The sequence below is a fragment of the Acinetobacter sp. YH01011 genome (assembly GCF_013420785.1).
Taxonomy (GTDB): domain Bacteria; phylum Pseudomonadota; class Gammaproteobacteria; order Pseudomonadales; family Moraxellaceae; genus Acinetobacter; species Acinetobacter towneri.
The window spans coordinates 1-57671 of sequence record NZ_VOYG01000008.1; the positions used below are offsets into that span (position 1 = coordinate 1).

Here is a 57671-nt window from a genome sequence, read left to right on the forward strand (position 1 = left end):
TCTCTTAATGATCTTCTCGATGCTTCGTCAGCATCAAGCTAGGTCGGCTATATTACGCTTTATTTCTAAAGTGTCAACTGGTAATTTAAATTATTTTAAACTTTCTTTCTAAAACCCAACTTAATCAAGTTCAACCAAGTCATTGTTTTATCAGAAGTTTTAATCTTCATCACCGCCGATGGATGTGCATTATAGGGCAAATATTTTACCTTGCAAGACTTTTTGCAAAAGAAATATATCAGGTGTTTATTTTTTGTTCATTTTTGCTTTTTCTACACACATTTTGAGCACATTTGCTTTAATACATCGTTTCAATTAACTGTTACTATACACCCATCGGCGATATAACAGCTTTTGCTTACTCAGATTTAAGCGCTAGGATTCTTTATGTATCAACAAAAATATCTTTGGGTGTGCCTTGTTTCTTTAGGATTCATCACCTCAACACATGCGACAACGCCTTCTACTGAAGAAGTTGCTCAAGAAGAAACTACTGAAGTTATTGCGGCAGATTCATCTTCTAAAACTAAAAGTAGTCGTTTGGATGCGCTTAAAGAATTAAAAAGTGTCAAAGCCAAAGATTTAAAAGTGAATGCAAATGCTGCACAACCCGATGAAGTCAAAGATCCACTACAACCTTTGAACCGTCAAATTTATGCATTCAACGACATTCTAGATCGTAATGTCGCCCGTCCACTTGCATTGCAATATACAAAGAAAGTTCCTGGTGAAGTGCGCGGCTCATATCGTCAGTTCCGAAAAAACTTGGGTGAACCTTGGAATGCGGTTAACCAATTGATTCAAGGTCGCCCTTTACGTGCCGCAAAAACTTTAGGTCGTTTTAGCTTAAATACCATTACAACTTTAGGAATGGCTGATCCTGCACGTCGTTTAGGTTTAGACACAGAAGAAGAAAATTTTGGTACAACCTTAGGCTACTTCGGTGTCCCTTCAGGGCCTTATGTTATGTTACCAATTTACGGTCCAAGTACTTTCCGTGATGGTTTTGGCACACTTGTAGATGGTCAGGCGCGTCCGCAAAAATACATTTTAGATGACAATGACCGTTTATATTGGTCGGAGCAAGTTATGCGCGGCGTAGATACTCGCTCGCAACTCTTAGATGTAGAGCAAGTGTTACAGGGTGACAAATATGCCGCGATTCGGGATATTTACTTGCAACGTAAAAACTTTGAAATTGCGGAAAAGAAAGGACTCGATGCCGACAATATTTCGTTTGTAGATGATGAAACCGAAGAACTTTTTGATGATCAAGAAGAAATAAACCTGCCTGAAGAAAGCACAGAATAATTTGTAAAACATTTTACTCAAGGTGAGTTTTTACTTTCCTTGAGTATTCAGGCATTGCTATAGTAACGCTTTGTTTAGGTTCAGGGTCAACACAAAACTCTATGTATTTCATTCAACCCACACGTGATATTCCATATCTAGAACAGGTGCTCGACACACTTCCTAGTGTGCAAATGATTCACATAGATGACATCAGCTTGTATGACCCAACCATTATTGCAATTGCTGATGTGCAAGATTTTTTAACTCATCAATGGAATTTACCCACGATTGTATTGGCCTTTGAAGATGAAGGCACGGCATTGGTTCAAGCATGGGAACAAGGCGCTTTAGCAGGTTGGTTGTGGAGTCGTTTACCAGAAAATCCACCGCAAGCTTTACGCAAAATTGACGCACAGTATAAACGTAATCAAGACAGCCGCGACTTACCTTCTGCGGCGGAACTACAAAAAAAATTACTACCGAATCCTATCGAACTGTGCAACTACCGTGTAGATACGTTATTTAAACCTTCGGCTTATTTGTCGGGCGATTGGTTTGATTACTGGAAAATCAGTGACAAAGAAATCATGTTCTATTTGGCCGATGTGTCTGGGCATGGCGTAACCAGTAGTTTGCTGACGTCTTGGATGGCTGCATTTCATGGTCGCTCCAAAACACCGCGCGAACTGATTAAAAAGCTGAACGGTATGCTGGTTCAAGAAAATATTGAAAAGCATATCACCATGATTAGTGGGATTTTAAATATTGAAACTCATGAGCTGCGCTGGTCGAGTGCGGGGCATTATCCACCTGCCATTATTATTGAACCCAATCAAGCACCTAGGATTTTAAATACCAGTAGTTTTCCTTTGGGACTGACTGAAGATTTAAAAGTTGAGGAATTTGAGTGCGTATTAAATAAACAGGCACGGTTTATTATCTGCTCTGATGGTGCGTTAGAACCTTATAGCGGTGGTTTGAATGAACAGTTTGAACAATTGGTCTTTCACTTGCAAAATCAATCATTCCAAGCACCCGATCATGTAGCAGATGATATTGCGATCTTGAGTTTGTGTCGAACAAAATAACCAATAAATCAGCCAGTTAACTTCTCAACCCAAGATATACGACTGTAAGCCACTTGAGTCTATATAGTCGCTATGGGATAATTATCTAATCCTTCTCTGCAAATGGCATTTATATGTCAACAGGTCATGTTGAATATGCAAGTTTGAATGGAACGCATATCTTTAAGCTTTTTGGCGAAGTGCGTGCCCAATCTTGTATTAGTCTAGACAAACTACTCAGTAAAATTGAACAGCAATCTAATGTGGTGGGTGCAATTGTAGATTTAACCCAAACTACATTTATTGACAGTACAGTTTTAGGTGTATTGGCCAAGCTAGGCTTAAAACTGAAACAAATCCATAACATTCAAGCAGTTATGCTATCTACTAATCCAGACATTACTACGCTCGCCAATAGCATGGGCTTAGGACAGGTGTTTGTGATTTTAAATTACTGTGGTGACCCAACTGTCTGCACGCGTGAGCTGGTAGAAGAACACGTCACGCATAGCAATATGCTCACTACGGTATTAGATGCCCATAAAACCCTCATGAAGCTGAATGAAAACAACCAAAATATGTTCGAACCTTTGGTGAAACAGCTACAAAAAGAACAAGATAATCTCGATCAATGTGCTGAGCAAAATCAGCAGAACGCTTGATCTTCACTCAGGAATGCTTTGATGACTTTACTTTCTGTTGCTCAAATGAACTCACAAAATGATATTGAGGAAAACTTCAAAATCATTGAAACATTGATTCAACAAAGTAAAGCCGATGGTGCAGAACTGATCGTTTTTCCAGAAAACTTTGTTTGCTTTGCAGCAGGCAAACAATGCGAAACCGCGGCACAGTTTGAAAGTATTCAACAGCGTTTGGAACAGCTTGCACATCAATATCAAATCTGGATTGTGGCGGGTACATTGCCCTGCCCATATCGCCCTGATGGTTCAACAATTGCAGATGGTCGTGTGCGTACGGTCAGTTTATGTATTAGCCCAGAAAAAACTGAAGCACGTTATGACAAAATTCATTTGTTTGATGTGCAAGTTGGTGACTCTGTTGGTGGTTATCAGGAATCTAAGTTTTTTGAACCCGGCTCTGAAGTCGTTGTGGCGAAAACACCGTTTGGCAACATTGGCTTAATGGTGTGTTATGACTTGCGCTTTCCTGAATTGGCCTTAACTTTACGTGCGCAAGGCGCCAATATTTTAACTGCGCCATCGGCTTTTACTTACACCACAGGTCAAATGCATTGGCAATTGCTCTTGCAGGCGCGTGGCATGGACAGTCAATGTCAGGTTTTATGTGCAGCCCAACAAGGTTGGCATGGTGAAAAACGTCAGACTTGGGGACATTCAGGCGCTGCCAATTCACGCGGACAGTTATTGTCAATGGTGCAAGACGAAGGTACGCAACTGATTACAGTGCCCTTTGATTTAGATGAACAAAGCAAAATTCGAGAGTCGATGCCGTTAATGCAGCATCGTCGTTTATTGCAATTTTAAAATTGAATTTCAATAAAAAGGGTTGATCAACAATATAGTGATCAACTCTTTGTATTTCTTATCTTAACCTTACTTTTTAGCTATTCAGCCGCTTCATTGGTCACGCGCAGCACTTCTTCCAAAGTGGTTTTACCTGCCAATACCTTACGCAATCCATCTTCACGAATCGAACCTGATTGCTGTCGTGCATAATCTTCCAGTTCATATTCCGCGGCATTGCCATGAATCAAACGGCGCATTGCTTCATCCACAGGGACAATTTCATAAATTGCAGTCCGCCCAGTAAAACCTGTATGTGAGCAATGTTCACAGCCTTTCGGTTGCGGAAGTTTTAAATCGCTTGCATCGGTCACACTTTTAAAGAGTTCTTGTTCAAAGTCATCTGCAGCATGCCATGTGGCGCAGTGCGAACATAAGGTGCGCACTAAACGCTGTGCGATCACCCCAATTAATGAACTTGACAGCAAGAACGGCTCGATGCCCATATCTTTTAAACGGGTGACTGCACCAATGGCCGTATTGGTATGTAGGGTAGACAGTACCAAGTGACCAGTTAAGGAAGCCTGCACTGCAATTTCGGCGGTTTCTAAGTCACGAATCTCCCCCACCATCACCACATCTGGGTCTTGGCGCAGCATGGCTTTTAAAGCACGAGCGAAGGTCATATCCACTTTGGTATTGACCTGTGTTTGCCCAATCCCTTCAAGTTGATATTCAATCGGGTCTTCTGCAGTCAAAATATTTTTAGAACCGTCATTCAGGTCTGACAAAGCTGCATATAAGGTCGTAGTTTTACCCGAACCTGTCGGCCCTGTAACCAAAATAATCCCGTGTGGTCGATGTACCAGTTGCTTTAAGCGCTCATAATCATTTTGCATCAGCCCCAAGTGCGTCATGTTTAAACGACCTGCTTGCTTATCCAGCAAACGCATTACCACCCGCTCACCATGCGAAGATGGCAGCGTTGACACACGTACATCGACCTCACGACCTGCTAGTCTGAGCGAAATACGACCATCTTGAGGGATACGTTTTTCGGCAATATCCAGTTTTGCCATGACTTTAATACGTGACACCAATAAAGGCGCAAGTTCACGGCGCGGTTGCACGATTTCACGCAACTGACCATCGACCCGCAAACGGACTGACAGTTTTTTCTCAAAAGATTCGATATGAATATCCGATGCGCCAACCCGAATCGCTTCAGACAGTAAAGCATTGATTAAACGTACAATCGGTGCATCATCTTCCTGATCCATCAGGTCTTCTGCTTCAGGAACTGAATCTGCCAAACTAAGCAAGTCAGGGTGATCTTCCAATCCCGCAGCGACTTGCTGCGACTCGCCTGTATCACCTGCAAAACTGCTGCTTAATAATTGGTGAAATTCCTGATCGCTACAAAGTTGATGCTGTGCAGGATGCCCCAAAAAACGACGCGCCTCCTGAATGGCAAGCATCGGCGTATTTTCACGACGTACAATAAAGGCATGATCGCCCTCATAACGAATTAACACCCCATGGCGTTTGGCAAAGCTATACGGTATTTGTAATTGTTTCAGTACTTGCATCAGCGATTATAATAATGATGAAAAAATTTAATTTGAGTGTACTCTAAGCGTATGACAGCGTGAAGTCTGTTTTCGCTGATTTATCAAGAAAGGGATAGGCCATTGTCACAAAATCATGAGATTTCAGAAACTGATTCGGCTAAATTAAAATGGTGGGGTGACTATGAGTTTGAGCTCAATCGTCCTAAAACGTGGCAATTTGGCTCACTCTTAGTACGTTTGACCCGTGGTATGCAAGAATGGCGTTTGGAATATTATCGCCCGCAGGTTCAATACGATTATGAACAGCAATGGCATAACATTGATGATCCTGAATTTGCCTTTCCACAACCTGTGAAAATTGAACGCTATATGTTCAAATCTACACAAAGTAAATTACAGCTCATGCCTCGTTTGGCAGACCGTTCAGTGGTGATTAAACCTGTCGATCCAATTTATATTCCTGCGGGGCAACGCGGCACCTTGTATATCAGCACACCGTTGTGGATGTCTGCCTTTGTCGATGGTCAACGTGAACCCATTTTTGATTTGCCGATTATTCGCCCGAAAGATACTTGGTTTGGCCCCAATCATCGTACAGGTGAAATTTGCTATGCCACAGCAGTCGATGGCCGTACCGAATTACATCAATTAAAACCACGTGCATTTCGTGCCGTCACGCCGATTGAATTTCACAACACCAGCAATCAACAATTGCGTTTTGACCGAATGAATGTGCCTGTGCCTGCGCTGCCTTTATTTTTCAGCGAAAGTACAGGTCGTTTATGGACTTCACAAATTAAAGTGATGCATGAAGGTTTAGACCGCCCGCCACGAATTCGGATTGAAAATCGCACCCCGCCACATGCAGGTGAAGTGACCTATTTGCAACCACCGCGTGAAACGGCAGGTGCTTTATTTAATATGTTTGATTCATTTTTCTAAGAGGATGTTATGGCAGATTCCAATATTTCCAAAGAAATCACCAACAGCCTCAAAGGAATTTTTACCAGTATCAATACAGATCGTCTGACCGAAATTTTGGTCGCAATTGTATTGTCTTTGATTGGTTTCTTAATTGCACGTTTTGTTTCCAATACTTTTGTACGCACTATTGGCGCACGTTTTAATGCGCATCAACGCTTAGTTTGGCGACGCGGGATTTTTTACTTTATTTTCCTGCTGTTTGTGATGGCGAGCCTGAAAGAAGCAGGCTTTAAACTCAGCGTGTTTTTAGGTGCAGCGGGTATTTTAACCGTGGCTTTGGGTTTTGCCTCACAAACCTCGGCATCCAATTTAATTAGTGGTATGTTCCTGATTGGCGAAGGTTCTTTTGAAGTGGGCGATACCATTCAAATCACCCTGATTCGCGGACACACCATTGAAGGTGAAGTGATCTCAATTGACTTACTTTCAGTTAAATTGCTGACCCAAGACAATATTTATGTGCGTTTACCCAATGAACAATTGATTCGTGCACCCGTGCATAACTTGTCCAAGTTTCCAATCCGACGTGTGCCCATTACCCTCGCGATTAATTTTCACGAAGATATTATTAAAGTGCGTGAAGTGTTGCTCAGTGTCGCCAATCAATATCCGCTCGTGCTGTCTGACCCTAAACCCGCGGTGACAGTTACAGCTTTCCGTGAATCTTCAATTGAATTGTTGTTTGCGGTGTGGTGTCAGCAAGAAAACTTTTTAAAGGTACGTGATGAAATGCAGGAACGTATCCGTAATGGTTTCCTAGACAACCAAATCGAAATTCCTGTACCCAAAATGGGTTTTGTTGATCATCCTTTATCGCGCCCTTTAAATAATGAAGAACTTGATCAATATGCCAATGCCCAAGCACTGAAACGAGAACCTGACTTAAAGTAATCGTTTCAGTCTTCGACACTTTGCCTCTAACTAAACTTGAGGATCTGCTCAAGCTTTGGAAGACGGCGAAGTGTTGTTTTTTGCGAGATCTGGCTCAGGAATTGGGGCGATATATGCAATCAGTAGCATACCTAAACCTGCAGCAAAGAATGACAGCACGCGCATTAAAGTTCCAATATTAGATAAATCTAAAAGCACCAATTTTAAGGTCACAATCACCAAAATACTGCTGCCTAAAATCCACAAGGCACGTAATTGTTTCAGACTGGCAATCCACATGGCGATACAAGCCAAACTCACCCAAAGCAAGGTCAAACTGAGCTGCACAGTGGCATCTTGCCAAACAGCAATTTGGTTGATTGGCGTTCCCAAATACAGATGTAAGGCACGTAATAGCACATAACTACTTAGCCACAGTAAACTCAAGACCATAATTACCGCTGCCAGGCCTTGGTCTAAATGGGTTTTGCGTTGCAGATTCAACATCCACAAAATAGCCACCAACATGGCTATACTGACCAAATCAAATGGATTCAAAATAGGCAGTACATAGCCGTAAAATGCGTGTTCAGTCAACAGTTGTGAACATAGCATCCACATCAACATGAAGATTAAATTGCTACGCGCATACCAAAATTTGCGCCAATCTGAATCCGGTTGTTGCCACCAACACCACGCCGCAAAGAGCAATGGTAAAATCACCACGCTGCTATACGGATGCTGTGGTAACAGCGTTAAACTCGCCATCGCCAAAATGGGTAACAGTCCTAAACTCAGCCATTCTTTGTCGCTGCGGACAGTCCATAAAGGACGCAACCACAACACACTGAGCACGCCTGCAAACAAGGCAAATAGCAGACGTTCAGTACCCGAAACCCAATGCACCGCTCCATCATAGCTACGGCTGAATAATAAACCTGCTGCAGTGAGCGAAACTGGCGTTAGACCTAACCATTTGGGCAATAGCCATGACCATGTCGCTTGACGAGAAAGTAGTACTTCGTTGATAAGTAAATAAATGACCACCACCGCCAAAAGCGTCTGTACGGTTGCAAGTTCTCCATCAAAGTAATCTAAACCTAACCATAGCCATAAACTGGTTGCAGACAACATCATTAAACACAGTACGCTCGTGGTTGCTGTGCTCAGTTGTTGTCTGAAAGCTGCACGGCTGTTGGAAAACACCACAACCGTGGCATAACTTAGGCTCAGTACCCAATAAATACTGCGCTCGAAATAAGGCAACTCTACTAAATAATACAGCCCAGATAAGCCCGCTACGGCAAACAAACCTAGTGCCAAATAACGGCTAATTTTAGAATATTGAATAAAGGCAAAAATAAACACAGCCACGCCTTGTAATGCCCAACCAATGACACTCCATTGTTCAGGCAGTAAAATAGGTGGAATCAACACACTAAAAATCAGCATCAAACTGAAATAACTTTGTGCAATAAATTGTGTCTGCCGATGCTGTTTGGTCAGCCAATACAAACCTGCAAAAACCACCGCAAATAACAAACTAAAGGCTGCCTGCTCTGCTGTTTCTTCAAAATACATCAGATATAAACAGGCATAACCGACAATGGGTGCGCCAAAAATCAAGGCAAGGTCTAAAATAGGTTTCAGCTGAAACGTGGCGACATCTTCCTGTGCCAAAAGCTGACTAAAGCGAAAACCCAACCAAATAAAAATAGCCGCATGCGCCAAAACTAAAAGCGTTAGCACCTGCCGTTCAAAGATATAACCATGATAAAAGGCATAGCTGCCACCCACCACAACCGTCATTAAAAACGCAATTTGATTTAAATATTTCCACGGACGTAAACTACTTAAAATGGCAACCGAAATATTAATCAGCAAATAATAGGCAATAAATTCAATGGCTGTTGCATTACGAACAGGTAAAGTAAACGGTGCGAAATACGCAATCAGCATTGCCATGAGGGCAAGTTCGACTGATTGTTGTTTTAAACTCAGCCAGAGCGTGAGCAACATCACCACAATAAAACACAGACTGGCGATAGCTAAATTTGGAATGACCAAATTGTAATAGGCAAAAAATAAGGTCAGACACAGCCCAGCCAACCCCAAACCTTGCACACCCAAAGCAAAGCTGCGATTTTTGTTGCGTAACAGATAACCGAATACTGTCACTGCTGCACTCACGCCAGCAACGAACAAAAGTTTCACTGCCAAACTAAATTGCCAATGTTCAGTAGCAAAACGTAGCAGTAACACCACGCCTATGAGTAACACTACAATTGCTGCTTTTAATACAGGATTACCATGTATCAGCCATGATTGAGCTTGTTGCAATAAACTGTTACTTGATGAGCGCGACTGAGTTGCAAAAGGTGCAACAGACCTTGAGGATTTGGCTAAATCTGGAGCTGAATATTCTTGATGTAGATACTCTTGGTCTTGATATGGATAAGAAACTTGAGCTGCTTGTTCCCGAACAGAATTCGGCTCGCTCGATAATGTGGAATCAGATTGAATAGCGATGGTTTCAGGTTGAGAAGCGGTTGATATAACACCATCATCCACATTTGCCTTAACTGATGAAAGACTTGCATCAACTTCAGATGTATTGGCTAAAATATGCTCTGCGAATTGCGTTTGAACCTTTTTCTCTTGAGCATTGGTCTTTTGAGGATAGCTCTTTTGAGCATGCGCCTGAAGCTTAGCGGCACTTTGTAATTGCTGTAATTGATACAGTCCTTGCTCCAAACGCTGCAACCATCGCAACAACATAAAAATCCATGCACTTAAAGCAATAGATGTCAGTAAATACCAATCCAGCAATATTCCTAAAAAAGCAATAAAAGCGGCGATATATAAAGGAGTTTTAGAGCTTTGGCGTTGTACTTGTGACTGTGCATCCACAACCTGTTCCAGTGAGTTCTGCACTCGTCCCACAAAAAACATCACGCTGACCACCGCAGCAACTGCACAGATATAACTCAGCATCGGCACACCGAGCCACCATGCGCCAATTGAAATTATGATTAATAGCATGAACCAAATGATTCGAATTTCATTCTGCCCTGTCTGCATTGCTCTTCATTTTATTGATATTGTCATGGCTCCGATCATACAACAGACAGCACGATTCTGAATCAGGATTCATCAGCAATTCGGTAACTGTGCGTCTGCAACACTTGCCTTAAAAATCAGTTTCTGCGACAACTGCAAAAATCACGTACAATAAACTGCTTATTTGCAGAAGGAATCAATCCATGCCACCATTTGTCTTGGTCGATGGCTCATATTTTCTATTTCGTGCCTTTCACGCACTACCACCATTAACCACGTCAACTGGTTTACATACCAATGCTATTCGTGGCGCGATCTCTGCGATTCAAAAGTTGATGCGTCGTACTCAGCCTACTCACATGGCGGTAATTTTTGATACGCCTGAGCCGACTTTCCGTCACGAACTATCGCCAATTTATAAAGGTGACCGCCCAAGTATGCCTGAGGAACTTTCTCAGCAAATTCCATACTTACATGCTTTAATTCGTGCTTTGGGTATTCCACTTTACATGCTACCAGGCGCAGAAGCCGATGATATTATTGGAACTTTAGCCAAACGTGCCGAAGCCGAAGGACAGCAAGTACTGATTTCTACGGGCGATAAAGACATGGCGCAGTTGGTGACTGAAAAAGTTACCCTTGAAGACAGCTTCAAAGAAAAGCCAATGGATATTCAGGCTGTATTTGACAAGTTTGGCGTATGGCCGCATCAAATTATTGATTATCTGACCCTCATGGGTGATGCTTCCGATGGTATTATGGGCGTGCCCGGCATTGGCGCCAAAACTGCTGCAAAACTACTGACCGAATATGGCTCGATTGGTGCGATTTTAGAAAATGTCGATCATATTAAAGGCAAAGTCGGACAAAATATTAAAGACAATGCCGATGGCATCGCGCTAGATCATCAACTCGCCAGCATTGTTTGTGACCTTGATCTGAACTTTGGTTATGCCGATCTAAAACTACAAGACCCTAATGTTGAAGCCTTACGCAATTTATATACCGAGCTAGAATTCCGTAATCAATTACAATCGCTCGATCATCCAAATAATCCAAATAACAGCAATTATAAACAAGCTGCAAAAACAGTCGCCGCACCGACAGCCAATGAAATTGAAACTGAAGATCAAGCCACGCAAAGCAGTGTTGATGATCAACTCGGTGCAGCAACATACCACACCATTTTAGATCAGGCGCATTGGGATGCTTTGCTGCAACGCTTGCAAACTGCACAGCGTTTTGCCTTTGATACAGAAACCACCAGTCTGGATTATCGCGTTGCAGAAATTGTTGGTTTTTCTATCGCGTTCGATGCCAAAGATGCCTATTACGTACCTTTGGCGCATGATTATGAGGGCGCACCACAGCAGCTCAACCGTGATCAGGTTTTGGCACAAATCAAACCTATTTTAGAAAATAATGCGGTGGATAAAATTGGGCATCATTTAAAATATGATGCGCATGTGCTTGAAAATCACGGTATTCATTTACAAGGTTGGTATTTCGATACCATGTTGGCATCTTATGTGCTTAACTCTGTCGCAACCCGTCACGGCATGGATGATGTGGCACGCTTATATTTAAGCCACCTGACCACATCTTATGAGCAAATTGCAGGCAAAGGCGTCAAGCAAAAAACTTTCAATCAAATTGAAATTGAAACGGCTGCGCACTACGCTGCAGAAGATGCGCATATTACGTATCGTTTATATGAAGTGCTGTCTGCGAAGCTACAAAAGCATCCTGAATTGGTCAATATTTTGCACAACATCGAAATGCCTGTGGCGCGTGTGCTGACCAGTATGGAAGAAAATGGCATTCAGCTTGATCTGAAATTTTTAGATCAATTGGGTGTCGATTTTTCCCAAACCATGCAAGATTTGGAAAACCAAATTGTAGAATTGGCAGGTGAAAACTTTAATGTCAGCTCACCGAAACAAGTGGGCGAAATCCTGTTTGATAAACTCGGACTCAAAGGCGGCAAGAAAACCGCAACAGGTCAATACAGTACCAGTGAAAGTGTTTTGGAAAAAATTGAGCATCCGATCAGTAGTTTAATTTTAGACTACCGTGGTTTATCTAAACTCAAAAGCACCTATACCGATGGCTTACTGAAGCAAGCCAACAACGATACGCATCGAGTGCATACCAGTTATCACCAAGCTTTGACTGCAACAGGGCGTTTATCTTCTACTGATCCAAACTTACAAAACATTCCAATTCGTACTGAAATTGGTCGTCAAATTCGTAAAGCCTTTGTCGCACCTGAAGGTCGCGTGTTGTTGGCAGCCGACTACTCGCAAATCGAATTGCGTTTAATGGCACATTTTTCACAAGATGATGCCCTACTCGATGCCTTTAACCATGGACAAGACGTGCACCGCCGTACTGCGGCAGAAGTCTTGGGTATTGCCTTAGAAGACGTAACCTCAGATCAGCGTCGTCAGGCCAAAGCTGTAAACTTCGGTCTGCTCTACGGCATGTCGGAATTTGGCTTAATTCGTCAGCTTGGGTTTACCCGTGAAGAATCACAAAACTACATCAAGCAATACTTCCAGCGTTATCCGGGCATTTATGAATATATGCAACGTACCCGCCAAGTCGCGCTAGAACAAGGTTTTGTAGAAACTATTTTAGGTCGTCGCCTCTATACGCCAGATATTGCTGCACGTAATATGATGGTACGTAAAGCGGCAGAACGTGCGGCAATTAACGCGCCATTACAAGGCTCTGCAGCTGATATTATTAAAATGGCGATGATTGAAGTCGACAAAATGTTACCGCAAGCGCAAGCCAAAATGTTGCTGCAAGTACACGATGAATTGGTATTTGAAGTCGATGCAGATGCGGCAGATGAGCTCGCGCCGAAGTTGGCAGAAGTCATGCAATCTGTGGTGGAAATTTCTGTACCATTGGTGGTGGAAGTCGGAAAAGGCAATAACTGGGATGAAGCGCACTAAAGTCGTTGCGCTCTCTTTTTTCAGCACCTTCCTTCGCCTAGAAGGAGGTCAGGATGCAGGTTATTTGTATTTCTGAAGACTCATTAAGGTCGTCAGCCCAAACTTAAACTACAAAAAAAGGACTCGATTTGAGTCCTTTTTAATGTTTTAGGATAATGCGACTTATAAGCCAGTCAGCAATACAATCGCTACCTGATTCATAATAATTTCAGCGATATATAAAGCCAAAAATGCAATAATTGGCGACAAATCAATCATGCCCATGTTCGGCAATAAACGACGAAATGGTGCTAATAACGGCTCAGCCAACTCTTGAATCACCTCAATATACGGGCCACGAGATTGAGTAAACATCACCACCCAACTCAAAATAATGGTGGCAAAAATCAAATAACGACAGAAACGGATTAAATCCTGAATCATGGTCACAAAAGTCAGAATCAGTAAGTGAATTGGACTATTCGGCATCGCACCATTGAGATACATAACACCAAAAATTTTGAGTAGATACAACACCACCAACAAAGCCAAGGCTGCAGAGTTAACTCGACCTTTGCCAACCGTTGGAAAAATACGTCCAAATACATCTACAATTTTGGTGGCTTTAATGGTTGAAAGCACCACAGGGTTATAAGGACTCACCGCTGCCAATTGCATTAAGAAACGGAAGAATACGAGCAAAATCGCTACGTTAATGATAATGCCAAAAATTAGCGCAGAATTTGCACCCATACTTAAACTTTCCTAAAATTTAAATTCATTGTTTTTCAATAATTAAATACTATCACTCAACTCTTGCGCTAATTCTTGACTACGCGTTTTAGCAGCAGCCAATGCCGCCTGAATATTTTGTGAAATTTGCGCATGATCAAACACTTCAATTGCCGCTTGGGTCGTGCCATTTGGTGAAGTTACATTTTTGCGTAATTCTGCAGGTGTATTCGAGCTGGTAATTGCCATTTGTGCTGCACCCAAAGCAGTTTGTAACGTCAGTGCTGTCGCCACTTTTTCATCTAAACCTAAGTTCTTGCCTGCACGAATCATACTTTCCATCAAATAGAAGAAATATGCTGGCCCTGAACCAGATACTGCAGTCACAGCATCAATTTGCGCCTCAGAGTTTACCCAAATAGTTAAACCTGTCGCTGCCAAAACCTGACTTGCCAATTCACGGTCAGTGCTATTGACCTGTTCGGTTGCATACAAACCATGTGCACCTGTTTGCACCAAAGCAGGCGTATTTGGCATTACCCGCACTACACGTTCTGTACGTAATAACTCAGAAATCGTGGCAATTTCTGCGCCCGCAACAATCGAAATCACCAGCTTATCTTCAAACTGACCGTGCAATGGACGCAATACTTGTGCCAAAACCTGTGGTTTGACTGCAAATACCACAATATCTGCATCTGCAATCGCGGCCAAATTATCCTCAGTGACATGCACATCTTTTTCTTTTAATAATTCACGCACTTGTTCTACAGGGTCTGAAACTGTAATACGGGTTGGCGGCAAACCTCTGGCAATCAAACCACCAATCAAGGCTTGCGCCATGTTGCCACCGCCAATGAAACTAATATTACAATTCAATACTGCACTCATGATTCACGCTCTTCGTTGAGTTCTTTGTCGTTAAGAGACTAAATTCGGTTGCCATCCATCTGCGACACAATAGTCCGACTGTGCAAGCCAAAAGCCTTTGGGGCTAAAAACGCCTAGCATAACATTATCTAGGCTTAATATTTGAATTGTATGACGCGTCCACGGAAAAATTTGTGCTTCCTGAATGGCTTTTTTCAGTGGCCATGTGCCCACCCGACCATACAAATGAATTTTTTCACCACCCAAACGTGGCCGTAAAGTTAACGGACGATTCAGCAAAGTTGCAGATAAACCGACTTTGGCTTGTTGCAGTTGATAACAGCCAGACCACACTTGAAAAGTCTGATCTGCCTGCAAACATAACACTTGTTCTTCTGCCTCAAAATGTTCTGCAGCTAAATACTCCGCTTTCGGCAAACGAAATAATTGTTGCTGATAACGCAGATAATAATAATCCTGACAATGTAACGCCGCTTGCGCATCAGCTTTGGCCTGAATCACTTCTCGCTGCAAACGCTCGACCATATCAAAACTTGGACGATATTGCGCTTGTCCTTTCATCCATGCCGATAATAGCTGACGTTGCCGTGACAAAGACAATTGTTGTAACTGAATTAAATTCAACTGCGAGTCTGTGCCACATGCAGCTAAATCCTGCGCCAAAACTTCTGCCAAAATGTTTTCAGTATCTTGCATCAAGTTTGCAGTACGCGTCACAGCTTGCTGCATTTTAGGAAAACGCTGTTGCACGACAGGCCACAATATTTCTCTTGCCCAAGCTCGGTCATAATGCACATCCTGATTGCTTGGGTCTTGCACATAATCGAGCTTTAATTCAGCACTCCATTGGCAAATCTGCTCACGCGAAATATCCAATAACGGACGCCAAATACTGATGTCATCACGCACATCGACAGCTTGCATGGCAGCAAGTCCTTGCACACCTGCGCCTGAAAACAAACGCAGCAATACGGTTTCTGCCTGATCTTGCTGATGATGCGCCAATACTAGAACTTCGTTGCTATCTAAGTGCTGCATATAGGCCTGATAACGCGCCTGACGTGCCTGATTTTCTAAATTACCCTCAGACACACTGACTTTTTGCAGCACACACGGCACATTTAAATTTTGGCAGGTGGCTTGCACCAATGTGCCCCACGCTGCGCTTGGACTTTGCAATTGGTGATCAATATAAATCGCGCGTACTTTTTCAGGGCACAAAAACGACAAAAGATGCAGTAGCAGCATGGAATCCATGCCGCCACTACATCCGATTAAAAATTTTGTCTGTGCAGAAAAAGCCTGTAATTGGCTTAAGACGCTAGACCTAAATTGTCGCTGCCAAACTTCATTAAACGCTGGTAACGTTCTTCGCATCGTTGTGTTGCATCCATCGCTTGCAATTCATCCAAAGCTTCTTTTAACACATTTTTCAGACTGTGCATGACTTGTTCAGGGTTTAAATGCGCACCCTCACCTTCATCAACCACGTATTCTACAATACCAATCTTTTGCAGTTTTTCTGCAGTCAATGCCAATGCTTCACTGGCTTGTTCGGCTTTTTCTGCAGTTTTCCACAGAATAGACGCACAACCTTCTGGTGAAATAACAGAGTAAATACTGTGTGACAACATTACCACACGGTCAGCCACGCCAATACCCAACGCACCGCCTGAACCACCTTCGCCCAATACTGTAGCAATTACAGGTACTTTTAAGTTCGACAATTGCGCTAAGCTGGTCGCAATCGCTTCTGCCTGACCACGTTCCTCTGCACCTACACCTGGGTATGCACCCATCGTATCAACAAAAGTGAAAACTGGCAGATTAAAACGCTCTGCCATATCCATAAGACGCTGTGCCTTACGGTAGCCTTCTGGATTACACATCCCGAAGTTGTGTTGTAATTTTTCGCGGGTACTGCGACCACGATGTTGACCTATCACCATGACAGGCTGACCATCAAAGCGTGCCAATCCACCGATCATTGCACCATCATCACCAAATAAACGATCGCCATGTAAGGCATCAAATTCAGTGAAAATTTCACCCACATAGTCTAGAAATTGCGGACGTTCAGGATGACGTGCAATTTGCACGGTTTTCCATGCTTTAGATTGAGCAGCTTTTTTCATAAGTCGACTGTTATCCCTAAATTAACCAAATCTTAATCGACAAATTGTTCCGACTGAATATTCAATTCAATGTCCCAATTCTTGAATTGCACTTGTTCATCGTGCAATTCAGCGACAAGCAATGGCCATTGTTTGGCATCACCCGACACGCTGAGCTGCCATTGTTGCGCATTGCGGATGCTTAATTCAATGGCAGGAAGCATCGCATCGCTACGACTTGCGTTGACCAAAACTGCAAGGCGAAGCAACAAACTTAAGTAAACAATTTTATTGCCACCCGCTTTCAGTGCTTCTGTTTTCGCGTCTTGGCGCAACTTTCGACGATGGTTGCCGACCAAATGCGAGAGATAGTTTTGGTCAATTTGTGAGAAACCGGGAATGTCCGAATGTTGCAATAAATATGCACCGTGACGATGATAACTGCTGTGACTGATGGCTAAACCAATTTCATGTAGGTACGCAGCACGACGCAATAAGTCACTATCTTCGTTATTTAATTTTAATGATTCTGCCACGCTGTCAAATAAATGTTGCGCAGTTTTCACCACACGTCCAGCCTGTTTCGGGTCTGAGTTATAACGCCCCATCAAGGCCTGTACACTGCGATCACGAATGTCTTCATGCTGGAAACGTCCCAACAAGTCATACATTACGCCTTCACGCAAAGCCCCATCGGAATACACCAGTTTATCGATATCTAATACATCAAATACCGCATATAAAATTGCCAAACCTGCTGGCAAAACTGCTCGACGGTCTTCTTTTAGACCATCAAATTCCATTTCTGATACGTGTTTAAACTTGAGCAAACGGTCTTTGAGTTTTTCTAAACCTTCACGAGTCAGATTTTCCTGCTCATTGCTCCAGCCCATATTTACCGTAATTTGACGACAGGCTTTAATGGTACCGCTCGAACCTGCAACGGTATCCCAACCTGCTTCTTTATAAGTATTGGCAATCGAATACAGTTCTTTACGCGCTGCAACCACTGCTTTTTCAAAACTGCTCTTGCTAATTTCACCATCGGCAAAATAGGCTTTGGTATAGGCCACACAGCCCATTTGTAAAGATTCGGTATGAATTGGCTCAAATTCTTCGCCAATAATCAACTCTGTCGAACCACCGCCAATGTCAATTACCAAACGACGACCACTATTTGCCATCGTGTGCGATACGCCTAAATAAATTAAACGGGCTTCTTCACGCCCTGCAATAATTTCAATAGGTTTAGGCAAAATTTCTGCGGCTTTTTGAATAAACTCATGTCCATTTTTGGCCTGACGCAATGCGTTGGTTGCCACAATACGCAAACGGTTTGACTGCACCGCAGTTAAACGTCCCACAAAACGCGCCAAACATGCCAAACCACGTTGTTGAGCAGCTTCGGTCAAATTCTTATTTTCATCTAAACCTGCGGCCAACTGTACTTTTTCTGACATTGATGCCACTTTTTTTACTTCACCATGATCCACCCGTGCAATTGCCAAGTGGAAACTATTCGACCCCATATCGATGGCTGCGAGTAACTCTTCATCAATTAAAAAATCAGACATTCTTCAAACAAACCTAGACAGAATTGTGCCTAGAGTAATTCACATACACCTAATTTAAAAGCCATTTATCAGCACAATTTGACGACTATTTAAATTTTCTGCATATATGACAATTGTGTTACAGAATTAGCATTTTCGTTTAGCGTTATCGTCACGATCAATTAGACAAATTTGTATTTTGAGTGGAAAATCCACAGATTCCCCTACTTTGTTCAAGATGGCTATGTAATACTAACTAAAGCTATCTTAAAAATTATTTGGAGCGTAATCCATGTCTGGCAACATCGTAAACACCACTGATGCAAACTTCGAAGCAGATGTTCTTCAATCGGATACTCCTGTATTGGTTGACTTCTGGGCTGGCTGGTGTGCGCCATGTAAAGCAATTGCACCTGTACTTGAAGTACTTGCAGACGAATACCAAGGCAAAGTTAAAATTGTAAAAGTTGATGTAACTTCTTGCGAACAAACTGCAGTGAACTACAACATCCGTAATATTCCAGCATTATTGATGTTCAAAAATGGTGAAGTGGTTGCACAGCAAGTCGGTGCAGCACCTAAATCTAAATTGACTGCGTTTATTGACGAAAATATCTAAGTCGATTGATCCATCGTCTATTTATAGAGATGATGAAAAAAAATACGCCACGCATTGGCGTATTTTTTTTGCCTACAAATTGACAAGTAGACGTTTCTCTCTTATATTGCATGCTCAGGAAACGCAGGATCTTTCATCCTCTTTCTGAAAAGACACAACACAAAAATGCCGCTCGGCAACAGAAATTGTTTTTCACATTTTTCAATCAAACAATGAATCAGTGCTCTGAATCGTTATTGTGCAAATACAATTGCTTTCATTTTATTGTATGAATGCGGCTAAATGTTGCTCCCTCTCTAACCTGTACCCCAGAATTTTAATTCTATCAGAACCTCTATGAATTTAACCGAACTCAAGAAAAAACCGATTGGCGAACTCATCAAGATTGCCGAGTTTATGGGCCTTGAAGGAATGGCGCGTAACCGCAAGCAAGACATTATTTTTGCCATCTTAAAGCGCCATGCCATGAATGGTGAAGAGATTTTTGGTGATGGCGTTCTAGAAATTCTCTCTGATGGTTTTGGTTTCTTACGCTCAGCTGCAGGTTCATACCTTGCTGGCCCAGATGATATTTATGTCAGCCCTTCGCAAATTCGTCGCTTTAACCTGCGCACGGGTGACACCATTACAGGTACGATTCGTCCACCAAAAGAAGGCGAACGTTATTTTGCTTTGCTCAAAGTCAATCAAATTAACTATGACACCCCTGAAAATTCACGTAATAAAATCTTATTTGAAAACTTAACCCCGCTTTTCCCAACAGAACAGTTGGTGATGGAGTTAGGTAATGGAACAACTGAAGACTTAACTGCACGTGTGGTAGATTTGGTTGCGCCAATTGGTAAAGGTCAGCGTTCAATTATTGTGGCTCCGCCTAAAGCGGGTAAAACCATGTTGCTACAAAACATCGCTCAGTCGATTGTTCGTAACAACCCAGAAGTGTTCTTGATTGTACTTCTCATTGATGAACGCCCTGAAGAAGTGACTGAAATGGAACGCACCGTGCGCGGTGAAGTGATTGCATCAACATTTGATGAGTCACCTGCTCGTCACGTTCAAGTTGCAGAAATGGTCATTGAAAAAGCCAAGCGTTTAGTTGAACATAAAAAAGACGTGGTGATTTTACTGGATTCGATTACCCGTTTGGCACGCGCCTACAACACTGTCGTACCTTCTTCAGGCAAGGTTTTAACAGGTGGTGTTGATGCGCACGCTTTAGAACGTCCAAAACGCTTCTTTGGTGCTGCACGTAATATTGAAGAAGGTGGTTCTCTAACCATTATTTCAACTGCACTGATTGAAACTGGCAGTAAAATGGATGAAGTGATTTACGAAGAGTTTAAAGGTACAGGCAACCAAGAGATTACCTTAGACCGTCGTATTGCAGAAAAACGTGTTTTCCCTGCCATGAACATCAAAAAATCAGGTACACGTCGTGAAGAGCGCTTAATGAGTGAAGATAATTTGCGTAAAGTTTGGATTTTGCGTAAATTGTTACACACTCAAGATGAATTGGCAGCAATGGAATTCTTGCTTGATCGCATGAAAGAAACCAAAACTAATGACGACTTCTTTGATCAAATGAAACGTAAAGCAGCCAATTAAACGGCTATAAATATTAGAACACCTAAAAAAGTCATCTTAAAACGATGGCTTTTTTATTTGGTTGACAAAATTTACATAAAGACACAATTGCACGCGGTATATGTAAACTTATTTTTAAGTAAATGATTATAAAAAAATATTTAGTAAAAACCTTTTAGTTTTTAGCCAGTTACCGTGCAACTCTCCAATCTAAAATGCCAAATTAATTGTTATTTTCTGTTAAAAAAGCACGTATTTTTCGCGTTTTTTTGCCTTTTTTTCAATCAACCTAGTAGCAATTCAAAAAGCGCAGTGATAGCATATTCGCAGACCAGTTAGACTGCGCCTGCGTTGTTAGTGCCTAACAAAATTTAGGAATAATAAAAGCATACAACAGACTAACGTCGGTTTTTTTTAATCTCATATTTTAGAGAGTGATGCCATGTTATTCAAAAAAATCGCTATTGCTGCTGCAGTTGCTACTACTTTAGCTTTCGTTGGTTGTGCTAAAAAAACTGAAGAAGCTGCTGCTGACGCTAACGCTGCTGCATCTGAAGCTGTTGTAGCTGCATCTGAAGCTGAAGCTGCTGCTGACGCTGCTGCTGTAGAAGTTGCTTCTGGCGCTGAAGCTGCTGTAGATGCTGCTGACACTGCTGCTGCTGCTGCAACTGACGCTGCTGATGCTGCTGTAGACGCTGCTGCTGCTGCTTCTGAAGCTGCTGCTCAATAATCGATACGATTATGCAGTACAAAAAGAGAGCCGATGGCTCTCTTTTTTATTTCTGAATATTTTGTCTAAAATTTATTTTACTCAGCACAATATCTCCAAATCGCTCAATCCATCTTTTTCAAGTAGATGATTCAGCATATAAAAGCATTTAACCAAAACACTTAACCCCATTCGGCATTTATTTCGATATAACCTTTTGGTTTCTCATCTCCACGCTCAATTCTTAGGTAGCGTCTTGTTCAGCTCTACAGTGTTTTCATTCATATCCATAGTTTGATTCAAGTCTCTCAATTGCAAGATCAATCACTATGTCTTGCTAAATCACAGCGTCTTTCTAAAATCTCTTATAAAAAGCATAAAAAAAAGCAGATCAATCGATCTGCTCATTTCCCACACGCTGGCGGAATTTCTGCCCTGCGCGGAATGTGACTACACGGCGGGCTGAAATTGGAATTTCTTCGCCTGTTTTCGGGTTGCGACCAGGTCGTTGACGTTTATCACGTAACTCGAAGTTCCCAAACCCTGAAAGTTTAACTTGCTCGCCAGAGATCAGTGCTTGGCTGATCTCATCAAAAAATAACTCGACCATTTGTTTCGCTTCACGGCGGTTTAAACTCGTGAGCTCACTTAAATGATCAGCCATTTCTGCTTTTGTTAATGCTGTCATGAAGCCCTCAATGTCGCTTGGTAAGTGTTTTCCAACACTTGCAGAATGTTATCCATACCAGATTTAATTTCAGCATCTTCAAGTGTACGTGTTGGATGTTGCCATAACAGAGCAAAAGCCAAAGAACGCTTGCCTTGTTCAACACCTTGTCCAGTATACACATCGAATAACCAAGTTGAGTCTAACAGCGCTCCACCCGTTTTTTCAATAAGTTGCTGAATTTCGCTTACATTTATCTTATCACTAATTAAAAGCGCAATATCACGTCTAACCGATGGAAAACGTGATAATTCTGTAAAATTAGATACATAAGTTTGCAAAACTGCTGTTTGATCGAGTTCTGCTACCCAAGCCGTGCCTAAATCCAGCTCATCTTCTAAAGATGGATGTAAACGACCAAAGTAACCAATAGACTGACCATCTACCAAAATTTCAGCAGATTGTCCAGGATGCAACCAAGTACGCTCTGAACGAACATACTCTACCTGCACACGACCTGCAGCTAAAATTTCTTCAATATCGCCTTTAAAATCGAAGAAATCCATAGGCTGAGCTTTAGCATGCCAAGATTCTGCATGTTTAGCACCCACCGCAATCAATGCCAAAGTTGGAATTTGCTTCAAGTCATGAATGCTTGCTGCATGTTGATAATCAAAACGTAAACCCAACTCAAAGAAACGCACACGGTTTTGTTGACGATTCACGTTGTACTGAACGCATGGAATTAAGCTGGATAACAACGTTGAGCGCATTACTGCCAAATCGCTTGAAATGGGATTTGCTAATGCCAACGGGTTCACCGCAGGGTTTAACTGTTTTTCCAATTTTGCATCGGCAAAGCTAAAACTAATTGCTTCTTGATAACCTAAAGTCACTGCGGTTTGACGTAATTGCGCAACTTCAAACTGATCTTGGTATTTTGCTAATTGCACATCAATCACAGGCAAACTGATTTGAATGTTGTCATAACCGTGAATACGAGCAACTTCTTCAATTAAGTCTTGGTAAATTGCCATATCAAAACGATGTGATGGTGGTACAACGCTCCACTGACCTTCAGCTTGAACAGTAACTTCGCAGCCTAAACGAGTTAAAGCATCGGCAATAAATGTAGCATCAACGTGATAACCCAAGAGCTGATCGACTTGCGCTTGATTTAACGCAATTGCTTCACGTGTTGGCAATTGTGCTGCTTGTTCTGCCACTGTAATTGGACCAAATTCGCCGCCAGCAAATTCTGCAATCAGTTGTGATGCACGGTTCATCGCCAATAATGGCAATTCAAAATCGACACCACGTTCATAACGCTGTGAGGCATCGGTATGCAAACCATAACGACGTGCACGACCTGCGATATGCAATGGTGCAAAGAAAGCGGATTCAAGGAAAATTTCTGTGGTTTCATCACTTACCGCAGAAGATAAACCACCCATGATGCCCGCCATCGCCAATACTTTTGCGTCATCGGCAATCACCATCACATCATCTTGCAGCTCAACTTCTTGCTCGTTTAACAGCACCAATTTTTCTGCTGCAGTCGCTTGACGAACTTGAATGCCACCTTGAATTTTAGCACCATCAAAAGCGTGCATTGGCTGACCCAATTCAATCAAGACATAGTTGGTAATATCAACCAAAATACTGTGCTGACGGATACCTGAACGTGCCAACGCGCGCTCCATCCACTCAGGTGTAGCGGCTTTGGTATTTACATTTTTAATCACACGACCTAAATAACGTGGGCAGCCTTCCGTCAAACTTTGTACAGTTTTTTCATCCTGAATAGTTGCCGCTACTGCCTGAATGTCAGGTGTATTCACTGGCAATTGGTTAATCACCCCAATTTCACGGGCAATACCACGAATACTGAAACAATCACCACGGTTTGGAGTAATACTGATATCAATGACATGGTCATCTAGATCAAGATATTCACGTACATTCACACCTACAGGTGCATCTGCAGGCAGTTCCAATAAACCATCAAGTTTATCTTCAAGGTCAATTTCTGATGCGCCACAGAGCATCCCTTGTGATTCCACACCACGCAGTTTGCCTTTTTTGATTTTAAAGTCGCCTGGCAATACCGCACCAATGGTTGCCACAGGTGCTTTCATACCTACACGCACGTTTGGCGCACCACACACAATCTGCAACGGCTCACCTGAACCAATATTTACCGTAGTCACACGTAAACGATCTGCATCTGGATGCTGTTCAACCGTTAAGACTTCACCCACCACAACGCCTGTAAATGGCTTTGCTGCTGGTGACATATCATCAACTTCTAGACCCAGCATCGTGAGTTGATTCGATAAAGTATCGCTGTCAATGGCTGGGTTAACCCACGTGCGTAGCCAATTTTCGCTAATTTTCATACATTCATTTCCTGAATCTCCCCTACCCCCTCTTTAATAAAGAGGGGAATTCCCACACTTCTATTTATTTCGCGTAAGTCCCCCTTTTACAAAGGGGGATTTAGGGGGATTTTTAAAATTTAAAAATAATCTCTTTTCCCTCTCCTAATTTTAGGAAAGGTTGTTTAAAAAGTTTTAAGCAAACTGGCGCAAGAAACGCACATCATTTTGGTAGAACATACGCAAGTCATTGATGCCATAACGCAACATCGCAAAACGCTCTACCCCTAAACCGAAGGCAAAACCTTTATATTTTTCTGGATCAATGCCTGAAGCGCGTAACACATTTGGATGCACCATACCGCAGCCCAAAACTTCCAACCAGCGACCACGTTCATCCATAATATCCACTTCGGCACTTGGCTCTGTGAATGGGAAATAAGATGGACGGAAACGTACTTTTAAGTCTTTTTCAAAGAATTCGTTTAACAGGTTAATTAACAAACCTTTGAGTTCTGCAAAACTGGTATTTTCTGCGACGTATAAGCCTTCAATTTGATGGAACATTGGTGAGTGTGTTTGGTCTGAGTCGCAGCGATACACACGACCTGGACAAACAATACGAATAGGCGGCTGTTGATTTTCCATGGTGCGAATTTGTACGCCCGACGTGTGGGTACGCAATAAATGATTCACATCAAAATAGAAAGTATCGTGCATGGCACGCGCAGGGTGATGTCCTGGAATATTCAACGCTTCAAAGTTGTGATAGTCATCTTCAACTTCTGGGCCCGTTGCCACGGTAAAACCTGCTTTGGTAAAGAATTGGCAAATACGTTCCTGTACCTGCGTAACTGGGTGAATACTGCCGATGCTTTGACCACGACCTAGCAAAGTAATATCAACGGTTTCATTCGCCAGTTTTTGTGCCAAAGCCGCTTGTTGTAATTCAGTTTGACGCGCAGTTAATGCCGCATTGATTGCTTCACGCACAGCATGAATTTGTGCACCAAATTCTTTACGCTGTTCAGGGTCCATTTTACCTAGTGCTTTGGATTGTTCCGCAAGCTGGCTTTTTTTCCCCGTAAATTGCACTCGCACCTGGTCGAGTGTAGCAAGGTCCTCTGCTGCTGCAATTGCAGCGAGCGCTTCATTGGTCAGGGCTTCCAGTGACATAGTAACTCTCAAAAGCAACAATTTAGAAATAATTTAAAAACCCCGTATTCTAACAGTTTTTAGTCGCTTTGATGAAGCTTCGATGTAATGAAAATTAGATTAGCATCTTGAAATACAAAAAGTATAAGATAAAGCCAATCACCACGAGATCTCAACATTATGGCGCTCGATCAGATTTGGAAACAGCAACTTGCCCTTGTGACTTATGGCAATGAATATTTGGCTCAAGATTTAAGTTTTAATCATTGGCTCAAGCATCAAGTGTTTAACCAGCATCAAATTCAGTTTCGTGATTTATTGTCACAACATTTACTGGCACAACACTTTCAAATCTGGTTAGAGCATCTTAAACAACAAGGTGTGCGACGTTTAAGCCTACATCAGGCAAGTATTTTAAATGATGAAAAAAACCCCAATCCAAATGTAGAGTTATTGCCTTTTGCACACTTTATTGTGAGTCACGAGGCACAGCACAAATCTGCTTGGATTTTCGGAAAAGAGCTTGCAGAATGGTATACCGCAGAACAAGATTATATGGCGCCTGTTTCCCAACAGAGCGAGCTACGTCAGGAAGTCATGTGGCGCTATCAATTAAATCACAAACTCGCCAAACAGCTCGATGCAGATTTTGCCTCTCCAAACTGGGATGAAATTGATCGCTTTATTCGCTCCGAATTATTTTTAAATCCTTGTGCTACAGAGTTTGTTGAACCAGAGCAAAGCGCTAAACCTTATTTCGGTGTAGATCTTACTCAAAACGCAACTGAAAGCATGTACCCAACTTTGGCGTTAATTCCCGCAGACTACCCTGCTGCCTATGCACATCAGATGCTGTATCGTTTAGATGCACTGGATCAACACATTCAGAATAAAATCCAGCATCCTTATCATGCCGATGGCACAGAACTTGAACCAAGCGAACAACTCAATTTACGTCATTTTTCTCAGAAACTTGAAGATTTACACGCCAAATTTATCACCAAGGTTGCGAACCATTATCAGACCGCACAGCTCACGCCAGTGCAAACACCTGATCCTTTTGAATCAACGCCTAGCCAAGTACAAAACATCGCTTCACCACAAATACCAACACCTGCAGCTACGCATAAAGTGGGTACATCTGCCGTGATTAAACTGATTTTAATGACTGTGGTTATTTGTGCAGCTGCCTATTATTTTGGTTTATAAGCTTAGGGGCTGTTGACAATTCGTCTATGTTTGCGACAACGCATATTTTTTAGCTGATATAAGGCATGGGACAGGAAATTTAGTCATTCTAAATGACCGGCACATAACGCAATAGCAGCAAAAAATATGCTTGTCCTTCGCTGCGCCTTCCGCTGCAAACAAAGCAGTGCTTGTTTTTGCTCAGGCTGTGGCTAAAAATTTCTCAGATTGAGTTATGAAACTTGGCAGAGACCCTAAATTTCAGGCATAAAAAAAGACCGCAAATGCGGTCTTTCTTTTAAGTCATAAAGACTTATGCAGCTAATGCATCTTTAGCTTTTGTAGCTAAAGCAGCAAATGCAACTGCGTCATGCATAGCGATGTCAGCAAGTACGCGACGGTCGATAATCACTTGTGCTTTTTTCAAGCCAGCGATCATACGGCTGTACGATAAACCATTTTGACGAGCGCCCGCATTGATACGCGCAATCCATAAAGCACGGAATTGACGTTTCTTTTGACGACGGTCACGGTAAGCGTATTGACCTGCTTTGATTACCGCTTGGAACGCTACGCGATATACGCGTGAACGAGCACCATAGTAACCTTTAGCACGAGCAAGAATTTTTTTATGACGGCGATGAGCCTGTACACCACGTTTTACACGAGCCATTTATAATCTCCTTAGATGTATGGGCACATAGCACGAACAGCAGCAACGTCACTCACGTGAACCATTACACAGCCGCGCAATTGACGGATACGTTTAGCAGATTTTTTGGTCAAAATGTGGCGTTTGAACGCTTGTTTACGCTTGAAACCGTTAGCAGTCGCTTTGAAACGTTTAGCTGCACCACGGCGAGTTTTTAACTTAGCCATAACAACCTCTTTAAACACCTGTTCGGCACGTCTGCACCATTGCAAAAACGACCTGCAGGTAAGGGAGCGAGTATTCTAAAGCATCTTTGCTTAAAACAAAAGCATATTGGCTAAATAAAAAATGATCATTACCTCACTCATTTGCCGTAATTCAACTCAGGAAAAAATACTGGAATTGTGAACACCCACTACAATTCAAAATAAAGCTAAAGCTCTGTCAAAAATTGTGCAGATCAACACCCTAAAAACTTGCAATAAGTTGCGGATTACCCTTGCGATTATCCACAATTCCATCAATACTTCGCCTCGTCTTGTGTGAGATAAAAAAGACCGTAATATGATGAAAACATCTTTATATATAACTCTATTGCTTGGACTCAGTGCGACGCATCTTTTTGCAAAACCACCGCAGCAGAAATCGACACCAAAAGCCACACTCGAAGTACAAAAAAGTGCTGCCTTGCCTGCTCATCTCACCACACGCTTAGCATGGCGCAAGTTTCCACAACCCAAATATAAAAATGAAGATTTAAATCAACAAAACCGAGCTGCAATTGTGCGTATTTATGCAGATGAAACCGGCAAAATCAGTCAAGCCACTATTCAAGAAAGTACAGGGCTGAAAAAATTAGATGATGCCTTATTACAAGCGGTTCGCACTGCTGAAATTCAACCGACCTATGTAGAAGATACTGCCGTACCGACCATTGGTTTTCAAAGCTTTAATTTAAGATTTCAGGATAACCAGCACGAAGATTGCCAGTTTGATTTTCAATCTAAACAATGGTTAGCACAGCAACAACAGCAAAAAGTTCAATTTAAGTATCGTAGTCAACCACAATTAAACTTAAGTGCGGAAGATTTAAAAAATCACTCACGTAAGTTAAAGTTTCAATTCAAAGTAAATAAGCATGGCGAAGTGAAACGTGTGAAATTGACACAAGGTTCGGGACAATACGCACTTGATCAACAAGTTTTAGCTGCAGTGAAAGCTGCTCAAGTAGATGTACCGCGTCAATTTTGGCTGTATAAAAAGTCAAAATTAAAAGATGAAATTTATTTTGATTTAAACACGTGTGATGCTCAAGAACAGTCATAAGTGTCTATAAATAATAGGGGTTGCTTGCTTAAACCCATGTATAAACAAAATAAATAAACAGATAACGCCCGATTTTGGCTAGACTCACCATCAACACAAAACGGGCAAAATGTTCTTTCATTAAACCTGCAATCAGCGTAATTGGATCACCAATAATCGGCACCCAACTGAGCAGTAAAGACCAAAACCCATATTTGGCGTAGGTGTGCTGTGCTTTTTCTAATTGTGTAGCCGAAACAGGAAACCACTTTTTATCTTTATAATGTTCGATCTTGAGTCCCAAATACCAGTTCACACAAGAACCTAAAATATTGCCTAGACTGGCAATGCTAATCAGCCAAATGGGTGCATAGCTGCCTTCATATAACAGCCCCAACAACACAGCTTCGGACTGTAAAGGCAATAAAGTTGCCGCACCAAATGCAGATAAAAATAAACCAAACAGCGTCCAAAGCATAGACGATTTAAAGCCCTAAAGCCTGCTTGGTTTTACGATATTCCCAGCTCGCCCAAAAAATACTAAGCAAAATAAGTGCCGCACGTGCCCATGCATAACGCTGAGTAACAGGCTCAATCGCAGCACGTAAAACCTGTTGATCTGTGCTATTTAAAGCCACAATCATATTCTGCACATGAAATGCTTCGATCACAAATAAGATCAAGCAAGACACAATGCCCAAAATAATGCTCCAATACACTTTGGCATTTTGCTCAACAATCTTGGTAAAGTTTAAAAAAAATTCTTGCATAGCTCATCCAATAAAAAAGCCACCTGAAAAAGTGAGGTATCAGGTGGCTGGCATCTTAGCATAAAAGTAGATTTAAACTTGAATCGCGAGTGCTTTCTGCACTGCAGGGCGCGCAGTCAGCCGTGTAATATAGTCTTGTACATACGGATAATCTTCCAGCGAAATATTTTGCCAGTCATGACGTAACGCCCACGGCAAAATAGCCATATCAGCAATTGAATATTCGCCCGCCACGTACTTTTGCCCCATCAACTGCTTATTTAACACGCCATACAAACGCTTGGATTCATTGATATAGCGTTCAATCGCATAAGGAATTTTCTCTGGTGCATAACGGCTAAAATGATGATTCTGTCCTAACATTGGACCAAAACCACCCATTTGCCACATGAGCCACTGCTCTACTTCAACACGCTCCTGTTCATCGGTAGAATAAAACATGCCAGTTTTGCGCCCTAGATATTGCAAAATTGCACCCGACTCAAACACAGAGATTGGCTCACCACGCGGACCGTTCTGATCGACAATTGCAGGAATTTTATTATTGGGCGAAATTTTTAAAAAATCTGGCTGAAATTGATCATCTTCTGAAATATTGATGGGGAAAATTTGATATTCCAAACCCATTTCTTCAAGTGCAATACTAATTTTATGACCGTTGGGGGTGCCCCAATAATAAAGATCAATCATGTTTTATCCTTCATTACTTTTTTTGCTTTTTGACCAGCATTCTTCTACTGCGGTTTTAGTTATAGCATGTTTTTAAGCGTTTGTTGCGTGTCGCTGCGTAGAGTTTTTTTATCGAATGGCATATCTCATAAACATGAAACATAGATGCTCACTTTCATCACGCAAAAAAAAGCACCGCCAAGGTGCAGTGCTTCTTTTGTTCAGGATGGGATTACTTTTTCTTTTTAGGACCAAGCAACATACCCATTTGACGACCTTCCATTTTTGGTGCTTGTTCAACTACACCATATTCAATTACATCTGCTTCAACTTTTTTCAATTGAGCCAAACCTAACTGTTGGTGAGCCATTTCACGACCACGGAAGCGTAAAGTGATTTTTACCTTGTTCCCTTCTTCAAGGAATTTGATAATTGCACGTAATTTTACGTTGTAATCACCAACATCAGTCGCAGGGCGGAGCTTGATTTCTTTCACCTGTACTTGATGTTGTTTTTTCTTCGCTTCTTTCTGCTTTTGCTTTAGATCAAACAAATGCTTGTTAAAGTCCATGATTTTGCACACCGGTGGTTCGGCATTTGCCACAATTTCCACCAAGTCAAGGTCAACGCTTTCTGCTGCGCGTAATGCATCAGCCAAGCTTACAATACCTTTTTGCTCACCATTTTCGTCTACAAGACGGACTTCTTTTGCACGAATTTCATCATTCAAAGCAGGACGGTTAGATTTTCCGCCCTGTTGATTACGGTCAGGCTGTTTAATCGCTGTTACTCCACAATATACCGGCCGCGTTCTGCGACGGCTGTTTTCACTAGGTCAATGAAAGCATCAATTGACATAGTACCCAAATTTGTTCCTGAGCGAGTACGCACGTTTACAGTACCCTCTTCCACTTCACGGTCCCCAAGTACCAGTAAGTATGGAATACGCTCTAATGTACGCTCACGAATCTTAAAGCCGATTTTCTCATTTCTCAAGTCAGAAATAGCACGAATACCGTTTTCTTTAAGTTTTGCGACGACCTGTTCACTTGCAGCAGCTTGTGAATCGGTAATATTCATGACACAAGCTTGCACTGGCGCTAACCATGGTGGCATAAAGCCTGCATAGTGCTCAATAAGTATACCAATAAATCGTTCAAAGCTGCCAAGAATTGCGCGGTGCAACATTACAGGCTGATCACGATCATTGTCTTCAGTGACATAAGATGCCTCTAAACGCTCAGGCAAGTTAAAGTCACACTGAATTGTACCACATTGCCACACACGACCTAAGCAGTCTTTCAGTGAGAATTCAATTTTCGGGCCGTAGAACGCACCTTCACCCGGTTGTAACTCCCATTCCAGACCTGCAGCATCCAAGGCATCAGCCAAAGATTTTTCTGCCATATCCCAAAGTGCATCATCTCCCACACGTTTTTCAGGACGTGTAGACAGTTTCATTTGCACCTCTTCAAAACCGAAATCTTTATAAACATCTAAAGTCAGTTTGATGAAGTCTGCAACTTCTGGCCCAATTTGTTCTTTGGTACAGAAAATGTGGGCATCGTCTTGAGTAAAGCCACGTACGCGCATAATGCCGTGCAGTGAACCTGATGGCTCGTTACGGTGACATGAACCAAATTCTGCCAGACGAATTGGCAAATCACGATATGACTTTAACCCTTGGTTAAAGACTTGTACGTGACATGGGCAGTTCATTGGTTTTACTGCATAGTTACGGTTTTCAGAATGGGTAGTGAACATATTGTCTGCGTAGTTGGCAGCATGTCCTGATTTTTCCCATAGCGTGAAATCGACCACTTGCGGGGTACGAATTTCTAGGTAACCGTTGTCTTGTTGTACTTTACGCATGTACTGCTCAAGTACTTGGTAAATCGTCCAGCCATTTGGATGCCAGAACACCATGCCTGGTGCTTCTTCTTGCATATGGAACAAGTCCAAAGCTTTACCAATTTTACGGTGGTCACGCTTTTCTGCTTCTTCAATACGTTTGATATACGCTGCGAGCTGTTTTTTGTCCGCCCAAGCCGTACCATAAATACGTTGTAACTGTTCGTTTTTCGCATCACCGCGCCAATAAGCGCCTGAAATTTTGGTGAGTTTGAACGACTTTAAGAATTTAGTGTTTGGAACGTGTGGACCACGACACATATCCAAATAGTCTTGATGATAGTACAAGCCCATTTGGGTTTCGTTTGGCATGTCTGCAATCAAACGTAATTTATATTCTTCGCCACGCGCTGTGAATTCTGCAATTACTTCATCACGCGGGGTCATTTTTTTCACAACATCATAATCTTGGTCGATGAGCTTTTTCATACGCTCTTCGATTGCTGCCAAATCATCTAACGTAAATGGACGAGGCATCCAGATGTCATAGTAGAAACCTTCTTCAATGACAGGGCCAATCACCATTTTCGCTTCAGGAAAAAGCTGTTTTACCGCATGCCCCACCAAGTGCGCACATGAGTGACGGATAATCTCTACGCCTTCTTCATCTTTAGGCGTAATAATTTGTAGGGTTGCGTCTTCGGTAATTAAATCGCAGGCATCGACCAAACGATCATTCACACGTCCAGCAACTGTATTTTTGGCAAGACCCGGACCGATGCTTTGAGCAACTTCCATCACAGATACGGCTTGATCAAACTGTTTTTGATCGCCATTTGGCAAAGTGATAATAGGCATAGATAAAAATCCTTAAGGAGTGATGCCCCGTACCATGGAGCATATCACCGCGAGATTATGATTAAGGGAGACCCTCAAAAGATAAAAACGGTGTATAAATAAAAAGCGCCTTAAATTTTACACGGCTTGCGTACAGGTTTAAACCTTTGTGTACTAAAAAAGCCAAAGAATCGGCATTTCAGCTGTTTTTATTCCCTAAAGGTTGCCCACGGCGTGAATTGTCCATGTTGATAGGCATACACCGCTTCAAACTGTGGCAACACCGCCTCACTCTGTTGCGGGCGTAAAAATACATAATCATCTATTTGGATGCGATGCTGTTTGGGTACTTGAATCAACTCTTGATTGCTACTGCGTCCGTATAAAGCATGTGGATGACTGCTCTCAGGATAAACATAATCTGCCATCCAATAGCCACCATAAACAAAAACGGCTTGATTGGATTGTGGCAAATAGGACTGCAAACGATCTAAGCCTGGCACTTGTACCGCAGCCAATACCTTTAAAACAGGTGTTGCAATCCACAAAGCCGATTGCAAATCTGACAAGATTTTTAAATCAAAATCACTGGGTTTAAGCAACATCGAACCAAAAGCCAGATCATTACATTCACTGTGCTGACAATGCTGCATAAATGTCAGGCTACCACCACCGTTAAAACACAAGTCATCCTGCCACAACTTTGGAAAATGATGCTGAATCAGTTGTTTATAATTTCTATATTGCTGCTGTGAGTGTTGATAGGCTTTGGCTTGTGCATGAAATACATTTGGTAATTTCACCACATGCGCATCGTACCCCATCAAACCTGACAGTTTTAAATGTTGTGGATGCTGCTGAATCAATTCCAGCATTTGCATAAATCCAGCATGATCTTGCGCCCCACCACGATGCAAACCGATATCAATTTCAAGATTAATATTCAAACAAAGCTGGCGTTGTTGTGCCAAATGTAAATACTGTTGTAAACGTGCAGGTTGATCAACCAACCATTGTAAATGCAATTGGATATTCTCAGCAGACGCCATCACCTGCTGATAAAAAGCATCTACCGCACGTATTGGCATTGGCTTGCCAAACAGTACATCTGCTTGTGGAAAGTGCTGCATCACTTCATACAAATGTGGCAGATGAAACAACATAAAACGCTGCGTATTCAGACTTTGGCTTGCGTGTTGCAATATCTCCAAACACGCTAGCGATTTCACCACCAGTCGTGGTTGCAACCGTGCAGGCAAATGGGCTGCAACATAATCCAAGTTATGCTGAAAACGTGCCATATCCACAATCAGTTGCGGTGTTCCTGTACCCTGTTGCTGCAAACTGTGGGTGAGTTGCTGAAAATAATCACTTTGCATGTCACGCTCCCTAATTGAATGCTCTTATTTTGCGATTGCTTGAGTTGTTTATTGAACATCACGCTGCACTCAAACTTGGAATCGTGAAAATTTGTCTTAAATATGGATTAATCCATTTTTGCTGTGGATCAAGCTGCTCACGAAGTTGCATAAAATCATCCCATTTTGGATATAACTCACGTAATTGATCCGCTTGCATACTGTGCAATTTGCCCCAATGTGGACGTCCCTGATATTTTTGTAAAATCGGTTCGACCCATTTAAAAATATGTTGGCAATCTTGTTTATAAAATTGGTGGATTGAAATAGACACCGAATCCCGTCCATAAAAAGGACTCAGCCAAATATCATCGCCTTTGACATAGCGAAACTCGATTGGGAAAAACATGGCGACACGCTGTTGTTTCAAAACCGCCAATAATTCTTCTAAACACGCCAAACCTTGCTCGGCAGGCAATTGGTATTCCATTTCGTTAAATTTGGTATTGCGTGGCGTTGGGAAAATTTGACTCGACCAATCGACATGAGTACTCGGTTTGATAAACACGCCCAACAAAGATTGTAAATACGGATTTAACTGTGGAAAAACACGGGTTATTTCCGAACAAAAATTTAATAAACGGTCTTCTGATAACCAATATTGCGGACGAGGATCCGTCAATCCTCGGCTCTCATCTAAGGTTTTTAAAATCACCTGATCACTGTGTAAAAATGCCCAAAACTCAATATGGCGATGTTGATGCTTCCAACGGTCTATATATTGATAAATATCACTCAAGGCACATAAACGTAGCTGCTCTTTGAGTTTATAGCGCGAACGGTTTTGTAAAGTGATTTTGGTCATCACCCCAAAACTGCCCAGCGCGACCCGACCTGCCTGAAAAATTTCAGCATTGTGTTCAGGTGAACATTGCAACACCTCACCCTCTGCTGTGAGCAGTTCAAAATCAGTCACCAAAGCCGATAGACAAGGTAAATCCACACCTGTGCCATGTGTTCCTGTTGCAACCACACCTGCCAAACTCTGATGATCAATATCGCCCTGATTTTGCAGCGCCTGATGAATCGGAGCTAGACATTCACCCAGTTTGTACAGCCGAGTCCCTGCATGTAAGGTGCATTGCTGCTTTTGTGCATTAAATTGATGCACCCCCTGAATATGATCTAAATTCACCATCACATCATCGGTTGTGGCTAAGGGGCTAAAGGAATGCCCTGCTCCGACCATTCTAATTTTGTCGTGCTTTCGCACAATTTTTTTCAGTTCATCTACATTTTTCGGCTGTAAAAAGTCTGGATAGGCTGTTTGCTTTCCAGACCAGTTACTCCAACGCTGTTTCATAATCCTTCCTTTTTCTGCGTGGCATTTATTTTTATTGCAGTTTGTTTTGCGTTACTTTTTAAAGTACCGCATTAAAAAAATAGAGACACATGGATGAGATAAATGACCTCTCTATCCATATTGATTTAGATTAACCTCCTGACTAGTACATGATTTAGAATATGTTTCACATGGAACAATGTATAAAAAAACTACAATTCATTTAGCGCATTAGCTTTCAAACTGTCACGATATGTTCTTCTTTCTAATTCATCCAAAGGTACAGCGGGCGGTAATAACGATGCTGTATCGCGTTGTGGAATAGGCAAATTCAATTGCTCTGCGAAATATTGAAATTTAGTTTGCAACGCTGCCAAAGTCCACTGTCCATATAAAGTGTGACCACCTTCATAGGCTTGTTGTTGATATTCCTCGAAGGTGGTCACATAGCCCATATAATCATTGCAATATGAAGCCAACCATACTTTTTGAGTCGATTCCAATTCTTGTTGTACGGTTACTTTGAGCCGCTTAGCTGCAACAGTAGTAATTTCCCCAGGACAGCACAGCAAGGTTAAGTCGCCAATTTTAATTAATTGTAATGGCACTACATTCGGTACCAACAAGCTATGATCAATTGCGCCTACACTGGCCTGCTTGTTCATTTCTGCAATCAGTTTGTCTAAAAATTTAGGATAATGATTCAGTGGCTTGCCAAAAATGGTTTTAGAACCACATTCCAGCACAATATCTTTGGGGCCTTGTGAGGCATATAGCTGTTGATAATAGGTATAATCTGCGGCTTGAGGATTACTCAACTTTTTCTTTTTCACTCGCTGCGCTAACCATTGCATACCTTTAAAAATCGGTTGTGCCACACCTGCACCATCTACAGGTGTTCCTGCAAAAAATGCTGCACCATGACAGGCTGCACTGGTTTTTGCATCTGTTTGCCCCATCGCAAATTCAACTGGAATTTCAATATTGCTTAAATCGACATAATGGCACACAGCATCTAAAGCTCCCATTAACGGCGTACCTCTATGTGCCAAAGCTTTCAGTGCCAATTCACTTTGATAGCGGCCATTTTGCTGCGCATATTCGTATTCTTTTTCACCACAGATTGCAGCGCGTATCTGTGACTGTTCAGGCCCATGATAATGCGGTGAAACATCACCAGCAGCAGCCTGCGCAAAAATAGCGACAGGATTTTTCACTCCACGCTGCTGTAATACCCGTTCTGTGCAAGTTGCAGCATAGCCTTTATTGTCACCATCATGCGCACTCAAACGACTGCTTAAACAAGTCGCATGCACGCCAAATAAAGATAAGACAGCCTGTAACGCACCCTCTCTATAAAAACCAAGCAATTGCATGTCACGATCAACCGCCAAATGACATTGCTCAGGATTTTTTCGGCTGATATCAGGGTTACGGTTGTAAGAGTCCAAAGCACGATTCCATGCCACTGGAGTGTCTTCATCAAAGCAGCCTTTACTCATGTAAATATCGGTTTTTTTCTGTGTGGCTAAGGCTTTAATTACACTACTAACAATTGCATCGACTACTGCATTTAAATGTTCGGGTACAAAGCCTGGAGTTGGCATATTATAGAGGGCTTCATAGCCGCAGCCGCCAGGTGCAGAATGAGTATGCGTTGCCATCAATACCAAACGCTGCGGCTGAAAACGCTCCCCCAGTTTACGCTGTAAACGCTGTATCGCTAAATGACGCATGGCATAGGTCACACACCCCATATCCAGACAGCAAAAAATTAATAAGTCATTGTCTAAGGTTCGAATACAAATACTGCGGGCAAATAAAGCTGTTCGTTGTTCATAGGCACGATGTTTCCAGTTGCCATAACCAAACATGGCAAGCCCTTTTGGCTGAATATGAATTTCCTGTTTATCCCAACCCACCAAATACATTGCAATCGTATTCCTTTTCATCTATACAATCAGTCATGACGCTGATCAACGCCATTAAACAAAATTGCATCACGGCAAATAAGGGTCAAAGCGACAATGGCATGGGGGGATAATCGGACTTATGTCAGCAACTTCAAACTACTTGCTGCAGCACGTGCCGCCTGCCTTATTGTCAGGTCTGATTCATTACGCCAAAGAACAACAGATCCCCTATCAACCATGGTTTCAGGGAATTTCTCAAGATCTTGATCAAATCGTCCAAGGCAATGGTTTTGTTTCATTTCAAGATATTTGCAAAGTGGTGACACGCGCCCTGCAAGACACTCAATGTGCACATTTAGGCTTAGAAATTGGACGTGACAAGGGGCTGATTTCCATGGGCATGCTCGGTTTTGCCATGGTGTCCAGTCAAAATGTTGTAGAAGCCTTACAGACAGGACTGCAGTACCATCCCATTTCAGGCAGTGTGATGGATTTAGAGTACGATTTTTCCTCGACCTCTCCTACACTGGTGATGAAAGAGCGTTATCCCACGGGGAACTTACTGCGCTTTTTTTGCGATGAAGTCCTCTCCAGTATTGTTAGCTGCTTAGACGTCATGCTTGGCAATCATCAAGATTTGGTCGAAGTGCATTTTAGTTTTGCCCAACCCGACTATTTAGAGGCTTATCAGGTGCATTATCAATGTCCTCTGCACTTTTCATCATACATGAATGCTTTGGTGTTCCGACCAGAGATTTTAGGACGCCAAATTAAAACCTCTAGTGCCGCCAATTACAGCACCGCCCTGCGTGTCTGCCAACAAGCGTATCAGGATATGCAGGCGATTAATCAACAGCAATATGCACACGTGTTGAGTTATCTAATCGAACAGCATTTACCTCAGCACTTTGATATGCACCAAGCGGCACAACATTTTCAAATGAGCGAAAGACATTTACGCAGACAATTACTTGCCGAAGGCTGCAACTTCCAAAACCTGCGCCAACACGTTTTGGAAAATAAAGCCAAACAACTGCTACAACAGCCTTTGAGCATGACTGAAATTAGCCAACAACTTGGCTTTAGTGAATTACGCGAATTTCGACGTGCATTTAAGCGTTGGACAGGTCTCAGCCCATCACTCTATAAAAGCCAAATGACAGAATAAGTTAATATTTTCCAATAAGCTACTATTTTTATTGAATAAAAAATAGCTGCTAAATTTTACTTAAACTATTTTTTAAATGTACTTACAAGCGATTCAAAACAAAAACAACAGATTTTCGACTAAAGCATAACTGCAAAGCTGCCATAAAATCCCTATCTTTTTAAGTTGGATAAAATAACGACACATATTATGGAGAATAACAATGGTCAGCGCATACGATGAATTACCGCGTACCCCTGCGAATTTTGTCGCCTTGTCCCCGTTACGTTACTTAGAACGGGCAGCTTATATTTACCCGCACCAAAACGCGATTATTCACGGTTCACGTCAAATTACCTGGCGCGAAACTTATTTGCGCTGCTGCCAATTTGCACATCAACTTCAAAATTTAGGCATCAGCAAAAATGACACTGTTTCGGTGCTGCTTCCGAATGTTCCTGCCATGCTAGAAGCACACTTTGCTGTGCCAATGGCGGGTGCAGTGCTGAACACACTAAACACTCGTTTAGATGCCAAAACACTGGCGTTTATGCTCGATCATGCAGAATCCAAAGTGCTTTTGGTTGACCCTGAATTTGCGGCTTTGGCACAAGAAGCCTTAGCGATGGTCAATCATGAAATTTACGTGATTGATGTCAACGATGCAGAATATGAGCATGCTGCCAATGCCCTTAGCATCGGACAGATTGAATACGAAACTTGGCTGGCTGCAGGTGACCCAAATTTTGAATGGCATTTGCCACAAGATGAATGGGATGCAATTAGCCTGAACTATACGTCTGGCACGACAGGCAACCCGAAAGGCGTGGTCTATCATCATCGCGGTGCCTACATTAATGCAGCCAGTAATATTATTGCCTGCGGGATGACCCCACGTGCAACCTACCTATGGACACTGCCCCTATTCCACTGTAATGGCTGGTGCTTTGCATGGACGATGGCAGCCAACGGTGGCACAAATATCTGCTTACGTAAAGTCGACCCTGAACTGATTTTTAAATTAATTGCAGAGCACAAAGTCGATTATTTCTGCGGTGCGCCAATTGTCTTGTCGATGCTCATCAACACCCCTGAGGAGAAAAAGACCCAGTTTGATCACCGTGTTGAAGTGATGGTTGCGGGTGCTGCACCGCCAGCAGCAATTATTGAAGGTATGCGCAATATTGGCATTAACGTAACTCACGTTTATGGCTTAACTGAAACCTATGGCCCATCTGCGCTGTGTGCTTCTCAAGCAGGCTGGAGCGACCTATCCATTCAAGAACAAGCACAATTACATTCGCGTCAAGGCGTGCCTTATCCGCTGCAAGATGGCATGAAAGTTTTAGACCCAGAAACCATGCAACCTGTACCAAAAGACGGCAAAACCATGGGCGAAATTATGTTCCGTGGCAATATCGTGATGAAAGGCTATTTGAAAAACCCAGAAGCCACCGCAGAAGCATTTGCAGGTGGCTGGTTCCATACGGGCGATTTAGCTGTCTGCCAACCCGATGGCTACGCCAAAATTACTGACCGCTCTAAAGATGTGATTATTTCAGGTGGTGAAAATATTTCTTCACTCGAAGTGGAAGAGGTGTTGTATCAACATCCTGCAATTTTGACTGCTGCAGTGGTGGCAAAACCAGATCCACGTTGGCAGGAAGTCCCGTGTGCCTTTATTGAACTGAAAGAAGGCAAGCAGGTCAGCCCTGAAGAAATTATTGCCTATTGCAGTCAACATTTGGCGCGTTTTAAAGTACCAAAGGATGTGGTGATTACTGAAATTCCAAAAACATCGACAGGTAAATTACAAAAATTTGTACTGCGTGAATGGGCCAAAGAGCGTTCAGTCGGTGAGTTTGGCTAAAATTTGAAAATCTCTATATTAAGACCAAATAAAAACGACTCGTCATGAGTCGTTTTTTTGTGCAATCATCAGCTCACGCTATCTATCTTCTTAGATAAGGTACGCTAATCTAGCTTTCTGACAATAAAGCCACTTGCTGCACATAGTTAAACAACTTGAGTTTAGATGCTTCAAGTTCTTCCGCAGACACTTCCTGTTTCATATCACGGTGGATACGCAACACATGCTGACGCAGTGTATGACGTTCAGCTGCTTTATAGGTTTTACTAAAATCATTAATCACAGGGTCGCCGTCTTTAATAATTCGCTCTACCCAACGCTGTAACTGTGCGGTTTTTTTCGCACCTTGCTGCGGCGTCAAATAAGACAAAATTACGCTTTCATCTTCATTACGCAACAATTTACCAATACGCTGACACTGACGACGACGTGCTTCATGTGAAGTAATACTTTGCAATTCCAGTAAAGCATCAATTAAACGCTCTTCTACTGGAAGTTTCTGAATTTGTTTGGCGCTTAACTGCGCCAATTGTTCGCCCAGCGCGGCCATACGTTGTACGGCTTTTTTCTGTTCGGTTTTACTTGCACGCCCTTCTAAAGATTCAAAGTCATCTTCGGTAAAACGTTGCGGTCGACGTGCCACGATTAATCTGCCTCGTAAAATTTTGCTGCAAACAGTGCTTGAATATCAGATAAAGCTTTTTCTTCATCTGCACCATCAATCACCAAGCGTAAAGTAGTTCCCTTGCCTGCACCTAACATGAGCAAGGACATAATATTTTTGGCATCAACCAATTTGTCGCCTTTACCAATTTGGATTGACGAACGGAATTTGGTGGTCACTTCAATCAGTTTCCCAGATGCCCGTGCATGTAAACCTAGTTTATTAATTACGTCAACAGTTGTGTCAATCATGACCAGTGCTTCATTTCTCGGTGTAAGACTTGAATAGACCATTTTGCCTCAAGTGCTTTTTTTAGTCTATCAACGATATAGACAGAACGGTGTTGCCCACCCGTACAGCCAATTGAAATGGTGATGTAGTGACGATGCCCTTCGGCAAAGGCTGGCAACCATTTTTCTAAAAACTGGTGGATGTCCTGAAACATTTCATGGGTTTGCGGACTTTGTTGCAAGAATTCCTGCACAGGTGCATCTAAGCCTGAATGTTTTCTTAGCTCCAAATCCCAATGGGGATTGGGCAAATGACGCACATCAAACACATAATCGGCATCTAAGGGAATTCCGTGCTTATAGCCAAAGGATTGTAAAATTACAATAAGATTGTCGGTTTGCCCAAGCTTAGACAACAATACGTGTTTTAGATCATGCACACTTTTGTCAGTGGTATCAATATGAACCGTAGAGCGGAACTGAATCGGCATCAACAAGTTTTTTTCTTCTTGAATACATTCATTTAAGCTTTTAAAACGATTAGAGAGTGGATGCGGACGGCGTGATGCGCTAAAACGGGCAATCAATTCCTGATCTTGCGTGGTCAGATAAATAATATCGACTGAACCATGCTTTTGCAGTTGCTCAAATACCAAATCAAACTCTTGCAAGTCGGCACGGGTGCTGCGTACATCTACCCCCAATGCCAACTGCTCCAAGTTATTTTCCTGATCCAGTTTATCCACAATTTCGGGGAGCAATGCCAAAGGTAAATTATCAATACAGTAATAACCCAAATCTTCCAACACTTGTAATGCCGAAGATTTTCCTGAACCCGATTGACCTGTCACGATCAAAATACGTTTCATGGCATGCAACCCTTCTATTGCCAGCTATGCAGAATGTTTGACCTGCAAATTATCAATTAAACGTGTATTGCCCAATTTTGCTGCAACGAACAACACCAGATCTTCACTAAATGCTTCAATTTTCTGCAATTCTGTTGTACGCGCCTCTACATAGTCCACAACAAAGCCTGCTGCTGTCAATGTTGCTTTAATATTCGCTAACACTTGTGACAAAGTTTCACCTTGCTGTAATGCTTGTGCAGCAGCCTTTAAACTTTGATAGATTGTCGGTGCAATTTGACGCTGTTCAGCGCTCAAATACCCATTGCGTGAACTAAGTGCCAAACCATCTGCTGCACGTACAATTGGCACACCAATCACTTCTAGCGGAATATTCAAGTCACGTACAAACTGACGAATGACTGCCAGTTGTTGATAGTCTTTTTCACCAAAGAAAGCATAGTTTGGCTGTACCATATTGAATAACTTGGTCACGACCACCGCAACACCATCAAAGTGTCCAAGACGCTGCAAGCCACACAAGTCTGCCGTAATCTCACTCACTGAAATATTGGTCAAACGTGGTTTGTTACCATACATTTGCTCAACTGAAGGCGCAAAAATAATGTCGCAACCGACCTCTGCCAACAATTGGCTGTCTTGGTCTAAAGTTCGCGGATAACTGTCAAAGTCTTCATTAGGGCCAAATTGAATTGGATTGACAAAAATACTGACCACCACCACATCACATATTTTTTTCGCTTCGCGCACCAAGGTCAAATGCCCTTCGTGCAAATTGCCCATGGTCGGAACAAAACCAATGGTTTTACGCGCAGCGCGTGCAGGCTGTAATGAAGCCGCTAAGCCTTGAATTGTGGTTTCAGTTTTCATATTACAACTCGACTTGGAAAGTTTGTTCACGTGCTGGGAAAGAACCATCTTGAACTGCAGCATGATAGGCTTTAAACGCATCCAAAATGGCAGTTTCACCCGCTTGTTCTTTCATAAAGTTACGTACAAATTTTGCGACACGACCAAAAGTCAGCCCCAGCATGTCTTGCACCACTAGTACCTGACCGTCAGTGTCTGCACCTGCACCAATCCCAATCACTGGAATTTCAGGGAACAAGGCAGAAATTTCTTGACCTAGCTGTGCTGGCACACATTCTAGTAACAGAATCGCCGCGCCTGCTTCTACCACAGCTTTACAGTCAGCAATCAGTTTATCTGCAGCTTCGCGGGTACGTGCCTGTAATTTATAACCGCCAAATACATGCACCGATTGTGGCGTTAAACCTAAATGTACACAGACAGGAATACCATTACGGGTCAGTGTTGCAACGGTTTCGCTGAGCCATGCACCACCTTCCATTTTGACCATTTGTGCACCCGCTTGCATCACCTCTTTCGAGCTTTGCAATGCATCATTTAAGGTGGCATAACTCATAAATGGCAAGTCAGTCAAAATAAAAGCATGTTGATTACCACGACGCACCGCCGCAGTATGATAAGCCATATCCGCCACGCTGACAGGCAAGGTTGAGTCACGCCCCTGAATGGACATCCCCAAAGAATCGCCAATTAAAATCGTATCAATTTCAGCAATTTCCATTGCTTTCGCCATGCTTGCATCATAGCAAGTCAGGCAGGAGAATTTTCGACCTTCCGCTTTAAATTTTCTTAGGTCACTTAAACTAATCATGAAAATATTCCTCTATGGAAAAAGCATCACGCATGCTTAATTTAAAACTTTATAGCCCTGCCCAATTGCTGGCATCTACAACAGTTAAGCTCGGATGTTCAAGCAATGGCGAGTGTTTTAATAATTGTCCCTTAACGCTTAAGTTAGCATCCAAATCTAACAACGGGATGACGACAAAATCACGTTCTAACACCCCCACATGCGGTACAGTCAGACGTTCATTTTGAATGTTGGCATCAGCATAAATCAACAAGTCTAAATCTAGCGTACGCTCACCCCAATGACGTAAACGCACCCGACCCGACTCTTGTTCAAAACGCTGTAATTCATCTAACAATGCCAAGGCTTCAAGTTCGGTATCTAAACGTACCACAGCATTCAAATAATTAGGCTGATCTTGTGGCCCCATTGGTGGGCTTTGATACAGTTTAGAAGTCTGCACTTGCCCCAAAGTTGCCAGTTTTTGCACCGCTTCAGTCAAAATTTGACGCGAATCGCCCAAATTACTGCCTAAACCAATATAGGTGATGTTGCTCATTGTGTTGGCCCAAAAATCACTTGGCTTAAATCACGTTGCACACGTTTACGTTTTAAAATCGGATGATCTGCACCAATACCTGAACCGTTTGCTGTAGCAGTCAATTGCGCCCGATTTTCTTCATACTGTTTGGCTTTACGCGCACGTCGACTACGAGGCTCAGGCTCATTCACCAAGGGTTCAATCTGCATATCGGCAGCATGTGTTGCTGGTGCCACATCAACAGGTTCTTGCGCTGTTTTACGGCGGCTCTTGGCACGTAATCGGTTATATTGGGCAATCGCACGTTCTTTTTCATCGGTGCTCATAAGCTGGTAGGCATCCCACCACTGACCCATTCCTAAAGTCGAGCTATCGCCTGCTTTTTCACGCAGTAATAAAAAGTCAAAACCTGCACGGAAACGCGCATGCCCAGACAATGCTTCAATTTGCTGTGGTTTCGGTTGCAATAAACGGGTTTGCATTTCCCAAACTTCACGAATAAAAGTTTCAGCAAAACGAGGAATAATGGTACGTGTCGCCTGACGTTTCAGTACATCTAAACCTGCTTGGGCTCGCGCTTCGGCTGCCACTACACCTTTAGAAAGATAAAAGTCACAACGCTCTAAAAACGGTTGCCACAACAGCACCGCATAGAAAAATGCAGGGTTGATGGTTTTACCAATCGCAATCCGTTGATCGGTATTTTTTGCTGCACGTTCAATAAATGAGTTGATGTCTGGCTTGATGTCGGCAAATAACTGACGCCAAATACCAAACTCAATCAACATCGGCAGGACTTTATTTAAATGTCCCATCGTAAAGAGTTTTTGCGACTCATCATATAAACGGTGTGGCGATACATCACGCAATAACTGCGTCATTTCAGGCGTAAAAATTTTAAGAATTTTTGGATCAATATTGAAATTTAATTTGGCAGCAAAACGCAAAGTACGCAGCATACGCACTGGGTCTTCTTCAAAACGTAAAGTTGGATCGCCCAATAAACGCAAGTTTCTGTGCTTTATATCATCTACGGCATTGCAAAAATCTAACACGATGCCTTTGCGTGGCTGGTAATACAACGCATTGATTGAAAAGTCACGACGGGCAAAATCTTGCTCGATTGTGCCCCAGTTATTATCGCGCAGAATCATCCCCGCCGCAGAAGTCACAGCTTTTTTCGGTGGCGCACGGAAAGTGGCCACTTCAATTAGTTCACGCCCTGCATAGACATGCGCCAGCTCAAAACGTCGTCCAATAATTCGGCAACGTCGTCCGAAAACTTCTTTCACTTGTGAGGGTGTGGCATTGGTTACGGCATCAAAATCCTTCGGATTTAGCCCTAACATTAAGTCACGAACTCCACCACCGACGATATAGGCTTCATAGCCTGCTTTGGTTAAAGCATCTAGAACATCTAAAATGGAAGAAGGTAATTGAGCGGTAGATAAACCACATTTTGACGCGCGCAAAGTTTGCAAAAGACGCTGTCTCCTACGTCTGAACGTAAAACAGATAAGATGTCGCTAATCATATCTCTAACACAATCAAAGGGCAATTTGATTCACATGCTAATTTTGCAATGTGCAGTGCTAAAATTCTGCTTGCAGCTACAATGCCAACTTGTGTTTATTCTTGGCAAATAAGGCAGACCCAATCCCTTTGACTTGCTGAAGTTCTTCAATACTTTGGAATTTTCCATTTTGTTTTCGGTATTCCACAATCGCTTGTGCTTTTTTCATGCCCACCCCAGACAATTGCTGCAATTGTTCTAGTGAAGCGCTATTTAAACGCACTTGATTTGTATGCGCACTTTGCTGAGTAGGACGTGCTAAATAATGTTCTGCGCTTGATGATGTGGTTTGAGCCGCACTTAAACGCTGATCTTGCGCGGCTTGCTGCGCTTTCCATTTTAAATAGTTTTGATCATAGCTGTGCCCACCCACCTGCGCAGGCTTAGATTGCACATTTTGTGCTGTAGTCCATACACTGATACTGCATAACAGCAATGCAAGCCAGTACTGCCATCCGAAAGAAAAAAAGCGAAAAGAAACTTTTAATTGCTGCGATATATTCATGTTGCCGCAAAACCTGTCATTTTAATTGTTGTTTTGCCTGCTCCCAAAGTTGATCCATTTCTTCTAAAGTCATATCTTCTATTGTTTTTTGTTGTAATTCGGCCTGATCTTCAATGTAAGCAAAGCGTGTTCTAAATTTATGAATTGTGCCCAATAATGCCAACTCACTGGACACGCCAAGTTTACGCCCAACATTGATTAAAGAAAACAAACAATCCCCTAACTCATCCTGTATTTCATCGGATTGTTGCTGTTGAATCGCCTGTTGTAATTCTTGCAATTCTTCTTCTAACTTGCCATACGCATCTTGCACGGTATGAAAGTCAAAGCCCAATTGTGCCGCATGCTGCTGAATTTGCTGTGCCTGCACCAAAGCGGGTGCATGTTTCACCTCATCTAAACGTGACTTTGCTTTACCCTGTTTTTCTTGTTGTTTGATGGTTTTCCATAAGGCAGCGACATCTTCTGCGCTAAGCTGCGCAAACTGTTCTGCCTGAAACACATGTGGATGCCGACGAATTAATTTATCGCAAATGGCTTGTACCACATCTTGAAAATCAAATGCACCTTGCTCGCTATACATTTGTGCCTGAAACACCACTTGCAACAACAAATCACCCAGCTCATCACGTACATCATCTACCTTGCCTGAACGCACTGCCGCTTCAACTTCATAAGCTTCTTCAATCGCGTATTTAGTCAAACTTTCTGGGGTTTGTTTTTGATCCCACGGGCATTGTTGACGTAACTGTTGCATGATTGAAAGCAATTGCTGCATGGGTTGTTCCTTATTTCAATTTATTGCACGAATGCACCATTTTTTTGTTATGCTCAGATGGCAAGGACGATATGCACAACAAAAATAACATCAGGGAGCAAGTTCAAATGCACAGTATCTTGATTAGTGGCGCTGCACAAGGCATTGGTGCCGCAATCGCACAATTGTTTTATCAACAAGGTTACCGTGTCGGTATTTATGATATTCATCTCGCACAAGCACAGCAATTAGCAGAACAATTGGGTGAGCGTGCGCATGCAGGTTTACTTGATGTGGCAGACTATGCCAGTTGGCAAGCTGCAATATCTGATTTTTGCCAATGGGCAGGTGAATTGAATATTTTGGTGAATAATGCAGGAATTCTCTACTCAGGCGCATTTGAAGACACACCCATAGAAGCGCATCATCGGACTATGGCAGTGAATGTGAATGGTGTATTAAACGGTTGTCATGCGGCTTTGCCTTATTTAAAACAAGCAAGTTTTGCACGGGTGATTAACCTGTCTTCGGCATCTGCGATTTATGGACAAGCCGATTTAATTTCTTATTCTGCTTCCAAATTTGCAGTGCGTGGCATTACGGAAGGTTTAGATATAGAGTGGCAAAAATATGGCATTCGCGTCTTAGATGTCATGCCGCTATTTGTACAAACCGCAATGGTTAAAGATATGGATGCAGCCACCATTCAAAACATGGGCGTGCATTTATCGACAGAAGATGTCGCCCAGGTGGTGTATCAACAAGCGACGGTTAAAGATTCGATTCTGACCAATACGCATCGTGCGGTCGGTTTAAAAGCCAAAACCCTAATGCAACTTTCGAGTATTAGCCCACAATGGTTAAATCGTCTGTCGAATAGCTTGTTGGCGAAGCGTCATTAATTCTACATCTATCTATATTTAAATTAAGTTGCTCAAAAAAAATCCCGAATTCACATTCGGGATTTTTTAATCAAACGCGTCAAAATTTAAGCCTTAGCCTCGCTTAAACTTCTTCTCGGCTTTCTTAAACTTCTGCACATAACGACGACGACGTGCCGCAGTACGCTCATCCACTTGTGACTTACGCCCTTCAAATGGGTTTTCAGAGGTTTTAAATTCAATTTTTACAGGTGTACCTTCTAGCTTATAGACTTTACGGAACACGTTTTCTAAATAACGACGGTAATCTGCAGGAGTTTTATCGACCTTATTACCATGAATCACGATGGTTGGCGGGTTCTGTCCACCCATGTGTGCATAACGCATTTTAATAGCGCGACCTTGCACTTTAGGTGGATGGTGTGCATCTGTTGCGTCATTCAAAATTTGCGTCAATTTGGCAGGTGACACTTTTAAGTGCGATGACTCATACGCACGGTGGATAGATGGATATAAGTCACCCACGCCTGTACCATGCAAGGCAGAAATCAGGTGGATTTTTGCCCATGGAATAAAGTCAAAACGACGCTCAACATCTAACTTACATTGTTTGCGATCATATTCGGACATATTGTCCCATTTGTTAATCGCAATCACCATGGCACGCCCTGCTTCAAGTGCGTAACCAATTAAGTGCAAATCTTGCTCGACAATACCATCACGTGCATCAACCACAATCACCACCACGTGTGCATCTTTCATGGCTTGCAAGGTTTTCACAATCGAGAATTTCTCGATCATTTCATCGACCTTACCTTTACGACGCACACCTGCAGTATCAATCAAGGTGTATTTACGTTCGTTGCGCTCAAACGGAATATAGACTGAGTCACGTGTCGTACCTGGCTGATCGTATGCCACTACACGTTCTTCACCCAATAAACGGTTAACCAGTGTCGATTTACCCACGTTTGGACGTCCAATAATGGCTAAACGCAAACCTGTGTCTTGATCATGTGCATCTGGGTTTTCATCTTCAGGAACATCTGCCAAAACGTCTTCCAGCATTTGCTGAACGCCTCGACCATGGCTGGCAGCCACTTGCAATGGCTCGCCCATACCCAGTTTAAAGAACTCAACCAAAGCGGCTTCGGCATGTACGCCATCTACTTTGTTCGCCACCAAGAATACTTTTTTGCCCAAAGTACGCAATTCACGCGCAATTTGCTCATCCGATGCCAACAAGCCTGCACGTGCATCGACCACAAAAATGATCATATCGGCTTCATGGATGGCTGTTTTAGATTGTTCAGCCATGTAAGAGTCGATGCCACCTTCACTTTCGCCAATACCGCCAGTATCGACCACAATGAAAGATTTATTTTGATAGGTTGCATCACCATATTTGCGGTCACGTGTCAGACCTGCAAAGTCAGCAACAAGTGCATCACGGCTCTTGGTAATCTGGTTAAACAGCGTTGATTTTCCGACGTTCGGACGACCAATGAGCGCAATTACGGGTTTCATAGATTAACCTTTATTCAAGATCAGTCAGTTTCAATGGTCTGTACATCCGAAACTGTGGAAGAAAGAACAGAGTATGGATGTTGGGTTCAGCGTTGCGACCACGCAAACGACAGAGAGAACATCGACCACTCTATTAAATAAAAACACGGGGCATTGATGATTCAATTACCCCGCGTAAAAATACGGACAACTATTTTAGCATAAAAGTCAGAACAAAATTAGCGGTTCTGCCAAACGCTTAATGCGCCCTTTTGCGTTGCGACATAGAGTTGATTGTCAATTACACGCAATGAACGGACTTCGCCATTGGTTTTTGAACGTCCAACCAGTTGCCCTGAGCTTGGATCAATGAGGTGTAAAACACCATCTAAATCACCAACCACTAAATATTGTCCAAACAACACAGGATTAGATAAACGACGGTTGAGCAAACTGTCATTTTCCCAAAGTGCTTGTCCTGATGTGATTTCGTAAGCTGCAATTTTACCATCTGCAGTGCTGACAAATACACCATTCCCCGCAACTTCTGGACGTTTGGTACTGCTTGCATCTTCACTCCAAATCACTTGTTGTGAAGCCAAGTCCAATACGGTGACCTGACCTTGGTAGCTTGTGGTCACCAAGAATTGACCAGCAACCACTGGGTCGCCATCAATGTCATTTAAGCGTTGAATGTCTGAACGGCCTTCACTAATGGCAACGCGGCGCTGCATACGTGGTACGCCTGTAACAATATCCAGTGCATAGACATAGGCATTTGCAGAAGCAATCAGTACAGTACGTGAATCGAGCGCCACAGGTGCAGCCATACCACGCAAACTAAATTGCACGTTTGGCAAGTTGTAAGTCCACACCAACTGACCTGTTTCGGCATTGTGTGCATATACCGTGCCGTCATTACTTACAGTCACCACACGACCCGCCTGAATTAACGATGGCGCAAGAATTGCACCTGTTAACTGTGCAACCCACTTTTGCTCACCTGTTTGCTGATCTAAAGCAAACAATTGACCTTTGGCATTTCCTGCAACCACAATGCCTTCAGCAGCATTGACACCTGCCGTTAAGCCTTGCTTAGACACTTGTTTTTGCCAAAGACGTTGTTTGCCTTGATAGGCAGCCATCTCACCTTTAGGATCAACAGTATAAATTACCCCGTTTTCGGCATCTAATTGCAGGCGCAATGGATCGGCTGCTGTAGTCGATGCAACGCTTTGTGAAAATACAGGAACTAGACTTTGAGCTTGCTCAAGTTTTGGCAGTGGATTTGGCTTAACTTCTGCAACTTTAATTTTATTGGTGGAACACCCCGCCAAAGCAAGGGTTAAAACGGTCAGTGCAAACGGTATTTTATACTTTCTATTCATTAGCTCTCATCCACTTGTGTGTCTAATACTGGGCGTTCAATTTCAGGATCATCCACCAAAACACCAACACTTTCGAGTTTTATTTGTAAAATTTGACGTTCTTGTTTACGTTCCACCAAAGTATCCCATGCACTTTGATACGCTTTTTGGGCATTTTCACGGTCATTTTTCGCGACATAAACATCGCCACGCGCTTCATCTGCAGTCGCTTTAAATGCAGGATCAGTCACCGCGGCCAAACTTTGAATAGCTTCATCGTATTTCTTTTGCGCCAACTGTGCATAAGCCAAACGCAACTTAACCAATTGCACTAAGCCTTGGTCTTTTACTTTAGAGTTTTCAACTTTCTTTAAGGCTTTTTCTGCGGCAGCAAAATCTTGCTGATCGTAAGCGAGTTTAGCCATTAAGAATTGAGTTTGAATAGCTTGCGCAGAATCAGGGGCTTCTTTCACAATTTTATCGGCAGTTGCAGACAATTGACTGAAGGCATCTGGATTGCCTTCTGCTGTACGTGCATCATCCATCAGTTGTTGCACTTTAGCAGTATTCATTTGCTGCTCTGCCAAGGTTTTTTTCTGCCAATATTGCCATCCGAAAAAGGCAATCAACGCAATTAAAATCCCGCTAATCATGGCTGAACCATATTTTTTCGCAAACGATTTTAAACTATCAAGTTGTTCGTCATCACTCAATGCGCTCATTGGATTACCCTTTTCCTTATGTTATTTGGCTTATTGTGAAGAAAATTTTTCAATGATGAAAGGCACAATTTTGGTCACTGCAACAGTCGTTTGCTCAGCAGTTGCCAAGGTTTTCACTGCCAATTGCTGTGCTTCCGCTTCGCGCTCACCAAAAATCAAGGCATAGATTGCACCTGATTGATCGGCTTTTTTCATTTGGCTTTTCATTGAGCCTTGTGAACCAACTTTTAAGCGAATCTGGCTGCCCGCTTGTTCGAATTGGTCACGAATTTGCTCAGCTAAAACCAACGCCTTGCCTTGAGTTGTTGGATCTGCCAACAAGAATACTTCACAATCACGTACAGGCGTATTGTCTTCGACTTGCTCAAGCAACAACAATAAACGCTCAATGCCCATGGCGAAGCCCACGGCAGGTACGGACTGATCTGCCTTACCCTTCAACTGCCCAACCAAACCATCATAGCGCCCGCCTGCACAAACTGTGCCTTGCGAACCTAAATGCGTGGTTGTCCATTCAAAAACGGTTTTATTGTAATAATCTAAACCGCGTACCAGTTTTTGATTAATCACAAACTCAATGCCTGCATCGGTTAAATACTGCTGTAATTGGGCAAAGTGATTCAGCGTATCTTCACCCATAAAATCATGCAATTTTGGAGCATTTTCTAGGATGCTTTGCGTTTTAGCATCTTTCGAGTCCAAAATACGCAGTGGGTTAGTACTTAAACGACGCTGTGAATCTTCATCTAAATCGGCTTTGTGCGCTTCCAAAAACTCAACCAAAGCGGCACGATACGCTGCGCGCTCATCCGACTCACCCAGCGTATTCAACTCTAAGCGAACTTTATCGGCAACGCCCATACGTTTCCATAAACGCGCAGTCATTAAAATAAGTTCGGCATCCATATCTGGTGTTGCAACGCCAAAAGTTTCTACACCAAATTGGTGGAATTGACGATAACGACCTTTTTGCGGTTTTTCATAACGAAACATTGGGCCGATATACCACACGCGCGGTGTCGCACCACGTAGCAAATTGTGCTCTAACATGGCACGTACACAACCCGCAGTTCCTTCAGGACGCAAAGTCAAAGACTCAGGCGGATTACCCTTGTCTAAGAATGTGTACATTTCTTTTTCAACAATATCGGTCGCATCACCAATTGAACGCTTAAACAAATTGGTTTGCTCAACCATTGGCAAACGAATTTGTTGATAACCATAAGCATCCATTAAAGATGCTAAATGTTGCTCTAGACGTCTCCACGCAGGTGTTTGCGTTGGAAGAATGTCATTAAAACCTTTAATTGCAACAATTGAACTCATGACTTACTCAGAAAAATTTGTACGAATAATCTCTTTAGATTTAGCTTGTTCAAGCTCTGTAACACGCTGACGAACCATGCTTTCGATTTCATCAACGAGTTGATTGGTATCAATTAAATGGCTCTTTTCACCATTACGATAAACCAATGAACGCGGACTTGCGCCCACCACACCAATATCAGCTTCTTTAGCTTCGCCCGGGCCATTCACTTTACAACCAATGACCGATACATCCATTGGAGTACGAATATCTTCTAAACGCTCCTCCAATGCCTGCATTACAGAAATGACGTTAAATTCCTGACGTGAACAGCTTGGGCAGGCAATAAAGTTAATCCCGTTAGAGCGTAAACCTAAAGATTTTAGAATATCAAAACCGATTTTGACTTCATCTTCAGGTTCTGCCGCAAGCGAAATACGCATAGTATCGCCAATACCTTCCATGAGCAGACCGCCCAAGGCAATTGCAGATTTTACGGTGCCTGTACGGTAAATACCTGCTTCAGTTACGCCTAAATGTAATGGATTATCAATTTGTTGTGATAACAAACGATAAGCATCCATGGTTAAAAACACATTCGATGCTTTGACTGAAACTTTAAATTCCTGAAAATCTAAACGGTCTAAAATATCAATATGACGCATAGCAGATTCCAGCAATGCTGCACCTGTCGGCTCGCCATATTTTTTCTGAATATCTTTTTCCAGCGATCCCGCATTCACACCAATCCGCATAGAAATATCATGATGTTTGGCAGCAGCTACGACTTCACGAATTTTAGCTTCCGAACCAATATTACCCGGGTTAATCCGCAAACAGTCTGCACCCGCATCAGCAACTGCCAACGCAATTTTATAGTCAAAGTGAATGTCTGCCACCAACGGCACAGATACTTGCTTTCGAATTTCACCAAATGCAGCTGCGGCTTCCATGGTCGGTACAGAAACACGCATGATGTCTACGCCCGCATCTACACAACGCTGAATTTGCGCCACGGTTGCAGCAACATCGCAGGTTTCCGTATTGGTCATACTTTGGATGCTAATGGGCGCATCACCACCCACATAGACAGAACCCACACGAATTTTACGGGTCGGACGGCGTTGAATTGGATTTACAATCATGATATCGCTCTACCTTGCTGCATTATCGAGATAAACGGAATTCTGCTTTTCCGTTCACAGTATATGGCGATAATGAAATCGACTCATTGTTCAAACTTAATGACACAGCAGTCGCATCATCTAAGCGAATTTGAAATGGGGCTTCGCCTTGTAAATTTAAAGTAGAGGCTTGACGTCCTGTCGCTAAAACATTGCCAGCAGAGTCAACAATATGCACTGAAGTTGGACGAGCAAATTGCAAATTCAGCTGATCGCCCGAAGCAAGTGCAGGCGTGCTGCCTGTCGCATTGTCAGAAATGATTTGCACATCGGATTGCAGTACTGCAATTTCAGGTTCTGCACCCTCTTGACCAGACGACATCCAGTTTTGAATTAGCGCGACCAATGCCCACAACAACAGCAATACCGCCACAATCACAGCGATACGTGTGAGCCACTTTTTATTGCGATCGCGGTTAGAGCCTGGCAGTTTTCCCATAATTTTGATGGGTGAATTGTTCAAGGCGTGATTTGGCAACAACCCTGTATCGTTGGCATAAATTTCATCAAAACGCTGAATAATGGCTGAAGCATCGACCTGTAAATATTTGGCATAGGTACGATAATAACCTTTAATAAAGGTCGCTTCAGGCAAAGCGGTATATTCGTCTTGCTCTAGCGCCATCAGCGTTTTTAATGGAATTTTCAAATCTTTTGAAACATCATCCAGTTCGCGTTTTTGATTGACGCGAATTTGACGAAGGTACTCACCTGGACGTTGAACATTTCCTAATGCATGGGGTACAGGCGTTGTCCCCTGTGTGGGTTGCGGTGAATTAGGATTTACTTCCATACGGCCTCAGTACTGTACTGTAATTGCAAATAACGTTGGTATTCTTGGCTATTGGGAAATAATGCACGCAGCTGGTTCACTAAAACCTGAGTTCCCAATTGATCGCCATTGGCACGTGCTAAACGAATCCCAATCCATAAGGCACGCGCACCCTGATTTTTTTGCCCCACAGCACGTACAAATTGTTCATACAATTGTCGCGCGGGTGCAAATTGTTGTCTTAAATATAAAATTTCCGACAACTCTAACATTGAAACATAAGAATCGCGATTGGCTTGCAAGGCTTGTTTGAATGACTTTTCGGCATTCTCTATATCGCCTAATTTCAAGTAAATACGACCTACATTTTCCAATGCTCTAAAGCGTTGATCATAACCCAGTGTTGCACCTGCAATACTGAGCTGCTCAATCGCATCATTATAGCGTTCTACTTGATATAAATACGTACCATAGTTGTTACGCGCTTGTGCATTTTTTGGGTCAGCGGCAATGGCACGCTTAAAATACGCATCGGCTTTTTCTAAATTCAGCTTGCTGCCTTCTTGTTGCAGCAACACGCCCATCATCATATTAGCGGTGGAATCACGTGAATCGCTTTCCAAAGCTTGATCAAGTGCGCGTTTGGCTGAGTCTAAATCGCCATTTTTTAAGTATTCTGCTGCCAACTGCGTACGTACTTGCACCGCTTTTTCAGGGTCTTTTTGCCCTAAGGTTGGAGCTGTGGTTTGACAAGCTGCAGCAAAAATTGCCGAAATACAAACAGTTGTAATTTGTGCGATTTTAAATACAGGCTTATTCAATGGACATCCCCTTTGCGTCTTCGTTCGATGCAAGTTAGTTATCTATACAAGTCATTATCCTTGCGAGCGTATGATTTCATTTTGCGCTGCAACTTTCTTTTTCCACTGTTCGGCACGGCGGGTGCGGTCTGCCACTTGTCCAACCAATTGCCCACACGCAGCATCAATATCATCACCACGTGTCTGACGAATCGTACACACAAAACCTGCATCAGACAAAGTTTTTTGGAAAGAAATAATTCGATTTCGGCTTGAACGTCCATACGGCGCGTGCGGAAATGGGTTAAATGGAATCAAATTAATCTTGCTTGGCAGGTTCTTGAGTAGCTTAATCATTTGCTGCGCATGTTCAGGATGGTCATTTACACCATCTAACATGACATATTCAATGGTCACGTGTTTACGCGCACTTTCGTTGCCATCTTTGCCAATATAACGCTGACAAGCTGCGATTAATTGTTCCAATGGATATTTTTTATTGATTGGAACAAGTTCATCACGCAGTTCGTTATTGGTGGCGTGCAAAGAAATTGCCAAAGCCACATCAATATCTTGTGCCAATTGGTCAATTTTAGGTACAACACCCGAAGTCGATAAAGTCACACGACGCTTAGACATGCCATAAGCAAAGTCATCTAGCATAATGCGCATGGCGTTCAAGACGGCATCGTAATTCAACAACGGTTCGCCCATACCCATCATCACCACGTTGGTCACAGAACGCTCACGTTCAATCACAGGCACATCTTCCATATAGGAATAGTTTGCCATCCACAACTGACCAATAATTTCGGCTTGGGTTAGGTCACGCTGAAAACCTTGTTTACCCGTAGAACAAAATGAACAGTCCAGTGCACAACCTACTTGCGATGAAATACACAGGGTTTTACGTGAGCCAGTTTTGTCTTCGGCAGGAATCAGAACGGTTTCGACCAATGAGCCTTCACCATCACCGACACGGAATACCCACTTACGAGTACCGTCTTTAGAATAATTTTTATGCACCACTTCAGGCGCTTTAATTTCACAAATCTTTTCCAGTTTTTCACGTAACTTGCCTGAAATATTGGTCATTTCAGCAAAATCTGTAACAAAAAACTGGTGAATCCATTTCATCACCTGCCCTGCACGGAATTTCTTCTCGCCTAAATCTTCAAAGAATTTTTCCATTTGTGGACGTGACATGCCAAGGAGATTCACTTTCTCTGCAGTCGCAGACTGTGCAGGAGCGGACCCAGATGCTTGCTGAACATCTGTTGCAGATGCAGCGAGGACTTCTGTACTCATGTGTGTATACCTAAACCATGTCTAAAGATGAAAGGAGAAGCTCAAGAGGTGAGCAAAGGTTTATTCAGAAAATAAAAATCGGAGAATAAAAAACCAGATAAGCATAATAACACTTATCTGGTTTGAATACTGCGTATTAACGAGTACGTGGGCAAACTTCAGTTTGAGCAAAGAAGTAGTTTACTTCACGCTCTGCAGATGCAACTGAGTCTGAACCGTGAGCAGCGTTTTCATCGATGCTTACAGCGAAATCTGCACGGATTGTACCAGGTGCAGCTTCTTTAGGGTTTGTTGCACCTAAAATTTCACGGTGAGCAAGAACTGCGTTTTCACCTTCAAGAACTGAAACAACGACTGGACCAGAAGTCATGAACGCAACTAGGTCACCAAAGAAACCACGTTCTTTGTGCTCAGCGTAGAAGCCTTCAGCTTCAGCTTGAGAAAGGTG

53 protein-coding genes (1 of these 53 running past the window's edge) are annotated in these 57671 nt (G+C 42.6%); 15 read left to right on the top strand and 38 right to left on the bottom strand.

The window, feature by feature from the left end:
* Positions 1 to 387 precede the first annotated feature (387 nt).
* The 4 genes from FTT78_RS06795 (at position 388) to FTT78_RS06810 (ending at position 3868) form a co-directional block, all read left to right on the top strand.
* A complete protein-coding gene (locus FTT78_RS06795) occupies positions 388 to 1311 on the top strand; it encodes a VacJ family lipoprotein (RefSeq protein WP_180043986.1) in 924 nt (307 codons plus the stop codon).
* Positions 1312 to 1412: 101 nt separating this feature from the next.
* Positions 1413 to 2381 carry an RsbU family protein phosphatase GigA gene (gigA, locus tag FTT78_RS06800; protein WP_180043984.1) on the top strand — a complete coding sequence of 323 codons (969 nt, stop codon included), beginning with the start codon at positions 1413 to 1415 and terminating at the stop codon, positions 2379 to 2381.
* 113 nt (positions 2382 to 2494) lie between these two features.
* A complete protein-coding gene (gene gigB, locus FTT78_RS06805) occupies positions 2495 to 3022 on the top strand; it encodes an anti-anti-sigma factor GigB (protein WP_004975187.1) in 528 nt (175 codons plus the stop codon).
* A 21-nt stretch (positions 3023 to 3043) separates the two neighbouring features.
* A complete protein-coding gene (locus FTT78_RS06810) occupies positions 3044 to 3868 on the top strand; it encodes a carbon-nitrogen hydrolase family protein (protein ID WP_180043982.1) in 825 nt (274 codons plus the stop codon).
* A gap of 80 nt (positions 3869 to 3948) precedes the next feature.
* On the opposite strand, the gene gspE is transcribed toward FTT78_RS06810, so the two are convergent.
* Positions 3949 to 5436, bottom strand: coding sequence for a type II secretion system ATPase GspE (gene gspE, locus FTT78_RS06815; protein WP_004975184.1), 1488 nt, complete (start codon positions 5434 to 5436; stop codon positions 3949 to 3951).
* Between the two features lie 102 nt (positions 5437 to 5538).
* Here gspE and FTT78_RS06820 point away from each other — a divergent pair, with 102 nt between their 5' ends.
* Together FTT78_RS06820 and FTT78_RS06825 are read left to right on the top strand one after the other, a co-directional pair.
* On the top strand, positions 5539 to 6360 hold the full coding sequence (locus FTT78_RS06820) for a hypothetical protein (RefSeq protein WP_004975182.1): 822 nt from the start codon (positions 5539 to 5541) through the stop codon (positions 6358 to 6360).
* 9 nt (positions 6361 to 6369) lie between these two features.
* Positions 6370 to 7293 (top strand): mechanosensitive ion channel family protein, encoded by a 924-nt coding sequence (locus tag FTT78_RS06825; protein WP_096902425.1) that lies wholly within the window; start codon positions 6370 to 6372, stop codon positions 7291 to 7293.
* A gap of 48 nt (positions 7294 to 7341) precedes the next feature.
* On the opposite strand, the gene FTT78_RS06830 is transcribed toward FTT78_RS06825, so the two are convergent.
* Positions 7342 to 10353, bottom strand: coding sequence for a DUF2339 domain-containing protein (locus FTT78_RS06830; protein ID WP_154320388.1), 3012 nt, complete (start codon positions 10351 to 10353; stop codon positions 7342 to 7344).
* A gap of 182 nt (positions 10354 to 10535) precedes the next feature.
* Between FTT78_RS06830 and polA the strand changes: the two genes are divergently transcribed.
* On the top strand, positions 10536 to 13295 hold the full coding sequence (gene polA / locus FTT78_RS06835; RefSeq protein ID WP_179990512.1) for a DNA polymerase I: 2760 nt from the start codon (positions 10536 to 10538) through the stop codon (positions 13293 to 13295).
* Positions 13296 to 13457: 162 nt separating this feature from the next.
* Here polA and FTT78_RS06840 read toward each other — a convergent pair whose 3' ends face one another.
* The 5 genes from FTT78_RS06840 to ppx are packed head-to-tail and all read right to left on the bottom strand — an operon-like array spanning position 13458 to position 18585.
* Positions 13458 to 14027, bottom strand: a complete 570-nt coding sequence (locus FTT78_RS06840) for a YggT family protein (RefSeq protein WP_004975174.1) — start codon at positions 14025 to 14027, stop codon at positions 13458 to 13460.
* Positions 14028 to 14069: 42 nt separating this feature from the next.
* Positions 14070 to 14897 carry a pyrroline-5-carboxylate reductase gene (gene proC / locus FTT78_RS06845; RefSeq protein WP_096902428.1) on the bottom strand — a complete coding sequence of 276 codons (828 nt, stop codon included), beginning with the start codon at positions 14895 to 14897 and terminating at the stop codon, positions 14070 to 14072.
* Between the two features lie 30 nt (positions 14898 to 14927).
* Positions 14928 to 16274 (bottom strand): tRNA lysidine(34) synthetase TilS, encoded by a 1347-nt coding sequence (gene tilS, locus FTT78_RS06850; RefSeq protein ID WP_104852453.1) that lies wholly within the window; start codon positions 16272 to 16274, stop codon positions 14928 to 14930.
* Positions 16211 to 17032: an acetyl-CoA carboxylase carboxyltransferase subunit alpha gene (locus FTT78_RS06855; protein ID WP_004975170.1), complete on the bottom strand. Its 822-nt coding sequence runs from the start codon at positions 17030 to 17032 to the stop codon at positions 16211 to 16213. Before FTT78_RS06855 ends, tilS begins: the two co-directional genes overlap by 64 nt.
* Positions 17033 to 17064: 32 nt before the next feature.
* Positions 17065 to 18585, bottom strand: a complete 1521-nt coding sequence (ppx, locus tag FTT78_RS06860; RefSeq protein WP_004975167.1) for an exopolyphosphatase — start codon at positions 18583 to 18585, stop codon at positions 17065 to 17067.
* Between the two features lie 271 nt (positions 18586 to 18856).
* On the opposite strand from ppx, the gene trxA reads away from it, so the two are divergent.
* The 3 genes from trxA to FTT78_RS06875 all read left to right on the top strand — a co-directional run bounded on the left by trxA (position 18857) and on the right by FTT78_RS06875 (position 21497).
* Positions 18857 to 19183 carry a thioredoxin gene (gene trxA / locus FTT78_RS06865; protein WP_004975164.1) on the top strand — a complete coding sequence of 109 codons (327 nt, stop codon included), beginning with the start codon at positions 18857 to 18859 and terminating at the stop codon, positions 19181 to 19183.
* A gap of 336 nt (positions 19184 to 19519) precedes the next feature.
* Positions 19520 to 20788 carry a transcription termination factor Rho gene (gene rho / locus FTT78_RS06870; protein ID WP_004975162.1) on the top strand — a complete coding sequence of 423 codons (1269 nt, stop codon included), beginning with the start codon at positions 19520 to 19522 and terminating at the stop codon, positions 20786 to 20788.
* Between the two features lie 421 nt (positions 20789 to 21209).
* The gene (locus FTT78_RS06875; protein WP_004975160.1) at positions 21210 to 21497 is read left to right on the top strand and encodes a hypothetical protein; all 288 of its coding nucleotides are present in this window, start codon (positions 21210 to 21212) and stop codon (positions 21495 to 21497) included.
* Positions 21498 to 21867: 370 nt separating this feature from the next.
* On the opposite strand, the gene FTT78_RS06880 is transcribed toward FTT78_RS06875, so the two are convergent.
* The 3 genes from FTT78_RS06880 to pheS all read right to left on the bottom strand — a co-directional run bounded on the left by FTT78_RS06880 (position 21868) and on the right by pheS (position 25697).
* Positions 21868 to 22164 (bottom strand): integration host factor subunit alpha, encoded by a 297-nt coding sequence (locus FTT78_RS06880; RefSeq protein ID WP_004649746.1) that lies wholly within the window; start codon positions 22162 to 22164, stop codon positions 21868 to 21870.
* Positions 22161 to 24542, bottom strand: coding sequence for a phenylalanine--tRNA ligase subunit beta (pheT, locus tag FTT78_RS06885; RefSeq protein WP_104852457.1), 2382 nt, complete (start codon positions 24540 to 24542; stop codon positions 22161 to 22163). Before pheT ends, FTT78_RS06880 begins: the two co-directional genes overlap by 4 nt.
* A 174-nt stretch (positions 24543 to 24716) precedes the next feature.
* Positions 24717 to 25697 (bottom strand): phenylalanine--tRNA ligase subunit alpha, encoded by a 981-nt coding sequence (pheS, locus tag FTT78_RS06890; protein WP_180043980.1) that lies wholly within the window; start codon positions 25695 to 25697, stop codon positions 24717 to 24719.
* Between the two features lie 159 nt (positions 25698 to 25856).
* Here pheS and FTT78_RS06895 point away from each other — a divergent pair, with 159 nt between their 5' ends.
* Positions 25857 to 26885 carry a hypothetical protein gene (locus FTT78_RS06895; RefSeq protein ID WP_167846241.1) on the top strand — a complete coding sequence of 343 codons (1029 nt, stop codon included), beginning with the start codon at positions 25857 to 25859 and terminating at the stop codon, positions 26883 to 26885.
* Between the two features lie 292 nt (positions 26886 to 27177).
* Here FTT78_RS06895 and rplT read toward each other — a convergent pair whose 3' ends face one another.
* Together rplT and rpmI are read right to left on the bottom strand one after the other, a co-directional pair.
* Positions 27178 to 27537: a 50S ribosomal protein L20 gene (gene rplT, locus FTT78_RS06900; RefSeq protein ID WP_004975153.1), complete on the bottom strand. Its 360-nt coding sequence runs from the start codon at positions 27535 to 27537 to the stop codon at positions 27178 to 27180.
* An 11-nt stretch (positions 27538 to 27548) separates the two neighbouring features.
* Positions 27549 to 27743 carry a 50S ribosomal protein L35 gene (gene rpmI, locus FTT78_RS06905; protein WP_004975152.1) on the bottom strand — a complete coding sequence of 65 codons (195 nt, stop codon included), beginning with the start codon at positions 27741 to 27743 and terminating at the stop codon, positions 27549 to 27551.
* A 340-nt stretch (positions 27744 to 28083) separates the two neighbouring features.
* Here rpmI and FTT78_RS06910 point away from each other — a divergent pair, with 340 nt between their 5' ends.
* Positions 28084 to 28842, top strand: coding sequence for an energy transducer TonB (locus tag FTT78_RS06910; RefSeq protein WP_026438356.1), 759 nt, complete (start codon positions 28084 to 28086; stop codon positions 28840 to 28842).
* A gap of 28 nt (positions 28843 to 28870) precedes the next feature.
* Here FTT78_RS06910 and FTT78_RS06915 read toward each other — a convergent pair whose 3' ends face one another.
* From FTT78_RS06915 to FTT78_RS06950, 8 genes are all read right to left on the bottom strand, one after another.
* The gene (locus tag FTT78_RS06915; protein ID WP_004975149.1) at positions 28871 to 29299 is read right to left on the bottom strand and encodes a YqaA family protein; all 429 of its coding nucleotides are present in this window, start codon (positions 29297 to 29299) and stop codon (positions 28871 to 28873) included.
* Between the two features lie 7 nt (positions 29300 to 29306).
* Positions 29307 to 29591: a hypothetical protein gene (locus FTT78_RS06920; RefSeq protein ID WP_180043977.1), complete on the bottom strand. Its 285-nt coding sequence runs from the start codon at positions 29589 to 29591 to the stop codon at positions 29307 to 29309.
* 72 nt (positions 29592 to 29663) lie between these two features.
* A complete protein-coding gene (locus tag FTT78_RS06925; RefSeq protein WP_180043975.1) occupies positions 29664 to 30281 on the bottom strand; it encodes a glutathione S-transferase N-terminal domain-containing protein in 618 nt (205 codons plus the stop codon).
* Between the two features lie 211 nt (positions 30282 to 30492).
* Entirely contained in the window at positions 30493 to 31041 is a 549-nt protein-coding gene (infC, locus tag FTT78_RS06930; protein WP_081402479.1) for a translation initiation factor IF-3, read from the bottom strand.
* A gap of 5 nt (positions 31042 to 31046) precedes the next feature.
* A complete protein-coding gene (gene thrS, locus FTT78_RS06935; protein ID WP_004975142.1) occupies positions 31047 to 32969 on the bottom strand; it encodes a threonine--tRNA ligase in 1923 nt (640 codons plus the stop codon).
* A gap of 188 nt (positions 32970 to 33157) precedes the next feature.
* Positions 33158 to 34327: an alanine racemase gene (locus FTT78_RS06940; RefSeq protein WP_178318757.1), complete on the bottom strand. Its 1170-nt coding sequence runs from the start codon at positions 34325 to 34327 to the stop codon at positions 33158 to 33160.
* A 58-nt stretch (positions 34328 to 34385) separates the two neighbouring features.
* On the bottom strand, positions 34386 to 35669 hold the full coding sequence (locus FTT78_RS06945) for a D-arabinono-1,4-lactone oxidase (protein WP_167846245.1): 1284 nt from the start codon (positions 35667 to 35669) through the stop codon (positions 34386 to 34388).
* Between the two features lie 191 nt (positions 35670 to 35860).
* The gene (locus FTT78_RS06950; protein WP_180043991.1) at positions 35861 to 37579 is read right to left on the bottom strand and encodes a neutral/alkaline non-lysosomal ceramidase N-terminal domain-containing protein; all 1719 of its coding nucleotides are present in this window, start codon (positions 37577 to 37579) and stop codon (positions 35861 to 35863) included.
* Between the two features lie 121 nt (positions 37580 to 37700).
* On the opposite strand from FTT78_RS06950, the gene FTT78_RS06955 reads away from it, so the two are divergent.
* Positions 37701 to 38729: an AraC family transcriptional regulator gene (locus FTT78_RS06955; RefSeq protein ID WP_004975134.1), complete on the top strand. Its 1029-nt coding sequence runs from the start codon at positions 37701 to 37703 to the stop codon at positions 38727 to 38729.
* Between the two features lie 202 nt (positions 38730 to 38931).
* Positions 38932 to 40578: an acyl-CoA synthetase gene (locus FTT78_RS06960; protein WP_131260752.1), complete on the top strand. Its 1647-nt coding sequence runs from the start codon at positions 38932 to 38934 to the stop codon at positions 40576 to 40578.
* 109 nt (positions 40579 to 40687) lie between these two features.
* Here FTT78_RS06960 and yjgA read toward each other — a convergent pair whose 3' ends face one another.
* The 9 genes from yjgA to mazG form a co-directional block, all read right to left on the bottom strand.
* On the bottom strand, positions 40688 to 41221 hold the full coding sequence (gene yjgA / locus FTT78_RS06965) for a ribosome biogenesis factor YjgA (RefSeq protein ID WP_004975130.1): 534 nt from the start codon (positions 41219 to 41221) through the stop codon (positions 40688 to 40690).
* 2 nt (positions 41222 to 41223) lie between these two features.
* Positions 41224 to 41493, bottom strand: coding sequence for an HPr family phosphocarrier protein (locus FTT78_RS06970; RefSeq protein WP_026438354.1), 270 nt, complete (start codon positions 41491 to 41493; stop codon positions 41224 to 41226).
* Positions 41490 to 42341, bottom strand: a complete 852-nt coding sequence (gene rapZ / locus FTT78_RS06975) for an RNase adapter RapZ (protein ID WP_180043973.1) — start codon at positions 42339 to 42341, stop codon at positions 41490 to 41492. Before rapZ ends, FTT78_RS06970 begins: the two co-directional genes overlap by 4 nt.
* 24 nt (positions 42342 to 42365) lie before the next feature.
* On the bottom strand, positions 42366 to 43211 hold the full coding sequence (gene panC / locus FTT78_RS06980) for a pantoate--beta-alanine ligase (protein WP_131260754.1): 846 nt from the start codon (positions 43209 to 43211) through the stop codon (positions 42366 to 42368).
* Position 43212: 1 nt separating this feature from the next.
* Entirely contained in the window at positions 43213 to 44022 is an 810-nt protein-coding gene (gene panB, locus FTT78_RS06985; protein WP_004975120.1) for a 3-methyl-2-oxobutanoate hydroxymethyltransferase, read from the bottom strand.
* Positions 44023 to 44071: 49 nt separating this feature from the next.
* Complete coding sequence (folK, locus tag FTT78_RS06990; protein WP_004975118.1) at positions 44072 to 44560, bottom strand: 2-amino-4-hydroxy-6-hydroxymethyldihydropteridine diphosphokinase; 489 nt, start codon at positions 44558 to 44560, stop codon at positions 44072 to 44074.
* A complete protein-coding gene (gene pcnB, locus FTT78_RS06995; protein WP_096901516.1) occupies positions 44557 to 46023 on the bottom strand; it encodes a polynucleotide adenylyltransferase PcnB in 1467 nt (488 codons plus the stop codon). The genes folK and pcnB overlap by 4 nt, the downstream gene beginning before the upstream one ends.
* Before the next feature lie 129 nt (positions 46024 to 46152).
* Positions 46153 to 46620: a ComEA family DNA-binding protein gene (locus FTT78_RS07000; RefSeq protein WP_096901517.1), complete on the bottom strand. Its 468-nt coding sequence runs from the start codon at positions 46618 to 46620 to the stop codon at positions 46153 to 46155.
* A gap of 16 nt (positions 46621 to 46636) precedes the next feature.
* Positions 46637 to 47398, bottom strand: a complete 762-nt coding sequence (mazG, locus tag FTT78_RS07005) for a nucleoside triphosphate pyrophosphohydrolase (RefSeq protein WP_179988666.1) — start codon at positions 47396 to 47398, stop codon at positions 46637 to 46639.
* 107 nt (positions 47399 to 47505) lie between these two features.
* Between mazG and FTT78_RS07010 the strand changes: the two genes are divergently transcribed.
* The gene (locus tag FTT78_RS07010) at positions 47506 to 48279 is read left to right on the top strand and encodes an SDR family oxidoreductase (RefSeq protein WP_180043972.1); all 774 of its coding nucleotides are present in this window, start codon (positions 47506 to 47508) and stop codon (positions 48277 to 48279) included.
* Between the two features lie 93 nt (positions 48280 to 48372).
* Here the strand turns inward: FTT78_RS07010 and der are convergent, their stop codons facing one another.
* From der to ndk, 9 genes are all read right to left on the bottom strand, one after another.
* Entirely contained in the window at positions 48373 to 49785 is a 1413-nt protein-coding gene (der, locus tag FTT78_RS07015) for a ribosome biogenesis GTPase Der (RefSeq protein ID WP_004975107.1), read from the bottom strand.
* A 218-nt stretch (positions 49786 to 50003) separates the two neighbouring features.
* Positions 50004 to 51152 carry an outer membrane protein assembly factor BamB gene (bamB, locus tag FTT78_RS07020; protein WP_004975105.1) on the bottom strand — a complete coding sequence of 383 codons (1149 nt, stop codon included), beginning with the start codon at positions 51150 to 51152 and terminating at the stop codon, positions 50004 to 50006.
* Entirely contained in the window at positions 51152 to 51853 is a 702-nt protein-coding gene (locus FTT78_RS07025; RefSeq protein WP_004975103.1) for a tetratricopeptide repeat protein, read from the bottom strand. Before FTT78_RS07025 ends, bamB begins: the two co-directional genes overlap by 1 nt.
* Positions 51854 to 51883: 30 nt before the next feature.
* Entirely contained in the window at positions 51884 to 53179 is a 1296-nt protein-coding gene (gene hisS / locus FTT78_RS07030) for a histidine--tRNA ligase (protein WP_004975101.1), read from the bottom strand.
* 3 nt (positions 53180 to 53182) lie between these two features.
* On the bottom strand, positions 53183 to 54304 hold the full coding sequence (gene ispG / locus FTT78_RS07035; protein ID WP_004975100.1) for a flavodoxin-dependent (E)-4-hydroxy-3-methylbut-2-enyl-diphosphate synthase: 1122 nt from the start codon (positions 54302 to 54304) through the stop codon (positions 53183 to 53185).
* A gap of 22 nt (positions 54305 to 54326) precedes the next feature.
* Positions 54327 to 55136 carry a RodZ domain-containing protein gene (locus tag FTT78_RS07040; RefSeq protein WP_004975098.1) on the bottom strand — a complete coding sequence of 270 codons (810 nt, stop codon included), beginning with the start codon at positions 55134 to 55136 and terminating at the stop codon, positions 54327 to 54329.
* A complete protein-coding gene (gene pilW / locus FTT78_RS07045; RefSeq protein WP_371971077.1) occupies positions 55127 to 55915 on the bottom strand; it encodes a type IV pilus biogenesis/stability protein PilW in 789 nt (262 codons plus the stop codon). Before pilW ends, FTT78_RS07040 begins: the two co-directional genes overlap by 10 nt.
* Before the next feature lie 75 nt (positions 55916 to 55990).
* Positions 55991 to 57223, bottom strand: a complete 1233-nt coding sequence (gene rlmN, locus FTT78_RS07050) for a 23S rRNA (adenine(2503)-C(2))-methyltransferase RlmN (RefSeq protein ID WP_180043969.1) — start codon at positions 57221 to 57223, stop codon at positions 55991 to 55993.
* 136 nt (positions 57224 to 57359) lie between these two features.
* Positions 57360 to 57671: the 3' portion of a nucleoside-diphosphate kinase gene (ndk, locus tag FTT78_RS07055; RefSeq protein WP_004975092.1), read on the bottom strand. 120 nt of this gene lie beyond the right edge of the window; 312 of the gene's 432 nt are visible here — the last part of the coding sequence; its start codon lies off the right edge, out of view; it ends in the stop codon at positions 57360 to 57362.

What these genes read in the sequence shown, in the direction of transcription:
- pheS (WP_180043980.1), bottom strand. Translation starts at nt 25,697, where the DNA reads ATGTCACTGGAAGCCCTGACCAATGAAGCGCTCGCTGCAATTGCAGCA.
- FTT78_RS06950 (WP_180043991.1), bottom strand. Translation starts at nt 37,579, where the DNA reads ATGTATTTGGTGGGTTGGGATAAACAGGAAATTCATATTCAGCCAAAA.
- rlmN (WP_180043969.1), bottom strand. Translation starts at nt 57,223, where the DNA reads ATGAGTACAGAAGTCCTCGCTGCATCTGCAACAGATGTTCAGCAAGCA.
- panB (WP_004975120.1), bottom strand. Translation starts at nt 44,022, where the DNA reads ATGATTAGTTTAAGTGACCTAAGAAAATTTAAAGCGGAAGGTCGAAAA.
- trxA (WP_004975164.1), top strand. Translation starts at nt 18,857, where the DNA reads ATGTCTGGCAACATCGTAAACACCACTGATGCAAACTTCGAAGCAGAT.
- FTT78_RS06830 (WP_154320388.1), bottom strand. Translation starts at nt 10,353, where the DNA reads ATGCAGACAGGGCAGAATGAAATTCGAATCATTTGGTTCATGCTATTA.
- FTT78_RS06970 (WP_026438354.1), bottom strand. Translation starts at nt 41,493, where the DNA reads ATGATTGACACAACTGTTGACGTAATTAATAAACTAGGTTTACATGCA.
- rplT (WP_004975153.1), bottom strand. Translation starts at nt 27,537, where the DNA reads ATGGCTCGTGTAAAACGTGGTGTACAGGCTCATCGCCGTCATAAAAAA.
- gspE (WP_004975184.1), bottom strand. Translation starts at nt 5,436, where the DNA reads ATGCAAGTACTGAAACAATTACAAATACCGTATAGCTTTGCCAAACGC.
- rapZ (WP_180043973.1), bottom strand. Translation starts at nt 42,341, where the DNA reads ATGAAACGTATTTTGATCGTGACAGGTCAATCGGGTTCAGGAAAATCT.
- tilS (WP_104852453.1), bottom strand. Translation starts at nt 16,274, where the DNA reads ATGCGAAGAACGTTACCAGCGTTTAATGAAGTTTGGCAGCGACAATTT.
- FTT78_RS06955 (WP_004975134.1), top strand. Translation starts at nt 37,701, where the DNA reads ATGTCAGCAACTTCAAACTACTTGCTGCAGCACGTGCCGCCTGCCTTA.
- FTT78_RS06825 (WP_096902425.1), top strand. Translation starts at nt 6,370, where the DNA reads ATGGCAGATTCCAATATTTCCAAAGAAATCACCAACAGCCTCAAAGGA.
- FTT78_RS06795 (WP_180043986.1), top strand. Translation starts at nt 388, where the DNA reads ATGTATCAACAAAAATATCTTTGGGTGTGCCTTGTTTCTTTAGGATTC.
- FTT78_RS06875 (WP_004975160.1), top strand. Translation starts at nt 21,210, where the DNA reads ATGTTATTCAAAAAAATCGCTATTGCTGCTGCAGTTGCTACTACTTTA.
- der (WP_004975107.1), bottom strand. Translation starts at nt 49,785, where the DNA reads ATGAAACCCGTAATTGCGCTCATTGGTCGTCCGAACGTCGGAAAATCA.
- FTT78_RS07010 (WP_180043972.1), top strand. Translation starts at nt 47,506, where the DNA reads ATGCACAGTATCTTGATTAGTGGCGCTGCACAAGGCATTGGTGCCGCA.
- FTT78_RS06940 (WP_178318757.1), bottom strand. Translation starts at nt 34,327, where the DNA reads ATGCAAAGTGATTATTTTCAGCAACTCACCCACAGTTTGCAGCAACAG.
- FTT78_RS06925 (WP_180043975.1), bottom strand. Translation starts at nt 30,281, where the DNA reads ATGATTGATCTTTATTATTGGGGCACCCCCAACGGTCATAAAATTAGT.
- hisS (WP_004975101.1), bottom strand. Translation starts at nt 53,179, where the DNA reads ATGAGTTCAATTGTTGCAATTAAAGGTTTTAATGACATTCTTCCAACG.
- FTT78_RS06960 (WP_131260752.1), top strand. Translation starts at nt 38,932, where the DNA reads ATGGTCAGCGCATACGATGAATTACCGCGTACCCCTGCGAATTTTGTC.
- folK (WP_004975118.1), bottom strand. Translation starts at nt 44,560, where the DNA reads ATGAGCAACATCACCTATATTGGTTTAGGCAGTAATTTGGGCGATTCG.
- FTT78_RS07025 (WP_004975103.1), bottom strand. Translation starts at nt 51,853, where the DNA reads ATGAGCGCATTGAGTGATGACGAACAACTTGATAGTTTAAAATCGTTT.
- FTT78_RS06945 (WP_167846245.1), bottom strand. Translation starts at nt 35,669, where the DNA reads ATGAAACAGCGTTGGAGTAACTGGTCTGGAAAGCAAACAGCCTATCCA.
- panC (WP_131260754.1), bottom strand. Translation starts at nt 43,211, where the DNA reads ATGAAAACTGAAACCACAATTCAAGGCTTAGCGGCTTCATTACAGCCT.
- FTT78_RS06915 (WP_004975149.1), bottom strand. Translation starts at nt 29,299, where the DNA reads ATGCTTTGGACGCTGTTTGGTTTATTTTTATCTGCATTTGGTGCGGCA.
- FTT78_RS06880 (WP_004649746.1), bottom strand. Translation starts at nt 22,164, where the DNA reads ATGACAGCATTAACAAAAGCAGAAATGGCTGATCATTTAAGTGAGCTC.
- polA (WP_179990512.1), top strand. Translation starts at nt 10,536, where the DNA reads ATGCCACCATTTGTCTTGGTCGATGGCTCATATTTTCTATTTCGTGCC.
- proC (WP_096902428.1), bottom strand. Translation starts at nt 14,897, where the DNA reads ATGAGTGCAGTATTGAATTGTAATATTAGTTTCATTGGCGGTGGCAAC.
- gigB (WP_004975187.1), top strand. Translation starts at nt 2,495, where the DNA reads ATGTCAACAGGTCATGTTGAATATGCAAGTTTGAATGGAACGCATATC.
- rpmI (WP_004975152.1), bottom strand. Translation starts at nt 27,743, where the DNA reads ATGGCTAAGTTAAAAACTCGCCGTGGTGCAGCTAAACGTTTCAAAGCG.
- ppx (WP_004975167.1), bottom strand. Translation starts at nt 18,585, where the DNA reads ATGTCTGATTTTTTAATTGATGAAGAGTTACTCGCAGCCATCGATATG.
- FTT78_RS07000 (WP_096901517.1), bottom strand. Translation starts at nt 46,620, where the DNA reads ATGAATATATCGCAGCAATTAAAAGTTTCTTTTCGCTTTTTTTCTTTC.
- FTT78_RS06855 (WP_004975170.1), bottom strand. Translation starts at nt 17,032, where the DNA reads ATGAAAAAAGCTGCTCAATCTAAAGCATGGAAAACCGTGCAAATTGCA.
- FTT78_RS06840 (WP_004975174.1), bottom strand. Translation starts at nt 14,027, where the DNA reads ATGGGTGCAAATTCTGCGCTAATTTTTGGCATTATCATTAACGTAGCG.
- mazG (WP_179988666.1), bottom strand. Translation starts at nt 47,398, where the DNA reads ATGCAGCAATTGCTTTCAATCATGCAACAGTTACGTCAACAATGCCCG.
- gigA (WP_180043984.1), top strand. Translation starts at nt 1,413, where the DNA reads ATGTATTTCATTCAACCCACACGTGATATTCCATATCTAGAACAGGTG.
- FTT78_RS06895 (WP_167846241.1), top strand. Translation starts at nt 25,857, where the DNA reads ATGGCGCTCGATCAGATTTGGAAACAGCAACTTGCCCTTGTGACTTAT.
- pheT (WP_104852457.1), bottom strand. Translation starts at nt 24,542, where the DNA reads ATGAAAATTAGCGAAAATTGGCTACGCACGTGGGTTAACCCAGCCATT.
- bamB (WP_004975105.1), bottom strand. Translation starts at nt 51,152, where the DNA reads ATGAATAGAAAGTATAAAATACCGTTTGCACTGACCGTTTTAACCCTT.
- FTT78_RS06920 (WP_180043977.1), bottom strand. Translation starts at nt 29,591, where the DNA reads ATGCAAGAATTTTTTTTAAACTTTACCAAGATTGTTGAGCAAAATGCC.
- rho (WP_004975162.1), top strand. Translation starts at nt 19,520, where the DNA reads ATGAATTTAACCGAACTCAAGAAAAAACCGATTGGCGAACTCATCAAG.
- FTT78_RS06910 (WP_026438356.1), top strand. Translation starts at nt 28,084, where the DNA reads ATGAAAACATCTTTATATATAACTCTATTGCTTGGACTCAGTGCGACG.
- FTT78_RS07040 (WP_004975098.1), bottom strand. Translation starts at nt 55,136, where the DNA reads ATGGAAGTAAATCCTAATTCACCGCAACCCACACAGGGGACAACGCCT.
- ispG (WP_004975100.1), bottom strand. Translation starts at nt 54,304, where the DNA reads ATGATTGTAAATCCAATTCAACGCCGTCCGACCCGTAAAATTCGTGTG.
- FTT78_RS06810 (WP_180043982.1), top strand. Translation starts at nt 3,044, where the DNA reads ATGACTTTACTTTCTGTTGCTCAAATGAACTCACAAAATGATATTGAG.
- thrS (WP_004975142.1), bottom strand. Translation starts at nt 32,969, where the DNA reads ATGCCTATTATCACTTTGCCAAATGGCGATCAAAAACAGTTTGATCAA.